Source organism: Streptomyces himalayensis subsp. himalayensis (assembly GCF_013778455.1).
GTDB lineage: Bacteria > Actinomycetota > Actinomycetes > Streptomycetales > Streptomycetaceae > Streptomyces > Streptomyces himalayensis.
Map to the genome: position 1 here is coordinate 1 of NZ_JACEHE010000042.1, position 53,209 is coordinate 53,209.

At 68.7% G+C, this 53,209-nt stretch carries 48 protein-coding genes and 8 pseudogenes; 21 read left to right on the forward strand and 35 right to left on the reverse strand.

The features are described 5' to 3' along the window. Positions 1–313 precede the first annotated feature (313 nt). From H1D24_RS37240 to H1D24_RS37270, 8 genes and pseudogenes are all read right to left on the reverse strand, one after another. Positions 314–1,345 carry an alpha/beta fold hydrolase gene (locus tag H1D24_RS37240; RefSeq protein WP_181662169.1) on the reverse strand — a complete coding sequence of 344 codons (1,032 nt, stop codon included), beginning with the start codon at positions 1,343–1,345 and terminating at the stop codon, positions 314–316. A 30-nt stretch (positions 1,346–1,375) separates the two neighbouring features. After that, positions 1,376–2,077 (reverse strand): SDR family oxidoreductase, encoded by a 702-nt coding sequence (locus H1D24_RS37245; RefSeq protein WP_181662170.1) that lies wholly within the window; start codon positions 2,075–2,077, stop codon positions 1,376–1,378. 633 nt (positions 2,078–2,710) lie between these two features. Continuing rightward, positions 2,711–2,884 (reverse strand): CocE/NonD family hydrolase, encoded by a 174-nt coding sequence (locus tag H1D24_RS41900; protein WP_220137683.1) that lies wholly within the window; start codon positions 2,882–2,884, stop codon positions 2,711–2,713. A gap of 164 nt (positions 2,885–3,048) precedes the next feature. Further along, positions 3,049–3,144, reverse strand: a pseudogene (locus tag H1D24_RS44500) (hypothetical protein); the annotation flags it as partial. 90 nt (positions 3,145–3,234) lie between these two features. Continuing rightward, a complete protein-coding gene (locus H1D24_RS37255; RefSeq protein ID WP_181662172.1) occupies positions 3,235–4,887 on the reverse strand; it encodes a type 2 periplasmic-binding domain-containing protein in 1,653 nt (550 codons plus the stop codon). A 59-nt stretch (positions 4,888–4,946) separates the two neighbouring features. Continuing rightward, positions 4,947–5,936, reverse strand: coding sequence for a carbohydrate ABC transporter permease (locus tag H1D24_RS37260; RefSeq protein WP_181662173.1), 990 nt, complete (start codon positions 5,934–5,936; stop codon positions 4,947–4,949). Continuing rightward, positions 5,933–6,934 (reverse strand): ABC transporter permease, encoded by a 1,002-nt coding sequence (locus H1D24_RS37265; protein ID WP_181662174.1) that lies wholly within the window; start codon positions 6,932–6,934, stop codon positions 5,933–5,935. The genes H1D24_RS37260 and H1D24_RS37265 overlap by 4 nt, the downstream gene beginning before the upstream one ends. Positions 6,935–7,077: 143 nt before the next feature. Continuing rightward, positions 7,078–7,284: pseudogene (locus tag H1D24_RS37270) on the reverse strand (fuconate dehydratase); the annotation flags it as partial. 407 nt (positions 7,285–7,691) lie between these two features. On the opposite strand from H1D24_RS37270, the pseudogene H1D24_RS44275 reads away from it, so the two are divergent. Both H1D24_RS44275 and H1D24_RS44280 read left to right on the forward strand, forming a co-directional pair. Next, positions 7,692–8,195: pseudogene (locus tag H1D24_RS44275) on the forward strand (hypothetical protein); the annotation flags it as partial. Positions 8,196–8,253: 58 nt separating this feature from the next. After that, positions 8,254–8,715, forward strand: a pseudogene (locus H1D24_RS44280) (DUF5110 domain-containing protein); the annotation flags it as partial. Between the two features lie 221 nt (positions 8,716–8,936). Here the strand turns inward: H1D24_RS44280 and H1D24_RS43185 are convergent. The 6 genes and pseudogenes from H1D24_RS43185 to H1D24_RS43190 all read right to left on the reverse strand — a co-directional run. Beyond that, positions 8,937–11,072 (reverse strand): glycoside hydrolase family 36 protein, encoded by a 2,136-nt coding sequence (locus H1D24_RS43185; protein ID WP_309484587.1) that lies wholly within the window; start codon positions 11,070–11,072, stop codon positions 8,937–8,939. 142 nt (positions 11,073–11,214) lie between these two features. Next, positions 11,215–11,541: pseudogene (locus H1D24_RS44285) on the reverse strand (ThuA domain-containing protein); the annotation flags it as partial. A 27-nt stretch (positions 11,542–11,568) separates the two neighbouring features. Continuing rightward, a complete protein-coding gene (locus H1D24_RS41915) occupies positions 11,569–11,793 on the reverse strand; it encodes a hypothetical protein (RefSeq protein ID WP_220137672.1) in 225 nt (74 codons plus the stop codon). Beyond that, on the reverse strand, positions 11,790–13,964 hold the full coding sequence (locus tag H1D24_RS37285; protein WP_181662176.1) for a beta-galactosidase: 2,175 nt from the start codon (positions 13,962–13,964) through the stop codon (positions 11,790–11,792). The genes H1D24_RS41915 and H1D24_RS37285 overlap by 4 nt, the downstream gene beginning before the upstream one ends. A gap of 121 nt (positions 13,965–14,085) precedes the next feature. Then, positions 14,086–14,832, reverse strand: coding sequence for a FadR/GntR family transcriptional regulator (locus H1D24_RS37290; protein ID WP_181662177.1), 747 nt, complete (start codon positions 14,830–14,832; stop codon positions 14,086–14,088). A 222-nt stretch (positions 14,833–15,054) separates the two neighbouring features. Further along, positions 15,055–15,168 (reverse strand): annotated as a pseudogene (locus tag H1D24_RS43190) (AraC family transcriptional regulator); the annotation flags it as partial. A 91-nt stretch (positions 15,169–15,259) separates the two neighbouring features. On the opposite strand from H1D24_RS43190, the gene H1D24_RS37295 reads away from it, so the two are divergent. From H1D24_RS37295 to H1D24_RS37305, 3 genes are all read left to right on the forward strand, one after another. After that, the gene (locus H1D24_RS37295; protein ID WP_220137674.1) at positions 15,260–16,201 is read left to right on the forward strand and encodes a phosphotransferase family protein; all 942 of its coding nucleotides are present in this window, start codon (positions 15,260–15,262) and stop codon (positions 16,199–16,201) included. 268 nt (positions 16,202–16,469) lie between these two features. Further along, a complete protein-coding gene (locus H1D24_RS37300) occupies positions 16,470–17,285 on the forward strand; it encodes an oxidoreductase (RefSeq protein WP_181662178.1) in 816 nt (271 codons plus the stop codon). 187 nt (positions 17,286–17,472) lie between these two features. Then, positions 17,473–18,063, forward strand: coding sequence for a TetR/AcrR family transcriptional regulator (locus H1D24_RS37305; RefSeq protein WP_181662179.1), 591 nt, complete (start codon positions 17,473–17,475; stop codon positions 18,061–18,063). Between the two features lie 59 nt (positions 18,064–18,122). Here the strand turns inward: H1D24_RS37305 and H1D24_RS37310 are convergent, their stop codons facing one another. The 5 genes and pseudogenes from H1D24_RS37310 to H1D24_RS37330 all read right to left on the reverse strand — a co-directional run bounded on the left by H1D24_RS37310 (position 18,123) and on the right by H1D24_RS37330 (position 20,891). Beyond that, complete coding sequence (locus H1D24_RS37310; protein WP_181662180.1) at positions 18,123–18,848, reverse strand: SDR family NAD(P)-dependent oxidoreductase; 726 nt, start codon at positions 18,846–18,848, stop codon at positions 18,123–18,125. A gap of 171 nt (positions 18,849–19,019) precedes the next feature. Next, a pseudogene (locus H1D24_RS37315) lies at positions 19,020–19,229 on the reverse strand (carboxymuconolactone decarboxylase family protein); the annotation flags it as partial. Continuing rightward, positions 19,210–19,428 carry a helix-turn-helix domain-containing protein gene (locus H1D24_RS37320; protein ID WP_181662211.1) on the reverse strand — a complete coding sequence of 73 codons (219 nt, stop codon included), beginning with the start codon at positions 19,426–19,428 and terminating at the stop codon, positions 19,210–19,212. The pseudogene H1D24_RS37315 and the gene H1D24_RS37320, both read right to left, overlap by 20 nt. Positions 19,429–19,476: 48 nt before the next feature. Next, entirely contained in the window at positions 19,477–20,280 is an 804-nt protein-coding gene (locus tag H1D24_RS37325; protein ID WP_181662181.1) for a maleylpyruvate isomerase family mycothiol-dependent enzyme, read from the reverse strand. Further along, positions 20,277–20,891 (reverse strand): TetR/AcrR family transcriptional regulator, encoded by a 615-nt coding sequence (locus H1D24_RS37330; RefSeq protein WP_181662182.1) that lies wholly within the window; start codon positions 20,889–20,891, stop codon positions 20,277–20,279. The genes H1D24_RS37325 and H1D24_RS37330 overlap by 4 nt, the downstream gene beginning before the upstream one ends. A 73-nt stretch (positions 20,892–20,964) precedes the next feature. Here H1D24_RS37330 and H1D24_RS37335 point away from each other — a divergent pair, with 73 nt between their 5' ends. The 3 genes from H1D24_RS37335 to H1D24_RS37345 all read left to right on the forward strand — a co-directional run bounded on the left by H1D24_RS37335 (position 20,965) and on the right by H1D24_RS37345 (position 24,370). Further along, on the forward strand, positions 20,965–21,753 hold the full coding sequence (locus H1D24_RS37335) for an SDR family NAD(P)-dependent oxidoreductase (protein WP_181662183.1): 789 nt from the start codon (positions 20,965–20,967) through the stop codon (positions 21,751–21,753). Positions 21,754–21,857: 104 nt separating this feature from the next. Continuing rightward, entirely contained in the window at positions 21,858–23,285 is a 1,428-nt protein-coding gene (locus H1D24_RS37340) for a coniferyl aldehyde dehydrogenase (RefSeq protein WP_181662184.1), read from the forward strand. A 389-nt stretch (positions 23,286–23,674) separates the two neighbouring features. Then, positions 23,675–24,370 (forward strand): DUF899 domain-containing protein, encoded by a 696-nt coding sequence (locus H1D24_RS37345; protein WP_181662185.1) that lies wholly within the window; start codon positions 23,675–23,677, stop codon positions 24,368–24,370. 175 nt (positions 24,371–24,545) lie between these two features. Here H1D24_RS37345 and H1D24_RS37350 read toward each other — a convergent pair whose 3' ends face one another. Next, positions 24,546–25,118, reverse strand: coding sequence for a TetR/AcrR family transcriptional regulator (locus H1D24_RS37350; protein ID WP_181662186.1), 573 nt, complete (start codon positions 25,116–25,118; stop codon positions 24,546–24,548). Between the two features lie 121 nt (positions 25,119–25,239). On the opposite strand from H1D24_RS37350, the gene H1D24_RS37355 reads away from it, so the two are divergent. The 3 genes from H1D24_RS37355 to H1D24_RS37365 all read left to right on the forward strand — a co-directional run bounded on the left by H1D24_RS37355 (position 25,240) and on the right by H1D24_RS37365 (position 29,704). Beyond that, the gene (locus H1D24_RS37355) at positions 25,240–26,712 is read left to right on the forward strand and encodes an amidase (protein ID WP_220137676.1); all 1,473 of its coding nucleotides are present in this window, start codon (positions 25,240–25,242) and stop codon (positions 26,710–26,712) included. 34 nt (positions 26,713–26,746) lie between these two features. Beyond that, a complete protein-coding gene (locus H1D24_RS37360; protein WP_258564635.1) occupies positions 26,747–28,315 on the forward strand; it encodes a long-chain-fatty-acid--CoA ligase in 1,569 nt (522 codons plus the stop codon). Between the two features lie 144 nt (positions 28,316–28,459). After that, positions 28,460–29,704, forward strand: a complete 1,245-nt coding sequence (locus H1D24_RS37365; RefSeq protein WP_181662189.1) for an NADH:flavin oxidoreductase/NADH oxidase family protein — start codon at positions 28,460–28,462, stop codon at positions 29,702–29,704. Positions 29,705–29,742: 38 nt separating this feature from the next. Here H1D24_RS37365 and H1D24_RS37370 read toward each other — a convergent pair whose 3' ends face one another. Together H1D24_RS37370 and H1D24_RS37375 are read right to left on the reverse strand one after the other, a co-directional pair. Continuing rightward, complete coding sequence (locus H1D24_RS37370) at positions 29,743–30,372, reverse strand: winged helix-turn-helix transcriptional regulator (RefSeq protein WP_181662190.1); 630 nt, start codon at positions 30,370–30,372, stop codon at positions 29,743–29,745. A 139-nt stretch (positions 30,373–30,511) separates the two neighbouring features. After that, positions 30,512–31,348 carry an SDR family NAD(P)-dependent oxidoreductase gene (locus tag H1D24_RS37375; protein ID WP_181662191.1) on the reverse strand — a complete coding sequence of 279 codons (837 nt, stop codon included), beginning with the start codon at positions 31,346–31,348 and terminating at the stop codon, positions 30,512–30,514. Positions 31,349–31,636: 288 nt separating this feature from the next. On the opposite strand from H1D24_RS37375, the gene H1D24_RS37380 reads away from it, so the two are divergent. Further along, a complete protein-coding gene (locus H1D24_RS37380) occupies positions 31,637–31,786 on the forward strand; it encodes a hypothetical protein (protein ID WP_181662192.1) in 150 nt (49 codons plus the stop codon). Positions 31,787–31,839: 53 nt separating this feature from the next. On the opposite strand, the gene H1D24_RS37385 is transcribed toward H1D24_RS37380, so the two are convergent. Beyond that, positions 31,840–32,307 (reverse strand): winged helix-turn-helix transcriptional regulator, encoded by a 468-nt coding sequence (locus H1D24_RS37385; RefSeq protein ID WP_181662193.1) that lies wholly within the window; start codon positions 32,305–32,307, stop codon positions 31,840–31,842. 92 nt (positions 32,308–32,399) lie between these two features. Here H1D24_RS37385 and H1D24_RS37390 point away from each other — a divergent pair, with 92 nt between their 5' ends. Further along, positions 32,400–32,900: a PaaI family thioesterase gene (locus tag H1D24_RS37390; protein ID WP_181662194.1), complete on the forward strand. Its 501-nt coding sequence runs from the start codon at positions 32,400–32,402 to the stop codon at positions 32,898–32,900. A 276-nt stretch (positions 32,901–33,176) separates the two neighbouring features. Here the strand turns inward: H1D24_RS37390 and H1D24_RS37395 are convergent, their stop codons facing one another. The 4 genes from H1D24_RS37395 to H1D24_RS37410 all read right to left on the reverse strand — a co-directional run bounded on the left by H1D24_RS37395 (position 33,177) and on the right by H1D24_RS37410 (position 39,262). Next, positions 33,177–34,244, reverse strand: a complete 1,068-nt coding sequence (locus H1D24_RS37395) for an alkene reductase (protein ID WP_181662195.1) — start codon at positions 34,242–34,244, stop codon at positions 33,177–33,179. A gap of 526 nt (positions 34,245–34,770) precedes the next feature. Further along, positions 34,771–36,660 (reverse strand): propionyl-CoA synthetase, encoded by a 1,890-nt coding sequence (locus H1D24_RS37400; protein WP_181662196.1) that lies wholly within the window; start codon positions 36,658–36,660, stop codon positions 34,771–34,773. A gap of 175 nt (positions 36,661–36,835) precedes the next feature. Then, the gene (locus H1D24_RS37405) at positions 36,836–37,747 is read right to left on the reverse strand and encodes an alpha/beta hydrolase (RefSeq protein ID WP_181662197.1); all 912 of its coding nucleotides are present in this window, start codon (positions 37,745–37,747) and stop codon (positions 36,836–36,838) included. 501 nt (positions 37,748–38,248) lie between these two features. Next, on the reverse strand, positions 38,249–39,262 hold the full coding sequence (locus H1D24_RS37410) for an NADP-dependent oxidoreductase (RefSeq protein WP_181662198.1): 1,014 nt from the start codon (positions 39,260–39,262) through the stop codon (positions 38,249–38,251). Positions 39,263–39,402: 140 nt separating this feature from the next. Here H1D24_RS37410 and H1D24_RS37415 point away from each other — a divergent pair, with 140 nt between their 5' ends. Beyond that, positions 39,403–39,876, forward strand: a complete 474-nt coding sequence (locus H1D24_RS37415; protein WP_181662212.1) for a winged helix-turn-helix transcriptional regulator — start codon at positions 39,403–39,405, stop codon at positions 39,874–39,876. Positions 39,877–39,910: 34 nt separating this feature from the next. On the opposite strand, the gene H1D24_RS43195 is transcribed toward H1D24_RS37415, so the two are convergent. The 4 genes and pseudogenes from H1D24_RS43195 to H1D24_RS37425 form a co-directional block, all read right to left on the reverse strand. Beyond that, the gene (locus tag H1D24_RS43195; RefSeq protein WP_258564638.1) at positions 39,911–40,048 is read right to left on the reverse strand and encodes a CGNR zinc finger domain-containing protein; all 138 of its coding nucleotides are present in this window, start codon (positions 40,046–40,048) and stop codon (positions 39,911–39,913) included. A gap of 67 nt (positions 40,049–40,115) precedes the next feature. Then, the gene (locus H1D24_RS43200; RefSeq protein WP_258564639.1) at positions 40,116–40,343 is read right to left on the reverse strand and encodes an ABATE domain-containing protein; all 228 of its coding nucleotides are present in this window, start codon (positions 40,341–40,343) and stop codon (positions 40,116–40,118) included. A 286-nt stretch (positions 40,344–40,629) separates the two neighbouring features. Continuing rightward, a pseudogene (locus H1D24_RS44290) lies at positions 40,630–41,043 on the reverse strand (DUF6233 domain-containing protein); the annotation flags it as partial. Between the two features lie 97 nt (positions 41,044–41,140). Further along, positions 41,141–42,643 carry a SulP family inorganic anion transporter gene (locus H1D24_RS37425; protein ID WP_181662200.1) on the reverse strand — a complete coding sequence of 501 codons (1,503 nt, stop codon included), beginning with the start codon at positions 42,641–42,643 and terminating at the stop codon, positions 41,141–41,143. A 413-nt stretch (positions 42,644–43,056) separates the two neighbouring features. Between H1D24_RS37425 and H1D24_RS37430 the strand changes: the two genes are divergently transcribed. Next, entirely contained in the window at positions 43,057–43,470 is a 414-nt protein-coding gene (locus tag H1D24_RS37430; protein ID WP_181662201.1) for a MerR family transcriptional regulator, read from the forward strand. A gap of 408 nt (positions 43,471–43,878) precedes the next feature. Here the strand turns inward: H1D24_RS37430 and H1D24_RS37435 are convergent, their stop codons facing one another. Both H1D24_RS37435 and H1D24_RS37440 read right to left on the reverse strand, forming a co-directional pair. Beyond that, complete coding sequence (locus tag H1D24_RS37435; RefSeq protein ID WP_309484589.1) at positions 43,879–44,271, reverse strand: MarR family winged helix-turn-helix transcriptional regulator; 393 nt, start codon at positions 44,269–44,271, stop codon at positions 43,879–43,881. Between the two features lie 215 nt (positions 44,272–44,486). Next, a complete protein-coding gene (locus H1D24_RS37440) occupies positions 44,487–44,987 on the reverse strand; it encodes a GNAT family N-acetyltransferase (protein WP_181662203.1) in 501 nt (166 codons plus the stop codon). Positions 44,988–45,193: 206 nt separating this feature from the next. Here H1D24_RS37440 and H1D24_RS37445 point away from each other — a divergent pair, with 206 nt between their 5' ends. The 3 genes from H1D24_RS37445 to H1D24_RS37455 all read left to right on the forward strand — a co-directional run bounded on the left by H1D24_RS37445 (position 45,194) and on the right by H1D24_RS37455 (position 47,943). After that, positions 45,194–45,682 (forward strand): MarR family winged helix-turn-helix transcriptional regulator, encoded by a 489-nt coding sequence (locus H1D24_RS37445; protein ID WP_181662204.1) that lies wholly within the window; start codon positions 45,194–45,196, stop codon positions 45,680–45,682. Then, positions 45,679–46,971 carry an MFS transporter gene (locus H1D24_RS37450; RefSeq protein ID WP_181662205.1) on the forward strand — a complete coding sequence of 431 codons (1,293 nt, stop codon included), beginning with the start codon at positions 45,679–45,681 and terminating at the stop codon, positions 46,969–46,971. The genes H1D24_RS37445 and H1D24_RS37450 overlap by 4 nt, the downstream gene beginning before the upstream one ends. Before the next feature lie 228 nt (positions 46,972–47,199). After that, on the forward strand, positions 47,200–47,943 hold the full coding sequence (locus H1D24_RS37455; RefSeq protein WP_181662206.1) for a VOC family protein: 744 nt from the start codon (positions 47,200–47,202) through the stop codon (positions 47,941–47,943). Between the two features lie 346 nt (positions 47,944–48,289). Here H1D24_RS37455 and H1D24_RS37460 read toward each other — a convergent pair whose 3' ends face one another. Then, positions 48,290–48,706, reverse strand: a complete 417-nt coding sequence (locus H1D24_RS37460; RefSeq protein ID WP_181662207.1) for a hypothetical protein — start codon at positions 48,704–48,706, stop codon at positions 48,290–48,292. A 32-nt stretch (positions 48,707–48,738) separates the two neighbouring features. Between H1D24_RS37460 and H1D24_RS37465 the strand changes: the two genes are divergently transcribed. Next, positions 48,739–50,109 carry an MFS transporter gene (locus H1D24_RS37465; protein ID WP_374064543.1) on the forward strand — a complete coding sequence of 457 codons (1,371 nt, stop codon included), beginning with the start codon at positions 48,739–48,741 and terminating at the stop codon, positions 50,107–50,109. A 421-nt stretch (positions 50,110–50,530) separates the two neighbouring features. Here the strand turns inward: H1D24_RS37465 and H1D24_RS37470 are convergent, their stop codons facing one another. Further along, positions 50,531–51,886 (reverse strand): cytochrome P450, encoded by a 1,356-nt coding sequence (locus tag H1D24_RS37470; protein ID WP_181662208.1) that lies wholly within the window; start codon positions 51,884–51,886, stop codon positions 50,531–50,533. Positions 51,887–51,906: 20 nt separating this feature from the next. On the opposite strand from H1D24_RS37470, the gene H1D24_RS37475 reads away from it, so the two are divergent. Both H1D24_RS37475 and H1D24_RS37480 read left to right on the forward strand, forming a co-directional pair. Further along, the gene (locus tag H1D24_RS37475; protein ID WP_181662209.1) at positions 51,907–52,314 is read left to right on the forward strand and encodes a YciI family protein; all 408 of its coding nucleotides are present in this window, start codon (positions 51,907–51,909) and stop codon (positions 52,312–52,314) included. Between the two features lie 8 nt (positions 52,315–52,322). Then, the coding region (locus H1D24_RS37480; protein WP_181662214.1) for an RNA polymerase sigma factor at positions 52,323–53,209 on the forward strand (887 nt) is incomplete at its 3' end.

Below are 53,209 nucleotides of genomic sequence, written 5' to 3' on the forward strand. Positions count from 1 at the left end.
GACGAACGCGCGCACCGGGTGGCCGTGTTCGAGCAGCATGTCGACCATCGTTCGGCTCACACCACCGATTTCGCCGGCGGCACCGGTGATCAGGATGGGGTTGCGCTCTGGCATCAGTGTGTCCTCTGTCTGGTTGGGGTGAGTCAGCTGTTCAGAAGGCCCAGGATGCGGTCGGCGACCGTCTTTGGGCTGTGACGATTCCCGCCGGAGCCGGTCGATGAAGGGGAAGTCGTCGAGCTTGATGGCCGCCTGCGGGTGAGCTGTGGGCTCTGCTCTGTCCGGACGGTGCCGGCCAGGCGGATTCTGCGTAGTGTCATCGGGGCGCCGGGCCGTCGATGCGTGTGAGGAAGTCGAGGAGTGCGGCGTTGACCTCGGCGGGACGCTCCTGCTGTGTCCAGTGCCCGCATCCCGGCAGTACCACCGGGCCGTGCAGTTGCGTGACAGCGCTCAGCGGGTTGGCCGATCCGCCCTGGCCGCGGAGGATTTCGCTCAGCGAGGGGCCCCCGTCCGGGCCGCGCAGTGAGGTGACCATGTCGCGGTCTCCCACCACGTACAGCGCGGGGACGTCGATCCCGCGTCCCCGGAAGGGCGCGAGCAGTTCGTTGTTGCGTTCGATGTTCCGGTACCAGTTGAAGGCTCCGGTGAACGCCTGCTCGCCGTGCAGGGCGAAGTCCTCGGCGTAGGCCTGAATGTCCTCCTCCGTCAGCCAGGCCGGGAGATCGGGCGCCTGAGGCATGGTGTCCAGCAGGCCCAGACCGTCGGGTATGACCAGCGGGCGGGGCTCCCTGCCGAGCGGGTTGTCGCCCGAGGCACCGACCAGGAGGCGGCGCAAGGAGTCCGGGATGTCCTTGGCGAATTCCGCGTCGGCGACTCCCGGCTGCTGGAAGTAGACCTGGTAGAAGCCCTCGCCGTACTGGGTGCGGGTGATCGAGGGCGGGACCATCCCGCCGGGCAGAATGGGCGGAATACTGAGCCCGGCCACCGCGCGGACCTTGTCCGGGCGCAGCATCGCCGCGGTCCAGGCAACGGGTGCACCCCAGTCGTGGCCCACGACGACCGCCTGCTCCTCCCCGAGTTCCTCGATCAGGGCGATCACGTCGCCGACGAGGTGGAGCAGGGTGTAGGAGGTGACGTCCGGCGGCTGCTCGCTGCGGGCGTAGCCGCGCTGGTCGGGGGCGACGACCCGGTATCCGGCCGCCGCCAGCGCCCCGAACTGGTGACGCCAGGAGTACCAGCTCTCCGGCCAGCCGTGCAGCAGCAGGACCAGCGGCCCCTGCCCCTGCTCGGCGATGTGCAGCCGGACCCCGTTCACCTCGACGAAGCGGTGGGTGAGCGAACTTTCCACAAGGAATTCCTTTGAATCTGTGAGTGCGTGTTACTTCTTCAGCTGGGCGTACATGGCTTCCAGGTCGGCGGACAGCTGGGACTTGACCCAGCGGGTGGTGTCGTCGGCCAGCACCTCGTGCGCCCCGGCCTCGATGCCGTCGAGCGCGGCCACGGCGATGTCGCGGGGGTCGGCCTTGGGTGCGTCGATACCCGACGTCATGTCGGTGTCCACGTAGGCCACGTGGAGCCCGGTCACCGCGATGCCGCGCGGCTGCAACTCCAGGCGCAGAGAGTTGGTCTGCGACCACAGGGCGGCTTTGGAGGCGCTGTAGGGCGTGCCGTCGGCCAGCCAGGACAGGGCGGAGTGGACGTTGAGGATGTGGCCCCCGCCGTTGCGGTCGATGATCGGCGTGAAGGCCCGGGTGACCAGCAGCGGCCCGTAGAAGTTGGTCTCCAGATCCCGGCGCACGTCCTCCATCGCGGAGTCGAGGTACGAGGCGCCGACGGAGGCGCCGGCGTTGTTGATCAGGATGGTGACGTCCTGGGCCTGCTCGGCGGCGGCTGCCACCGATGCCGGGTCAGTGACCTCGAGCGCCAGCGGAACGGCACCGGGGTGCGTCACCGAGCGCGGGTCACGGGCCGTGGCGTAGACCTTGCTGGCACCGCGCGCGTAGAGCTCCTCGACCAGCACCTTGCCGATACCCCGGCTGCCTCCGGTGACGAGGACGTTGGCGCCCTTGATTGCTGTCACGACTACCTCCAGAAAAGGAAACCGATCGGTTTCCTCCCACCGTAAACCGATCGGTTTCCTAGTGCAAGTCGGTTGATTCTTGCTTCCGTACCCACAGCGATCACGTGAGCTTGAAACCGAGGTTCACTGCGAGTGACGGATGATTACGACGCGCGGTGTCGAGGTGAAGTCGGCGGATCTCAGGCTTCCGGGGAAGCCGGGCAGCCGTCGGTGCAGGTGGTGCTCGCCCGGCGAGCGGCGGGTGACGTCGCGAGCCGCCGGTGGTGATCGACGCGGATCGTGGCGCAATGTGTCTGGCGGCTGGCGCGGACGATGCGGCCGCGGTCAGGCTGGACCACCCCGACCTGGCCGGCGAGCGCAGACGGGGCGAGGAGGTCGGGCGGAGTTCAGCGGAGGGCTTGAGGAGTGCCGCGTCGTACGGCTCGCCGCCGCCGGAGTACTCGGCCGGCGCCTTGCGGGCCTACCCGGGATCGTCGCTTTAGGGCCGGCCGACTACCGGCGGCGCAAGGACCAGTTGATGTCACCACCACGGGCCGGCAGTTGGTGTGGGTCCACGGGCCATGATCAACGTGTGGACCGGCCAGCCCGGCGCATGGCGGTGAAGTTGTAGAGCGTGCCCTGGCTGAGGATGTCCTACCAGCCGCCGAGCTGGGAGGTGGGCAGGTCGACCTCGTCGTGCCGGGGATCGAGTACGACGGCCGTCATGGGCGTCTGCTTGACGTATGGCAGCCGGCTCGGGAGTACCGGCCACGGCCCCGTACCGCCGGGCCGGTAGACGTCCGCGCGCAGCACCGTGCCGTCACGCATCTCCGTCGGAACCTCGAACTCGATCTGTATCCGGTTCCGGGGGTGGAGCAGGGATCGTTGACTCGGCCCAGCGTCGCCACAACTCCCACGCGCGGGCGCGGAGTGTTGCGGGAGCTGTTCCGGTCTGCGTGGTCAACGAATCCGCAGTTCCGGTCCGCAGTTCCGGCACGCGAACCACGCCTGGGAGACGCGGTTCGCTTTGTCGATGTGGCCGCACTCGGCGCGGTGGTGTACGCCGGATCGACGTACACCACCGGCACCCCCGCGCGGCGGTGTCAGTCGTTCTTCCAGGCCCCGGTGCGTGTGCGGCAGCCGGGCGTATGAGAGGTGGGTGCGGTGCTGCTGGGGGGTCAGTGCGAGGTGTCGTACGCCTCCTGGTACAGCTTGAGGAACTGCTTCAGGCCGAGCTTCTCCAAGTCGGCCTTGTAGGTGTCCCAGTCCGCGTCGAGGGACTTCCTACCGGTGATGAACTGCACGTTGCTCTGCTGGATGAAGGTGCCGATGTTCGTCTGCAGGGTGGCGAGTTCCTGCGCCTTGGCGGGGTCGATCCAGGTCTCCTCGTAGGGGAAGGCGAGGTCCTTGGGGGCGTACGGCTCGTAGAGCTCGGTCGCCTCGTGGAGGAGGCGCTCATAGCCGTCGGGCGATTTGCTGTCCTTGGCGAACGCCTGGGACGTGCGGTAGTCGGCGGTGTGGTTGTACTGGGCCAGCGGCCCCCACTCGTTGTTGGCCGGGGCCTCGACGGCCCGGAACGTGGCCGGCTTCCCGCTGGTGCCTGTCTCGCCCTTCTTCGCTTCGGCCCAGCCGTCGGGACCGAAATAGCTGTCGAGCCGCCCCTTGTCCGAGTGCAGGTAGTCGAGCATCTTGATGGCCTGGATCTGCTCGGTCTGTGTCGCCTTGCTGGTGAGCACGAAGGTGGCGCCGGCGAAAGAGGGGGAGTAGGAGTTCGTGTACTGGGTTCCGTCGGGGCCCTTGAGCGGCGGTATCGCGTCGTACTGCTTGTACCGGACGTTCTTGTCGTCGACCGTCATGTACTGCCCGATGTGCTGGGTGGTGATGCTGCCCAGGCGTACCGCGTCCGCGTTGTCGCCGAGCCGGTTCAGGGCCCCGTTGTTCTGGGTGAAGGCGCCGCTGTCGATCAGCCCCTCCTTGTAGAGGGACCTGATGTACCGCAGCCCTTCCCGCCAGTCGTCCCTGTTCGCCTGGACGGCGGCCTTTCCGTCGCGGAGGACGAGGGTGGGGTTGGTGTTCACCGTGGTGCCCTGGGGTGCGTAGGAGTAGGCGCCCATCAGGTAGTTGATGACCGAGTCGGTCACCGTGCCGCTGAGCGGGACCTCGTCCGCCTTGCCGTTGCCGTTCGGGTCGTCGTTCTTGAAGGCGCGCAGGACCTTGCGGAGCTCCGCGGGCGTCTTGGGCTGTTCGAGGCCGAGCTTCTTCAGCCAGGTGGTGTTGAGCCAGAGCTTGGCGCTGTACGTGCAGTGGTAGCAGTCGTTCCACTGCGGCATTCCGTAGATGTGGCCGTCCGGGGCCGTCGCCATCCGCTTGTAGGCGGGCTCCTTCTCCCATGCCTTCCGGATGTTCGGCCCGTACTGCTTGATGTGCTGGTCGAGGGGCTGGATGATGCCCTGCCCCGACAGCTTGAGCAGCTCGGTCTGCGAGAACTGGTCGACCCACGGGATCAGCAGGTACGCGTCGGGGAGGTCACCGCTGGCGAGGGATATCTGGCGCTTCTCCTTCGCGGCGTTGGCGTCGTAGGTCGTGGTCTGCCAGCGGATCGTGATGTTGAACTTCTCCTTGATCTCCTTGGTGAAGGCGTTCTTCCGGAGGCTTCCCTCGCCACCCTGGGGCGCGAAGACGTCGAGGGTGACCGGGGGGTTTCCGGTGACTTTGGGCAGGGGCTTCGAGGCGTCGCCGCCCGGGGCGGGGGAGCTGCCGGTGCAGGCGGCGAGGAGGGCGAGCAGTGTGCCGGTGACGGTTGCGGTGCCGAGCCGGGATGAGTGGCGCATGACAGGTCCCTTCGAAGGCGTGCGCGTGTGCGTGCGGGTGAGGAGCGGGGCGGATCGGCTCAGCCCTTGATCGCGCCGATCATGATTCCCTTGGTGAAGTAGCGGGCGACGAAGGGGTAGATGAGCAGAACCGGCACGCTCGCGATCACGATCAGCGAGTACTTGAGGAGGTCCGCCATCTGCCGCCGTTCCAGCATCTTCGTCGGGTCCGTCGCGCCTCCGGCGGCTTCGCTGTTGAGGATCAGGATGTTGCGCAGGACCAGCTGGATCGGGTGCAGATCCGCGTCGCGCAGGTAGAGCAGCGCGTCGAAGTAGCCGTTCCACTGGGCGATGGCGTACATCAGCGCGATCACCGCGATCATCGGCTTGGCCAGTGGCACGACGACCTTCCACAGGAAGCGCAGATCGCCGCAGCCGTCCAGCTGGGCGGCCTCGTACAGCTCGTCCGGGATCATCGTGCGCAGATAGGTGGCGGCGATGACGACCTGCCAGACGCCGATGGCCTGCGGCAGGACCATCGCCCAGCGGGTGTCGAGCATGCCCAGGTTCTGCACCACCAGGTAGGTGGGGATCACGCCGCCGGAGAACAGCATCGTGAACACCACCACGCCCATCACCGGGCCGCGCCCGAACAGGCTCCTGCGCGACAGCGGGAAGGCCAGCGCGATGGTGAGGACGACGCTGATGAACGTTCCGACGACCGTGTAGAAGAGCGAGTTGAGGAAGCCCGTGACGATCTGCGGGTTGCCGAGCGCCACTTCGTAACCCCGCAGGGTGAAGTCGACCGGCCAGAACAGGACTTGGCCGGAGGTGACGGCGGTGGGGGCGCTGAACGAGCTGGCGACGATGTTGAGGAGCGGCAGGAGGACGACCGCGAGGAAGGTGAGCAGCAGGAGGTACGTACAGACGAGGAAGATCCGGTCGACCTTGGTCTCCTGCACCCGGCGGGGTGTGCGCCGCAGGAAGGGAAAGCGGCGCGAGGTGTCCGGGTCCGGGAACGTGGTGTGGCGGGCCGGCCCGGTGCCCGTCGTGTCTCTGATCAGGCTCATGACCACACCCCGTTCCCGGTGACGCGCTTGGCGATGAAGTTCACGAAGACGAGCAGGCAGAGGTTGACGACCGAGTTGAGCAGGCCGATCGCGGTCGCCTGGCTGAAGTCCGCGTTGAGCAGGCCCGTCTTGTACACGTAGGTGGCGATGATCTCCGAGGCGGAGAGGTTGAGCGGGTTCTGCATCAGGAACGCCTTCTCGAACCCGATCGCCATGATGTTGCCGACCGCCAGAATGAGGACGATCACCGCGGTGGGCATGATGCTCGGCAGGTCCACGTGCCAGATCTTCTGCAGCCGGGTGGCGCCGTCCACGCGGGCCGCCTCGTACAGGGACTGGTCGACGCCGGCGAGCGCGGCCAGGTAGATCACCGCGGAGTAGCCGGCCGTCTGCCAGATGTCGGACCAGACGTAGATGTGCCGGAAGTAGCCCGGCTCGGCGAGCAGGTCGACGGCCTCGACCCCGAAGAACCCGAAGACATGGCCGGTCAGCCCGACCTTGGGCGACAGGATCATGATGAGCATCGAGACGACGACGACCGTGGAGATGAAGTACGGCGCGTACGTCACCATCTGGACGGTGCGCTTGAACAGGCCCTGCCGGATCTCGTTGAGGGCGAGCGCCAGGATGATCGGGATGGGGAAGGCGGCGATCACGGCGTAGAACGAGAGCAGGAAGGTGTTGTTCACCAGCTCCCAGAACTGCGGGTTGGCCAGGAACGCCTGGAAGTGCTTCCACCCGGCCCACGGGCTGGCCCAGATGCCCTGGACCACGTTGTAGTCCTTGAACGCGATCACGCCGTTGGCCATCGGGATGTACTTGAAGATCAGCAGGTGCGTCAGTGGCACCAGCATCAGCAGGTACAGCGTCCAGTGGCGGCGCAGGCTGCGGCGGGCCCGCCGGCGTGCCGTGGTCTTCGGCAGCCCGTTGCGCTGCTTGCCGGGAGGGGAGACCCGGGTGAACGTTCCTCCCGTTTGCGACGAGTTGACTGCTGTCATGCCACCGGCTCCTGACTGCTCCAGACCCGGCCCTGCGGGTACCGGTGGGCGGCCACCGCGTCCGGCAGGAGCTCGGCGCCGAGGCCAGGGGCGGTCGGCGCCAGGTAGTGGCCGTCACGGACGCGGACGGGATCGGCGAAGGCCAGGGCCTTGACCGCGGCGACCTGGACATCGTTGCCGCGGCCCACGGTGCAGGCCAGCCCATGGCCTGTGCCGCCGGCGGACGTGCGGAGGGTGACGTAGGCGGCCGAGTAGTCGGGTTCCGGGTTCATCGCGTCGGACCCGTCGAGCTCGCGCGACGTGGGGAAGCGGATGTCAAGCGCTTCGACAGTGCTGATCAGTTCGGTCATCGCGTGATATGCCTCGGTTCGCTCAGCAGGAAGGAGTCTCGCGGTCAGGGGAACCGCCCCTCGACACGTGTCAGGGATGTGTCGGCACGGCTACGGCCGACGCACAACATGGGATGGATTTATAGGCCCGCCGGGGAACCGTGTCCATACTTCGCGCACAACTTGGCTGTGCCGAAGTCGCCTTAGCAGGAACTATCCGCCCAGTGTGCGGTAGTTGACGGCAGTGCGGACGTCCCCGCGCGGCGATGCCATGGGATGTCTTGCCGGAGTTTCCTCGTGGTCCACCAGGATCGAGCGGACCGGCCGGCCCTCCGAAGCCCGTCGGAGCACCTCATGCCGAGAATCGACCAGCAGAGGGTGAATCCGCCCCACGCGCTCCCCGCGCGGGCGCTCCTAGCGTGTGCGGCATGGCGGAAACCGAGGAAGCCACGGGCACCGACGACCGCCCTGTGCGGTGGGAGCGAACGGCGGACGGAGTGCGGCTGACCTGCCGCGGACTGTCCCTGCGGGCGGTCTGGGATGGGCCCGGCATCCTGCGGGTCGCAGCCCGCCCCGCGTCTGACGGCGCCCCCGTCCTGGCCGACGGCCCGATGCTCGATCCGCGCCGCGAGCGACGACCCGGACCCTTCACGCTCGACGAGAAGCCCGACGAGCTGGTCATGTCCGACGGGGCGCTGGCCCTTGCCGTCGACCTCGCCACGGGGCGGCTCAGCTACCGCGACGCCGCCGGGAAACCGCTCTTCAGCGAGGTGGAGGCGGACGCGATCCGGATGGAGCTCCGCACACCGGGCACCTCGAACGGCTCCGCGCCCGGTTCCACTTCCGGCTATCGGGCAGGCCTCGGACTGCGGCTCACCGACGGCGAAGCCCTGTACGGCCTCGGCCAGCACGAGGAGGGCCGACTCGACCGGCGGGGCACGACGCAGTACCTGTCCCTTCGCCGCACAGGTGACGTCCGAGAACGGCACGATGTTCCGGCCGCTCGCCTTCGACTTCGGCGACGCCCCGGAAGTGACCACCGTGGACGATCAGTTCATGCTCGGCCCGGCGCTGATGGTCTGCCGGGTGACGCGGCCACAGCGGTTCGGACCCGGTGCGGTCCCGGTGCGCGACGCCCCGCGCAGCCGCGGTGTGCTGCTGCCCTCGGCGACCGACGGCACGGACTGGGTGGACGTCTGGGACGGCGCACGCCACGCGGGCGGCCGCCGTATCGAAGCCCCGACGCCGCTGGAGCGGCTGCCCGCCTACGCCCGCGCCGGATCGGTTCTCCCCCTCGCCCGTCCCGACTCCGGCCCGGAGGATCTGGACATCCTCGTCTTCCCGGCGGCGGACGGCTCCTTCGAGCTGTACGAGGACGAGGGTGACGGGTGGGGCTACGAGCAGGGTACGAGCACGGGCACCGCGCTGCGCTGGGACGAGGAGAGCGGCACGCTGACCGTAGGCTGGCTGGAGACTACCCGGGGCGGCCGGCCCGTCGCGCGCTGCGCGCCCGCCTGGTCGAGCCCGGCCGAGGCTGGACCGACGCGTCGGCGTCGTGGGTCACCGCCGAGCAGCAGGGCCAGGACCTGCGGATTTGCTTGCGACAGGCGCGACCGTGGTCGCGCCTGTCCTGACCTCGGGCGGTGTCCCGCGTCCCCACCCGCCCGGACGGTTCACTCCGGACGTGCGGAGAGGCGCAGCAATACCGCTGAAGGGGCCGAGGGGAGGAACACACGGAGCGCCGCGCTCTTCGGGTCCCACGAGGCTCGCGCCTTGGTAGTCGAGGGGTACAGGACGTCGACACGGACCGGCGCACCCTGAAGGCTCGGCAGAGGGAGTACCGTCGAGTCCTCGGAGCCGTCACCGGGGCGCCGCCATGCCGTGACGTAGGCGGTATCGGGGGTGTGCAGGGCCAGGGCGATCCAGGGGTCGTCCCAGGCGGGGAGGCCCAGCGGCCAGGCGGGGACGGCGGTGGCGAGGTCGCCGCGGATCGCTTTGTGAACGGCCACCGCCTCGTGCGTCAGGGCGAGGGCGTCGGGGGCGAGTTCGGGGAGGCGGCCCGACAGGTGAATGCGGCCGAGCAGCGCGCTGGCCATGGTGAAAGCGACCTCGTCCAGGGAGTCCTCGGGCTGCGGATAGGCCCAGACCGCTCCCTGCTCCGGGGTGACCGCGGTGGGGGCGGCTGCCGCGATGGGGGCGTACAGCTGCAGGTTCTGCTGGTCGCTGGTGGAATGCAGCTGGAGCCGGGAGAGCAGGGCGTGGTCGGTGCGCATGCCGCCGGAGGCGCAGTTCTCCAGGACGAGGCGCGGATGGCGGTCCAGGACGCCGTCCAGCCAGTCGAGTTGAGCGCGGTTGTGACCGAGCAGGCCGTCCGCGGGGGCCTCCCCGGGGTGGCTGCTGGTGCCCGAACCGGGGTCCAGGTTGTAGTCGAGCTTGAGGTAACCAATGCCCAGTTCGCCGACCAGACGGTCCACCACCCGGTCCAGATGGCCGCGGGCGGCGGGGTGGCGCAGGTCGAGGTGGTAGCGGCCGGTCTCCAGGACGCGGGCGCCGTGGCGGCGGAAGAACGCCTCGTCGGGCAGGGCCGCGGCCACCGGGCTGCGCACGCCCACCACTTCGGGCTCCAGCCACAGCCCCGGGACCATGCCGTGCCCCCGTATGCGGTCCAGGACCTCGTGGATGCCGCGCTCACCGGGGAAGCGGGAGGCGGCCGGCTCCCACGCGCCGACGCTGTCCCACCAGCCGCCGTTCTCGTCGTCGTACCAGCCGGCGTCGATGACGAAGTACTCGGCGCCGGCCTCGGCGGCGGCGTCGATGTGCGGCAGCAGCCGGGCCGTCGTCGGGTCGCCCATCAGGCAGTTCATGTAGTCGTTGAAGATCACCGGCAGGTGGTGGTGGTCGGGGTGCGGCCGACGGATCGCCCGCCGGTAGCGGGTGAGTGCGGCGAACGCCTCGTCGACGCCGCCGGTCTCGGCGAGGGCGAGAGCGACGGGGACGGTCGTGAAGCTCGCCCCCGGTTCCAGCCGGTGCGACCAGCCGTGGGCGATGTCGCTGGGACCGGACAGGGCCAGGAACGCGGCATCGGCACGCTCCCCGCACTCCCACAGCCAGCCGCCGCCGTTGTGCTCGATCTGCCACAGCCAGGTCCGTCCGGTGCGGCGGTCGCTCAGTCCGCCCATCGGCAGGTGACCCGCGCTGGACCAGGAGCCCTTCCCGGCCGTGGTGAAGCAGCCCTTGCCGTTGGGGCGGTGGACGCGGGCGTTGAGCGCCGGGACGGCCTGCCGCAACGGGCGCCGCTGCCAGCGGTATTCGGCCAGCCACTCGTTCTCCGCCCGGAGCAGGTCCGCGGTGTCGAGCTGCGCGGCGTCCGTGGTCAGCACGCCCAGCACCAGGGAGGTGACCGACTCCAGGTCGAGCCGTTCCCGTCCCCCGTTGTGCAGTTCTACGTGGCCGCGCAGGACTGGGATGCTGTCGGGCGAGCGGTAGACCACGTCCGCGGTGAGGCCCGTCTCGGGGTCGTGCAGGCGGACGGTCAGCTGGTGCCAGTCCCCGTCCCGCCGGGTGTCATGGCTTCGGTAGCGCAGCCGTGCGCCGACGACGCTGTCGATCAGACGCTGGCTGGACCAGTACCGGCCGTGGCCGCCCACGACCGCTTCGACAAGCGGCAGCGGCGCCCCCGAGCCCTTCGGCAGCGGTGCGGCGTCGGGGCCGCCGACGTGGCGGAGCCGTGGACGGCCGTCCTGGTCTGCATCGATGACGAGGCGCAGGGCATCGTGCCCCCAGTCGAGGAGAACGCGGTTGTCGGTCACGAGCGGGTTTTCCTTCTCTTCCTCGGTGCTCTTGGCCGGGTGTCAATACAGGCGGTGTGCGCAGCGAAGGCCCGGCTCGCGTGTGCTGGTACGGCCGCGGGATCATCGCGTCGACCTCGGGAACCTCCAGGTGGGCGAGGGTGGTGACGAACACCCGGCCCGCGCCCCGGCGCTTCGCCCAGGTGACCGGCATCGGGGTACCGAGGAGTCCCGGACGGCCGGGATCGAGGCCGTACTCGGTGACGGCGAGTACGTCGATCGCCGGGTCCACGTGCAGGTAGTACTGCTCGGTGGTGACGATGAACGGCCCGGTTGCGGCCAGCACCGGGTGATCGGCCTTCCCCAGCGCCGGACGCACCTCGAAGGTCGTGAACTCCCGGGCAGAGTGAACGAATTGACCTCCCGTCATCAGCTGATAGCGGGTCTCGGTGCGGAACGCATCGACGATGCCGCCGTGCCAGCCGGCACAGGCCGGTCCCTGCCAGCACGGCCCGGCTCAGGCCGTCCGCCTGCGGGCCGGTGATCTCGCCATCGTCCAGCGCTGCACCACCAGGTCCGTGGCCGCGAGCAGTTCCGTGTCGAGGTAGCTGTCGAGGGTGTCGGAGACGGTCACCGCGTAGCCGTCCGCCTTGAGCGCGGTGACGTAGCGGTCGGTGGCGGCCACAGGGACGTGCCCGTCCCAGCCCCCGCGGACGACCAGGGCACCCTTGGCGGATGTCACCGGACCTCCCCAGGGGAGGTGGAGGAGGCGGGGGAGGGGAGGGACGCGGGCTCGGCGGCGAGGACGCGGACGTCCCAGCCGCCGAGCCGCACAGGCGTGCCCGCCGGGATGGCGCCGCCGTCCAGGGCATCGGTCAGATCCACGTCCTCGGGTGCCTGGGCGACGGCGGGCTCCCAGCTCCAGTTGTGGACGACGTGGACGCGCCGCCCGTCCTCGGCGGTGCCGGTCGCGACGGTGACGGAGTCCGGCAGGTCCCGCCAGCCGGCGCACGGGGCGGGTGCGAGCCACGCGGCGAGCGCGCGGGCGAGCTCGCGCCCGGGCACGGTCCCGACGCAGGTGACGCGTCCTGCGCCGTGGCGGCGGGTGGTGACGGCGGGCCATCGTCCGAAGTGCGGGTGCTCGTACGTGGCGAGGACGTCGGCGTCGTCCACGGCGAGCCCCTCGACCCACCGGGTCGCCACGGCGCCGACGCCCAGCGTGAGGGGGCTGCCCGGGGCGGAGCGCAGCGGCAGGTCTGCGTGGAGGTTGCTGAACTCGTCGTAGCGCACGCCCGCGGCCTGCACCAGGCGCGCCGGCGTCACCTCGTGGCGTGCCCGCGCCTCGTGGTCGCCGTAGCCGGTGCGCGGCCCGAGCACGAGGTGGCCGCCCGCCTCCGCGTAGGCGGCGAGCCAGTCGAGCATGCCGTCGTCCGCCACGTACAGCCCCGGCGCGATGAGGACGGGGTGTCGCTCGGCCGCCGCCTGGGGGGCGATTCCCGGGCGTTCGCCGCTGGGGTCGTGCAGCTGGCGGGCGTGCAGGATCCGTACCTGTCGTCCCGCCTCGAACGCTCCTCGGTAGAACGGGTCGAAGATCCCCTCGTACGCGCCCGCGTCCGGGCCGCCGTCCGGGGCCGAGAGCGGCGGGTGCTTGCGCATCAGCCACTTGCTGGGCGCGGAGTACACCATGGCGATGTCGGCATCCGGGGTGATTCCGGCGACGAGATCTCCCGCGCGCTCGAACTCGCCGCCCAGTCGGGTGAGTTCGGCGTAGACGCGGCCCGGCCGTCCGCTGTGCGGCAGGACGCCGCCCCAGTACGTCTCGGTGCCGTAGTGCAGGGTGTGCCAGTGCCAGTACTCGATCATGCGGGCGCCGCGTGCGACCAGTGCCCACGCGGCCTGCCGCCACTGGCCGTCGAAGGCGGGCCGGTTGTCGGAGGGGCCACCGATGGCCTGGGCGTTGGTCTCCGTGATCAGGAACGGCTCCTGGCGCGAGGAGTAGATCCGGTCGGCGCTCCGGTGCAGCGCCCACGCCCCGTACGCCATCCACTGCTGCGGCAGCTTCTCGCGCGGCGGCTCGGGCATCGTGAGACTGTCCTGCATGTCGTAGTAGGGGTTGCCCGCGGTGACGTCCAGCGCGTCGGTGAGTTCGTCGTCCTCCAGGCCGGGGGAGCCGTAGGCGAGGCAGGTGGTGACGAACTGCTCCGGCCGCGCGTACTCGCGCACGATGCCCGCCTGCCAGGAGATGAACTCGGTGGTCCGGCGCGCCTGGAACGCCTGCCAGGCCAGGTCGTACTGGGGCTGGGCGTTGCCCTCCGGCTTCCACAGGTCGGCCCATGTGGTCAGCCGGTGCGACCAGTACACCAGCCCCCACTCGCGGTTGAGGGTCTCCACATCGCCGTAGCGCTGCCGCAGGTCGTCCACGAACCGCTGGAAGACGCCGTGATTGTGCGGCAGCCGCGGGCCGGGCTCGTTGTCGACCTGGAAGCCGATGACCGCGGGGTGGGAGGCGTAGCGGGCCACGATCGCGCGGATCACCCGCTCCGCGTGGAAGAGGAACGCGGGGTGGGTGATGTCGACCTCCTGGCGGGCTCCCCACGCGGCGGGGTGGCCGGCGGCGTCCTCGGCGGCGATCTCCGGGTACTGCCGGGCCAGCCACGGCGGCACCGCGTAGGTCGGGGTCCCCAGGACGACGGATATGCCGCGTTCGTGGGCGCCGTCGAGAACCGGCTGCAGCCAGTCCAGCTCGAAGCGCCCGTTCTCCGGCTCCCAGGTGGACCAGACCGACTCGCCGACCCTGATGACGGTGAACTTCGCCTTCGCCATCAGATCGAGGTCGGTCTTCAGTCGCTCGTAGGGCTGGTACTCGTGGTAATAGGCGGCGCCGAACAGGACGCGCGGTGGCAGAGATGTCATGCGGGAGACCTCGCGGAGAAGTGGGCGAGAAGGAGCGGAGGAGTGGGCGTCCCGGCATCCCGGGACATGAAGGAGCGGAGGAGTGGGCGTCCCGGCATCCGGGACATGATGGGGCGGGCGGTCAGGCAGGGTCCGGCCGCGCGAGCAGCCCGGGACCGTCGGTGCTCGGGGTGGCGGCCTCGGCGGTGCGCAGGTGCTGCCTCAGCCACCGCTCGGTGTTGCTGACGTGCAGGAGTGCGGCGGCCTGGCCCAGGGCCGCGTCCCGGTTGGCGAGAGCCGTGAAGATCGCCTCGTGCTCGCTGAGCGTGCGCTGTGCGGCCTGGTCGTCGACGAGGCCCCGCCAGATGCGGGCGCGCAGAGTGCGGCCGGAGACGCCTTCGAGCAGGGTGAGCAGCGACTCGTTGCCGGTGGCCCGGACGACGGCCCGGTGGAAGGCGGCGTCGTGCGCGTTGAGCCGCTCGACGTCGTCCCGCGCCTCACGCATCGCATCCAAGTGATGCCCGATCTCGGCCAGTTGATCCTCGGAGATCCGGGTCGCGGCGAGTGCGGTGGCGGCCGGTTCGAGGAGTCGGCGCACCTCCATCAGGTCCAGCAGCGCGCCGGGGTCGCTCTGCAGCAGCTCCACCGCGCCGCCGAGCCCTTCGAAGAGCAGACTCGGCGCGAGACTTGTCACGTACGTGCCGTCCCCCCGGCGCACCTCCAGGATCCGGGCGACGGACAGCGCCTTGACGGCTTCGCGCGCGAGGTTGCGGGACAGGCCCAACTGCGCCGCCAGTTCCGGCTCCGGCGGCAGCTTCGAGCCCGGCGGCAGGGCACCGGTGCCGATCAGTTCACGGATCTGCACGATGGCCTTGTCGGTCAGCGACACTCCGGCCTGCCTTCCCCTCCGCGGTGCATCTGACCCGCACCCCATTGATGGGATGTATGTATAGGCGCCAAGGGTCGTCACCGTCCAGATCTTTTACCAAGGAAGGGCAACCAGCTCTGAAAATCGCCGAGGGGTGCGTGGGTGCCGTCCCCTTGGGAGTGTCAAAGCGTCCCACCATTCTTGAACGTGCGCCGTGCGCCGCCGTGCGCCGTGCGGCGCAGGTCATCGGCCCCGGATCGCCCTTGGTCCCGCGCCCATTTCCCGGCGGCAGGCCTGGTTGAAGGCCTGGAGGTCCGGGATACCGACGGCGGCGGCGACGGCCGGGACCGGGAGGGTGTGGGGGATTGCCAGGTGTTCTCCTTCGACGCTCTGCGTACCGCCCATATTTCGCTCGCGATGTCCGCCCTGGCGCATCTACGGTTTCGGCGTGTCCGGTGCAACAGCGCTGCCGCCGGCGATGGCCGAGGAGCTCCTGCGTCCCGTCCTTCCCGCTGCGTGCGTCAGGGAGATCGTTCTGCGTACTGGCGGGGAGCTGAGCACGATCTTCGAGATCCGGTTCGCCGGGGTGGCCGAGCCGGTCGTCATCAAGATCTATGACGATCAGTGGCGGTGGAAACAGGACAAGGAGATCTACGTCTACCAGCTGCTTCAGCAGCACGGTGTCGGGCCGGTGCCTGCCGTGTTGCACCATGGGGACGCCGACAACGCGCTTGGGCGCTGCTACACGGTGATGACGATGCTCAGGGGCCAGCCGTTGTCCGCTGTCAGCCACGCCCTGGACAGGGCATCGGTGCGGGAGATCTACCGTCAGATCGGGAGCTGCATGGCCGCAGTCCACCAGATCCCGCAGGGCGCCTACGGATACCTCACCACGCGGATTCTGGATCCCGAGCCGACGAACACCGCCTATATGACACGGCAGTTCCACAAGAAGCTCAGGGAGTACGCCGATCACGGGGGCGATGCGGCGCTCGCGGCGGCCATCGAAGCGAAGGTCGCTCGGCAGGCTGAGCTGCTCGGCGCGTGCCGGCATGCCGTGCTGTGCCACAACGACTTCCACGAGGGCAACGTCCTGGTCGCCGAGGACGGCGGCGGATGGCAGGTCAGCGGCTTCATCGACGTGGAGAATGCGATCGCCGCGGATCCACTGATGGACGTGGCCAAGACCGACTACTACTCCGTCCGCGACGACCAGGACAAGCGCGAAGCGCTCTGCGACGGCTACGGCACGCTGCCCGCCGACTGGAGTGAGCGGGTCGGCCTCTACCGCCTCTACCACGCTCTGGAGCTGTGGGACTGGTTCGCGTCCATCGGCAACACGGCGCCGCTGGAAGGCATCACCGATGACATCCGGCGGATGACGGCATGATCGTGGGTATGGAATACGGGTTCTGAACCACCGGCACCTCGCCGAAGAAAACGACACCTTGCCGACGACCGCCCCACCGGAACACCAAGGACCGGCCGTCTCGGTCAACTGCTCGTCGTCCGCTCGTGGTCTTTCCCGTACCGCACCCCACGTTGCCCGGATCTTTCTCGGATTGCCGGACGTGACCACTTGCCATCGACCGACGACCACCATATGGTCGTACGAGCGTAAGGCATACGAACGTAATTCAAAACCCAGGGAGCTCGTGATGGCGACAACTCGGCCGGTGGCGCTCGTGACAGGTGCCTCATCGGGGATCGGCAAGGAGACGGCCCGCGCCTTCGTCGCGGCGGGTTTCGAGGTGATCGGAACCGGCCGCAAGACCTCCGGACTCACCCCGCCCGCCGGTGTGACGTACCTCGATCTCGACGTGGCCAGTGACGACTCGGCCACCAACGCGGTCGGAGAGGTGATCGACCGGTTCGGACGCATCGACGTCCTGGTCAACAACGCAGGCGTCGGCTCGGCGGGCGCCGTCGAGGAGAACTCCGTCACCCAGGCCCAGAACATCCTGAACATCAACGTCCTCGGTGTCATCCGTATGACGAAGGCCGTCCTACCGCACATGCGCGCCCAGGGTGGCGGACGCGTCATCAACATCTCGTCCGTCCTCGGGGTCGCCCCCCAGCCCTTCATGGCCCTCTACGTCGCGTCGAAGCACGCCATCGAGGGCTACTCCGAGTCGCTGGACCACGAGGTCCGCGAGCACGGCGTCCGGGTTCTCCTCGTCCAGCCCGCCTATACCAAGACCAGCTTCGACACCAACGCCGCGCAGCCCGACGCCCCGCTGCCTCTGTACGCGGAGCGACGGCGCGTCTTCGACGAGGTGATGGCGGATGCGATGAAGGACGGCGACGACCCCGCCGTCGTCGCCAAAGTGATCGTCAGTGCGGCCACCGACAAGAAGCCGAAGCTGCGCTACACCGCCGGCCCGCTGGCCTCACGCGTCACCACGGCGCGCCGCCTCGTCCCCGCCGGAGCGTTCGACAAGCAGATCCGCAAGAACAACCGCATGCCCACCTGACATCCCGGTCCGGCATCGAAGGGCGTCGATTCCGCCCGAATTCCCCGTGGTTGACCGATGCCGCTCTCGCGCCGGTGCCGACCGAAGCCCTGCCGATCGGTGCCAACGGGCTCAGGTTCCACAACGGCACACTGACTTGGCCAGGGCGGTATCCGGAGTGGGGGCCCCGGCTGCGATGGAGGAACGCATGGTGCGGTACGCGAAAGAACACAAGCAGGAGACAAGGCAGCGGATCATTGCGACGGCCGGTCGCCGGCTCAAACGGGACGGCATCGACGGCTCCGGAGTCGCGACGCTCATGAAGGACGCGGGCCTGACCAACGGCGCCTTCTACACTCACTTCGCATCCAAGGACATCCTCGTCGCCATCGCGATCGCCGACCAACTGCACACACTGAACGCGAACATCGTCGCGCAGGCGGAGCCCGGCCCGGCCGGCCTCGAACAGATCGTGCGCTGGTACCTCTCGGCCCACCACCGGGACAACCCCGGCGACGGCTGCCCCAACGCCGCCCTGCTCGACGAGATCGGGCGCTGCGCGGACGCAACCAGGCAGGCGTACACCGACGGCGTGCTGGTCCTCATCGACGGCTTCGCCGCCCGCCTGGCACCCCACGATCCGCCGTCGGCGCGTCTGAAGTCACTCATCCTCCTCGGCATGTTGGCCGGGACGCTGCAACTCTCCCGTGCCCTGACCGACCGGCAGCTCGCCGACGAACTCCTCGAACAGGGCATCCGCAACGCCCTCGCCCTGCTGGATGCCGAGCAGCACAACTGAGACGGATCGACCTGTCCACCAGCACCGCGTCGACCCTCAGATGCAACTGTCCTCACCGCTCAGAGCGCGGTGCCCGTCTCCTCCGCCAACGCCTGCAGGAGGCGGTCCTGGAACGCCTCGTCGCGGACGGCGCGGTGCGGCTGCAGCCGCTGGCCGTGGTACCAGTACCCGCCGGTCGTCAGGGCCTCGGGTTCGTCGCTGGAGGCTAGCCACTCCTGCGTCCGATGGCCGAGCTCCAGATCGTCCGGTGCGCTCGGCCCGCCCATCTTCGTCGGCACCCAGCCCGGGTCCACGGCGTTGCTCAGCACTCCGGGGCGCAGACGAGCCACCGCAGCGGCGAGCGTCGTGACGAACAGCTTGCTGTCGGAGTACGAGCCCGGGCTCTCGCCCCGCCAGTCCACGCCGTTGAGCGAGGGACGCCCACCGAAGTGCGAGCTGCTGCTCAGGTACACCAGCCGGCGCGGGGCGCGGAGCAGGGCCGTGAGCAGGTACGGTGCGACGATGTTGACCGGCATGACCGCCGGTCCGCTCCACACGCCGGCGTTGTGGATGACCGCGTCGAGCGGCCCCGCGTCGTTCAGCTCGGCGGCGATGCGCTGTACGGCGGCACGCTCCGTGAAGTCGCCCACCACGATGTGTGCCCCGCGGTCGATCAGCGCGTCGAGGCCCGCCGCGCGCTCCCGGTTCCGAGCGTGCACCACCACGTCGTGTCCCGCGGACAACAGCGAATCCGCCGAGGCACGTCCAAGGCCGTCGGCGGAACCGGTCACCAGGATCCGACTCACGATCGCACCGCCCCTCGCACCCGCGAGGCCCGGCCGGGCTCCACCCCTGGGAGCCCGAGAGCCTCAACTGCAACGTGCATGCCTGCTCCTCGCATGGGAGCGCCTCCTTCCGTTCCAAGCCGCTGTACGGGCTCGCCGCTGGGAACGAGCCTGGTGGCTCCTTCCCAGCGTTCAGGCTGAGATGACCTGCTTCGCGGTCGTGATCGCCGTCATGGCCTTGGGCCACCCGGCGTAGAAGGCGAGGTGGGTGATCGCCTCGATGAGTTCGGTCTCGGTGATGCCGTTCTCCTTCGCTCGTCCGAGGTGGAGGCGGAGCTGGTCCGCGTCACCACCGGCGACGATGACTGCGACGGTGATCAGGCTACGGTCGCGGGCGGCCAGCTACGCAGCGACATCCACGGGTCCTCGTCGGCCAGGCGCTCGGCGAGCCGCGCGGCGATCGATTCCCCTGCTCGGACAGGCCGTTGAGCGCGAGGTCTTCCTTGTTGCGGAAGTAGTTGAACAGGGTCCGTTTGGAGACCCCCGCTGCGGCGGCGACCTCCGCGAGTGTCGTGTCGTCATACCCCTTGGCGGCGAACAGATCGAGGGCGGTTCGGGCGAGTAGGGAGGCGGGCTTCCCGTGCCCCGATCAGATGACGTTGACGGCGTCGAGGAAGCGGGAGGCGAGCTCGGTGTCGCCGGTGACCGTCACGTCGCTGTCGCGCCAGGACGACCGCTGCGTGCCCCAGTCGGGGAAGGTCAGCGCGGGGGCGGTGACGTGCGCGGCGACCGCGCCGTTGGATGGAGCCAGGCCGCCTGCCTCGTCGATCCACCAGGTCCCGCCGCCGGGGCCGGTGAGAGTGAGTGCGACGCGGGCGTCGAGCCCGGCGACTGGCGTCTGCGCGACCTGATTGCTCAGTACGGCGATCATCCACGTCAGGACCGCGCGCATCCTGTCTGCATCGGTGGGCGGCACGGGCCGGCCGAGCGCTGGGGCCATGTCGTGGCGCAGGTGCGTGTGATGGTCGAAGACGAGTGCGCCGCCGATCATCAGACCCATGGTGTGGCGACCGAGTTCGGCCAGCGGTACCCGCACTCGGGCGGCGGGCGTGCGTCTGACGACGTCGAGGAGTGTGGTGGCTCGCCGGCCGGTGCGCTGGTACTCGGCCATCACCTTGGCACGGCTCCAGTCCCGCCGCCGGTCGACGGGGTCTTCGTTCACCTGCTCGAGGCTGGCGGCGAAGATCGTGCGCAGCCCGGCGGGTGTGTAGAAGCTCCGCGCCGTCGCACCGATGTGGGCGACGACGTCGGCGATACGCCATCCAGCTGCGGCGCTGGGTGCGGTCCATTCGTCGTCGGTGAGGCTGCTGGTGAAGTTCAGCATCTCGGCGCGTTCGGCGCGGAGGGCGGCGGCCATGTTCGGCAGGTCCGCCGTGGGCAGGCGATTGGTCATGTCATCTTCTTCTCTGGGTATGAGGCGGGACGGCGGATCGCCTGGACGGCAGCGTCGTACAGGTCGAACTGGTCGACCTGTCCGCCCAGGCGCATCCACTCTTCTGTTGCTGCCTGAAGACAGGTGATCGCCGCGGCTGCGATCGCGCGCGCCTGCAGGGCGCGGCGGTCGGAGTCGGGCAGTCGCGGCTCGATCAGCGGTGCGAACAGGTCTTGCCAGCGAGCCTGCTTCTCGGCGTGGCCGGCGCGCAGGGATTCATTGCCGAACAGCAGCGTGATCATCTCGAGCCGGCGCTCGGCCGTGAGGTCAATCTCCTCGAGCACCTGGAACGCCGCACGCAGCGACGTCCACGGGTCCTCGTCGGCCGGGCGCTCGGCGAGCCGCGCGGCGATCAATTCCCCCTGCTCGGACAGGCCGTTGAGCGCGAGGTCTTCCTTGTTGCGGAAGTAGTTGAACAGGGTCCGTTTGGAGACCCCCGCTGCGGCGGCGATCTCCTCGAGTGTCGTGTCGTCGTACCCCTTGGCGGCGAACAGTTCGAGGGCCGTCCGGGCGAGTAGCGCGCGAACCACCGAGCGGGTCTGCTCCCGAAGAGGTGCCGGTTTCTGAGTCATGCACTTATGGTACATCCCTTCGCCAGATGCAATATCTTGCACTGAGTGCAAGCAGGTGCGTAGAGTGCACGTCATGAGCAAAATTGACTATCGCCGCCAGACCGTCATCGTCACCGGAGCGAGCTCCGGGCTCGGCGCGGAATTCGCGCGCCAGTTGGCCCGTCGCGGCGCGGATCTCGTACTCGTCGCCCGCCGAGCGGACCGGCTCAAGAACCTGGCCGACGAACTCACCCGCGCCCACGGCGTCACGGTGACCGTCGTCGCCCGCGACCTCGGCCTGCCCGACGCCGGCCGCACGCTGCGCGCCGAACTCGAATCCCGCGGCATCTACGCCACCGGACTCGTCAACAACGCCGGCTTCGCCACCCACAACGCCCTCACCGACGAGGACCCTGACCGCCTGCAGAGCATGATCGCGCTGAACGTCAGCGCGCTCGTCGACCTCAGCCGCGCCTACATCGACCCGCTGACCTCCGCCGACACCGGCGTCCTGATCAACGTCGCGAGCCTGCTGGGCTTCCAGCCGACCCCGTACCTGAGCGTCTACGGCGCCACCAAGGCCTTCGTCCTCAGCTTCACCGAATCGCTGTGGGAGGAGACCCACGACACCGGCCTACGCGTCCTCGCCGTGTGCCCCGGCGCCACGAAGACCGAGTTCTACGACGTCGCCGGCAGCCAGTCGGCCGACTACGGCACGAAGCGAGCCACCCCCGCCGACGTCGTCAAGATGGCCCTCGACACCCTCGACCGCCGCTCCGCGCCCCCGTCGGTGATCACCAACGGCCGCCGGCTCGCCCTCCTCAGCAAGATCCTGCCGCGCCGCCTGACCGTCCGGTTCATGGGCCGGATGGCCCGCCGCTAACCGGCACCTGCCCCACCGTCGCCTTCACCAGCAGCAAAGGCCCGCCGTTAACCGGCACTGCTCCACCGCCACCCCCCACCAGCAGCAGCAAAGGAAGAAGATTCATGACCATCACAGAAGCCACCTCGCAGCCCACGGACGCGGAGCGCTTCGGTCGCATCCTCGCTGTTCAGCGCGCTGCCTACCTCCGCGACAGAGCGCCCTCACTGGCGGCGCGGCGCAGCGATCTGAGCAGGCTCAAGGCGGCACTGATCGCCCGGCGGAGCGCCATCGAGGAGGCGATCAACACCGACTTCGGAAATCGCTCGCGCCACGAGACCGCGATGATGGAGCTCGGGGGCGTCGTCCAGGGCATCGACTACCTGCAGCGCAATCTCCGCCGGTTCATGCGCCCGACCGGCCGCCACACCGCCTGGCACATGCGTTTCGGCACCAGCCGCATCGAATACCAGCCGCTCGGAGTGGTCGGGGTCATCTCACCGTGGAACTATCCCGTCAACCTGTCGCTGATGCCGGTCGTCACCGCGATCGCCGCCGGTAACCGCGTCATGCTCAAACCGTCGAAGTTCACCCCGGCGACGAACACTGTGCTCGCGTCGATGCTGAGCGAGGTCTTCCCACAAGAGCAGGTCACGATCGTCAGCGGCGACGGTTCCGCGTTCGCCTCCCTGCCCTTCGATCATCTCGTCTTCACCGGAAGCACCGAAGTCGGACGAGCCGTGATGAAGGCGGCGAGCGAGAACCTCGTCCCCGTCACGCTGGAACTGGGCGGCAAGTCCCCGACCATCGTCGCCAAGGGACACGTAACGGACCGGACCGTGTCCGACATCGTCTTCGGAAAACTCCTCAGCGGCGGGCAGACCTGCATAGCCCCCGACTACGCCCTGGTGCACGAAGCCGAGATCGACACCTTCATCGACAGCTACGACAGACTCGTGAAGGCCGCCTACCCCGACGGTCCGACCAGCAAGGACTACACCTCGATCATCAACGACAAGCAGTACGCGATCCTCACCGACCTGATCGAAGACGCCCGTAACCGCGGGGCACGGATCATCGAGGTCGGTCACCGGCCGGGCGAGGCCGCCCACCGCCCGCACACCCTCGCACCGACCGTCGTGCTCGGCGTCACCGACGAGATGCGGATCGCCCACGAGGAGATTTTCGGCCCCATCCTCCCGATCTTCCCGTACCGCGACATCGACGATGCCATCGACTACGTCAACGCACGGCCACGACCGCTCGCGCTCTACTACTTCGGCAAGAACGACACGGACCGGCGCAAGGTCCTCGACCGCACGACCTCCGGCAACGTCACCATCAGCGGCACCATCATGCACGTCGGGCAGGACGACCTTCCCTTCGGCGGCGTCGGCGCGAGCGGAATGGGCCAATACCACGGGATCGAGGGCTTCCGGACGCTCAGCCACCCCAAGGGCATCTTCGTACAAGGCCGCTGGAACGCCGCCCGCCTCCTGTATGCCCCCTTCGGTAAGCGTGCCGAGGCTCTTCTCAACTTCGTCCTTCGATAACCGGCGGCATCCGCCGCCAAAGCCTCACCCGCATCGAAGCACGGGTCCGCCTCCGTAGGCGCCCCGGAGGAGAGAGACGGAAGGCTCAGCCCGCGCTGAAGTTGCCCGGGAGCGCCGCCGCCATCCGATGCGGCGCGCGGAGGCCGAGCTGCGCAGTGTGCGCCGGGTGGGCGTGGTGCGGCTGAGGCGCCACTGGTACGGCGAGGCTGCGTGGCTTGCAGGCGGTGCCGGCTGGCTGACGCTACAACCCCAGTGGTGATCTCGGCGAGAGTGCGTCGGCGGGTCTACCGCGTCAGTCGCATCTCCCTGTGGCGACCGATGAGTTCCGGCGCCCGGTGGGGTCTGCCTCTGCACAAGCGCAAGCTGCGCACGAGTTCTGTGAGGGGACCATGACCACACGCGCACTACCACCCGTCGTCGACGCCGCAACGTGGGAGCGCCGACTCCAGGCGCTGCGAGCCCGGGAGAAGGCCGCGACGCGGGAGCTTGACGCCATCGCCGCCGAGCGTCGTCGCCTGCCGATGGTCGAGATGCCCGACTACACCCTCGAGGGCGAGGACGGCCCCGTTCGGCTGGCGGACGTCTTCGAAGGCAAGAGGCAACTGATCGTCTACAACCACATGTGGTTCGCGGGCAAGGAATGGCAGTGCCCGGGCTGCACGGGGTTCACCTCGCAGTACACCCGCCTGGAGTTCCTGGACAACTACGATGCGCGATTCGTCATCGTCACCCAGGGCCCGATCAAAGAGGCACTCGCCTACAAGCAGCGGGTCGGCAACCAGATGACGTGGTACTCGACTGCCAACAGCTCATTCGGGGCCGACGTCGGCGCACCGCCCGGCGGAGGATTCGCGGTCAACGTGTTCCTGCGTGACGGCGACACCGTCTATCGCACCTGGCACACCAACGGTCGGGGTACTGAGCAGCTCAGTCACACCTTCGCGCTGATCGACGTCCTGCCGTACGGACGACAGGAGGAGTGGCAGGACTCGCCCGAGGGCTGGCCTCAGTCGCCCACCTACAGCCGGTGGGCGACATCCAAAGACATCGCGGCCCTCTATGGCTCGGGCTCGGGCGGCGGCTGAACGAGCGCGAGGGTTCGAGGCCAGGGCGGAGAAGCCCTCCCAGCGACTCCGTGGGCGGCCGTGAGCCGTCACACTCGGGGCGCGCAGGGCCGTCGCCGCGCGCCTCCGGGCTCGATGTCCTCACGCATGGTACGGCGGAGCCGGCCAACCGCCCGGCCGCGGATTGACCGCCCGCTCAGCGCATGAACGCGAGGGCGTTCTCAACTCCCTCCTCAAGGACCTCATCGGCGAACTTCCGGTCGGAGAGGGCGCGGGACAGTTGCAGCGTCCCCACCATCATGGTGAAGAGCCCGATGGCCTTTCCGCGAGCGGACCGCGGATCCTCAGGCGCCAGGCGCGCGGCGATCTCTTCCACGATGGCCCTCGCGCCGTCGGTGTAGGCCTGCTTGGTCCCGTCCTCGCAGCGGCCGATCTCGTCGAGCAGGGCGGCGGAGGGGCATCCGACGCCGGGGTGGTCCCGGTGCTCAGGTGACAGGTAGTCGCGAACGAGGTCCTCGAGTCCCGGGCGGCCGGGACGCGCAGTGCCGTACCTCGCGACTTGTGTGCGCAGTTCGTCGGCCACCACATGGGCGACGAGGTCGTCCTTGGACGCGAAGTGGGCGTAGAAGGCGCCGTTGGTGAGCCCGGCATCCGACATCAGCGTGGAGATGCCCGAGCCGTCGATGCCGTCCTGCTTGAACCGCTGGCCGGCCTTCTCGATGATCCGTTGCCGCGTCACCTGCTTGTGCTCCTTGGCGTAGCGCGCCACAGGGTTCCTCCCTTCACTCCGCGGGGCCGTTGCCTCGCACCCCATCCTAATCTATGGTCTGACGTTCGTAATATTATGGTCGACAGACAATTCCGTCTGCCCGTCAGAGATGAGGCGTGCCGTGAGCGACGTTCCCTTCCAGTCCGCCGTGCAGCAGTCACGCGCGCTGGCCGCGGGTGAGGTCTCGAGCCGGGAGCTCGTCGAGCTCTATCTCGAGCGGATCGCCACCCACAACCCCGTGCTGAACGCGGTGGTGACCCTCGATCGCGAGCGTGCCCGTCGCGAGGCCGCGGATGCGGATGCCGCGCGGGCGGCGGGGCAGGACCTCGGTCCGCTGCACGGTGTGCCGATCACGGTCAAGGACAGCTTCGAGACAGCCGGGATGCGCACCGTCGGCGGGCGCGTGGACCTGAAAGACCACGTGCCCGACCAGGACGCCGAGGCGGTCAGGCGATTGCGTTCGGCCGGTGCCGTGATCATGGGGAAGAGCAACATGCCGCCGGGCAACCAGGACGTTCAGGCCGACAACGCGGTGTTCGGTCCCTCATCGAATCCGTGGGACACGACCCGCACCTCCGGCGGTTCCGCCGGAGGCGGCGCCGTCGCGACCGCCGCGGGCCTAGCGGCGTTCGACTTCGGCTCGGAGATCGGCGGGTCGACCAGGATCCCCGCCCACTTCAACGGCCTGTACGGGCACAAGTCGACCTGGCGGTCGATCCCCCTCAGCGGGCACGTCCCCTACGGCCCGGGTGTGGGATGGTGGACGGACGCCGACATGGCCTGCGGCGGCGCGCAGGTCCGCGACGCACGTGACCTCGTTCCGATCCTGCGGGCAACGGCTGGGACGGCCGACCACGACGCCGGCTTCAGCTACACGCTCGCACCGCCGCGTGCGACCAAGCTGTCGGACTTCCGGATCGCCGTCTGGGGCGAGGATCCCTCGTGCCCGGTCGACAGCGACGTCGCCGCAGCCGTGGACGACGCGGTCACTGCGCTGCGGGCGGCCGGCGCGAAAGTCACGATCCGGCCCGCGAGCCTCCCCGTCGACATTGCGACGAATCACCGGAAAGCCTTCCTGCCCCTGCTCTTCGGCGCGCTGTCCTACGACCGCACAGGCCTCACACCTGCCACCAACGCCGCGCTGCTGGCCCGGCTCGTCCAGCACCCGCGCGGCGACGCCGGTCCCGCCCTGCTCGGAACCTTCCAGTCCCACTACCACTGGCTGAAGGCCCACACGGTGCGCAACGAGATCCGGCAGCGATGGTTCGAGTTCTTCAAGGACTTCGACATCGTGCTCATGCCGGTCACCCCGACGGCCGCCCCCGCCCACCACAACAAGCTGATCGACCGGTTCGGGCGGCCCTACGAAGTCGACGGTGTGCGACGTCCTTACTGGGACCAGATCAAGTGGAACGCCGTTGCCAACGTCTCCGGCGGTCCGGCGACGACCATCCCGGTGCGCAAGGGCAGGAGCGGACTGCCCATCGGGTTGCAGGCCATGGGGCCGAGCGGAGGCGATCTCACCACCATCGAGTTCGCCGCTCTGCTGGGTCGCGAAGTGGAGGGCTTCGTGCCGCCTCCGGCGTTCGCCTAGACCGACCGCACACACCCCGAGAACCAGGAGAGCAATGATGCTCAGCCCGAGCCGCAACGTGTCACGACTGCTGACGGATTCCGCGTCCCTCTACCCGGAGCGCACCGCGATCATCTTCGGGGACGACCGGATCACGTACGACGCCCTCGACTCCGCTGCCAACCGTGTCGCGAACCTGCTCGTCTCGCGCGGGATACAGCCGGGGGACAAGGTCGCACTGTCCTGCCCCAACCTGCCCCACTTCTCCAGCATCTACTTCGGCATCCTCAAGGCGGGTGCCGCGGTCGTGCCGCTGAACGTGCTGTTGAAGGCTCGCGAGGTCGCCTACCACCTCGCCGACTCCGACGCGAAGGCGTACTTCGCCTTCGAGGGCACGCCGGAGTTGCCGATCGGGGAGGCCGCGTGGGAGGGGTTCCAGGCGAGCGCGGGATGCACCGAGTTCTTCCTGATCGAGGGCGGCGGCGCGCCATGGTCCGGGGGCGAGACGCCGGAGTCGTACGCCTCGGTCGTAGCTGAGCAGCCCGTGACGTTCCGGACGGTCGAACGCGACGACGACGACACCGCGGTGGTCCTCTACACCTCCGGCACGACCGGCAATCCCAAGGGCGCGGAGCTGCGGCACCGCAACGTGTGCGAGAACGCGCTCATCGGCATCGATCTGTTCGCGGCCGATCCAGAGCGCCCCGACAACTACCTGTGTGTGCTGCCGCTGTTCCATGCCTTCGGCCAGACCGTCATCCAGAACGGCGCCTTCGCCTTCGGCGGCACGATCGTGATGCAGCCGAGGTTCGAGGCGCATGCTGCCCTGCGTCTCATGCTCACCCACGACGTGACGTTCTTCGCCGGGGTTCCGACGATGTACTGGGGTCTTCTCGCGGCACTCGACGATACGGTCGACGTCGCCCGCCTGGCCGCGAACCTTCGCGTGGCAGTGGCCGGTGGCTCAGCCCTGCCCGCCGAGATCCACAAGCAGTTCGAGGAACGCTTCGGAGTCACGATCCTCGAGGGATACGGACTGTCCGAGACCTCCCCGATCGCGTCCTTCTCCCGGTTCGGCGAAAAACCCCGCGTCGGGTCGATCGGGGTGCCCATCCCGGGCGTGGAGATGAAGCTCATCCGCGACGACTGGTTCGAGGTCGAGGGCGGCCCCGACGAGATCGGGGAGATCGCGATCAAGGGACACAACGTCATGAAGGGCTACTACAAACGGCCCGAGGCGACGGTTGAGGCGATCAGGGAGGGCTGGTTCCGCTCCGGCGACCTCGCCCGCAAGGACGAGGACGGCTTCTACTACATCGTCGACCGGTCCAAGGACATGATCATCCGCGGCGGCTTCAACGTCTACCCGCGCGAGGTCGAGGAGGTGCTCATGGAGCACCCCGCCGTCTCGCTGGTCGCTGTCATCGGCGTACCGCACGAATCCCACGGCGAGGAGATCAAGGCCGTCGTGGTGAAGAAGGCCGGGAGCGGTACGACCGAGGAGGAGCTCGCCGCCTGGGCGAAGGAGCGGCTCGCCGCGTACAAGTACCCGCGCATCGTCCAGTTCGTCGACGAACTGCCCCTGACCTCCACCGGCAAGATCCTCAAGCGCCAACTCGCCTGACCGGCCCGGCCGAACAACGTCGGCGCTCATCGGCGGTCGGGCGACTCGGCCGAGGCCGCGGATCGAGCCGGCCGGCGGCCGTCTGCTCAAGGGCACCTGCACACCCCTGCCCACGCACTCCCCCCGACCGAAGGAAACCCGCCCATGACGTCCCTTCACGACCACCTGACCCTGCCCAACGGTCAAGTGCTGCCGAACCGGATCATGAAGTCCGCGTTGAGCGAGGCACTCGCCGACAAGCGCAACGCCCCGGACCACCGCCTCGAACAGCTCTACCGGACCTGGAGCAGGGGCGGGTACGGACTGATCATCACCGGCAACGTCATGGTCGACCGCACCCAACTCGGCGAGCCGGGCAACGTCGTCATCGAGGACGACCGCGACCTCGCCGCGCTCACGCGATGGGCCGCGACGACCAAGGACGCCGGCATCCCGACCTGGGTGCAGCTCAACCATCCGGGCCGCCAGTCCAACGTGCTCGCACTCGGGCACACGCCGGTCGCGCCCAGCCCGATCCCGCTCAACCTGCCCGGCGCCGCCAAGCCCCGCGAGCTGACGTCCGCGCAGATCGAGGACATCATCGAGCGGTTCGCGACCGCCGCCGCGGTGTGCGAGACGGCCGGCTTCGCCGGGGTGCAGGTACACGGAGCTCACGGATACCTGGTCAACCAGTTCCTCTCCCCACTGTCGAACCAGCGCGACGACGAATGGGGCGGCGACCCCGAGCGGCGGATGCGCTTCGTCCTCGAGGTCGTGCGCCGCATACGGTCACGGGTGTCCCCGGGCTTCGCCGTCGCCGTCAAGCTCAACTCGGCCGACTTCCAGCGCGGTGGCTTCACCGAGGAGGAGTCCCGCTCAGTCGTCGCGGCCTTGGCGCGGGAAGGACTCGACCTGATCGAGGTCAGCGGCGGCAACTACGAGTCGCCGGCGATGACGGGTGCCGCAGCGGCGTCGACGCGCGCCCGCGAGGCCTACTTCCTGGAGTACGCCCGCACGGTGCGCGGCCTGGTGGGCGACATCCCGATCGCGGTCACGGGTGGCTTCCGCTCCCGCGACGGAATGGCGGACGCCGTCGCCGCCGGAGTGTGCGACGTCGTCGGCATCGGGCGGCCCACCGCCACGACGCCCGATGCCGCCGATGTGATCCTCACGGGGCGCGCCGAGGCAGTCGTCGCACACCAGATGCGCTACGGGATGCGCCGCGTGCTCGGCAAGGTCGCCGACCTCAAGGCACTCGACGGCGTGCTCGACCTCAGCTGGCATGCCGACCAGCTGCACCGACTGGGCGCCGGCCTTGATCCCGACCTGCGCCGCGGGCGTCTGGCCACCACTGTCTCGATGGTGCGGCGAAACGGCAGGGCGTCCTTCCGTCGCAAGCGCGGGGCCTGAGGCCCCACCCGGCCCTCCCAGCGAGGCAGAGTGAGAGATCAGGTCGTCAATGGGGCCGGCTGACCAGCGGTATGCCGTCGAGCCGCCTCGGCGAAGGTCTCGAAGAGACGACTGACCGCCGCGATATCGCCGCCCATCGTGAGGCGGCCGGAGCTGACGGCGGCGGACGGCGTCTCGCTTCCGAGGGACAGCGCGATGAATGTTCCCGCGTCGCAGGCGATCGTAGAGGGGGACGATGCGGGTGACGGTCCGGACCGGACCTGGAGGACTCCGTCGCTGACGGTCATGGAGAACCTTCCGCCGGCATCGACGTCGCACTCAAGAGCGAGGTCGGCCAGCCGACCGGGATCCGCCGCTGCCGTCATGCACAGCGCCACCATATCCGGACGGGCGGTTGAGGGGTCGACGCCGTTGCTCATCAGGCCCAGGCCCCACAGGCCGAGGCCGATGATCGGGATTCTCAGCCCTTCGCCGAACTCGGTCAGGGTGTACTCCGGCGTCGGCTCGGCCTTGGAGACGACGCCGATCGCGTGCAGAGTGCGAAGCCGGTCGGTGAGGCGATTCGGTCCGATCGACGGCATGCGACCGAGGATCTCGGTGAACCGCTTCGGGCCCAGCAACAGCTCGCGGAGGATGAGTACGGTCCACCGCTCGCCAAGCACATCCATCGCTGTGGCAATTGGGCAGGCCTGCCCGTATCTGCGTACCGCTCCCATGTGTTCCACTCTACTGACGGTTCTGACCGGGCAACGCGAGGGCCAGGGCGTTCCATTCGACCTGGCCCTCGTACGACAGCTGCTATCGGACTCAACGTCCTTCGAGCTTGCCGAGCAGCGCGCGTACTTTGAGGTCACGTGCCAGACGCGCGTCGATTGCCGGGTTGATCACCCCTCGCAAGACGGACAGCGGTGTCCAGCGAGCCGGCCGGATCACGCGGGGTGAACGGTGCTCGATGGCATGCGCGATGGCATGGGCAGCCTGGTCCGGTTCAAGGCGCTTGCGCAGCGGTCGCGGCGTTGTCCTGGTCAGGAGCTTGCCGATCGTCGGGTCCTGGTCGACGCCGTTTCTGATCATGTCCGTCTGGATCAGCGAGAAGTAGGCGGTGGTGGCAGAGGCGCCGTGCTGGGCAAGTTCCACTCGGAGTCCGCGTCCGAGCTGCTCAACCGCGGCCTTGCTCATGGCGTAGGGAATTGCCCCCATGCCATTGAGGAAGGCGAATACCGAACTGATGAGTACGATCTGACCCTGGTTGGCGACGATCTGCTTCATCGCCGCGTTCACAGTGTTGAGGGCGCCGTTGACGTTCACGGCCAGCACTTTGTCGATCGCGGGTGCGGGCATGGTGTGAAGTGTGCAGCCATGCCCCATGATGCCGGCGTTCGCAATCACGACGTCGACCCGCCCGAACCGCTCACATATCTGGGCTACGGCATCGTCGAGCGCGTCGCGGTCGCAGACGTCCGCAGTGAAGCCGGCGACGCCGGACGGCGAGACACGTACTGCGAGTTCCGGCGTGTCCGGATGCAGATCCACGATGCCGACCCGTGCGCCGCGGGCGAGGAGAGCCCGAGCCGTCGCGCTGCCGAGCCCCCCGGTGCCTCCGGTGATGAGTACGACCTTGTCGGCGAGTTCGTATGCAGTCATGCGGATGCCTCGTCTTCAGTCATGGGGTTTGTCCGCGTCCACGTTCAGTGCGGCGAGTCCGAATTCAGGGCCGAGGGGCGAGACTTCGCGATCATCGTCGGCGCGCCGCTCCCGTTGTGAGCACACGTTGACCGCCCAGCGACGCCTTCGTAATGAAGCGGACGCTAGCAAGGACTATATGAAATGTATAGTCATTGCGTGTGATCGGTTCATGTCCCGAACCGGCCATCGGCACGTGTGAGTTGCCGCGCCGTGAACTCCTGGACGAGTGCGGCGCCCCACCATGGAGTGCATTGGCTGATCGCCGAAACGGAGGCCGCGCTGGGCGGTGCGTTCATCGGTGCGATGGCGGAGGTGGACATCGGGCTTGAGCGGTTCGTGCAGACCGACGATTGCGACGCGTCATCGTCGGGGGCGAGCACCTGTCGTTCCTGGTGACCGAAGAGCTGATGTTCCACCGCGGTCTGGCCCGCGACCGCGAGGCCGATGGCTCACGATCGGAGGCGGGCGCCTGTTCCCAGCCGGGCGGTGACCTCACGGGGAGTGAGGGTGGAGTGCTCCGCGGAGCACTCGACGACGACGCGGACCGGGGCGTCGCACTCGGTGTGACGAACGTCCAGCACGGGACCCTCCGGGCCGAGGGCGTACGTCTCGCCCCACTGGCTCAGCGCCATCAGAACGGGCCACAGGTCCCAGCCCTTGCGGGTCAGGCGGTACTCGTTGCGGGAGCGGCTGCCCGGCTCCTGGTAGGGGACGCTCTTCAGGATTCCGGCCGAGGTCAGCTTGCGGAGGCGGTCGCTGAGGACGGCTTCCGACAGGCCGATGTGGCGGTGGAAGTCGTCGAAGCGGCGGACTCCGTTGACGGCGTCACGCAGGATCAGCAGCGTCCATTTCTCCCCGATCACGTCGAGCGTGCGCTGGACGGGGCAGTTCTCCGTGCTCGCCTCAAGCCACTCCATCCCGCCATCGTAAGGGCCTGACTTCGTCATTGACAGTCAGGTGAGCCGGAAGCTAGCTTCACTTGCAAAAGTCAGACGGAAGGCACTCGGTCGTGGGACGAACACGTACATATCAATGGGAAGATCCCGCGATTCTGGCGGAAGCCGCCGGACGCATGGCCGGTATCGACTTCCTGCGCGAGCTGCAGGCGGGGCAACTGCCGAGGCCGCCCATCAACTACGCCATCGACTTCACCCTGGACGAGGTGGAGCCCGGCAGGGCGGTCTTCTCGCTGACGCCGGGTGAGGAGCACTACAACCCGATCGGCAGCGTGCACGGCGGCATCTTCGCCACCCTGCTCGACTCGGCGGCGGGTTGCGCCGTCCAGTCCACCCTCCCGCAAGGCATGGCGTACACCTCGCTCGACCTGACAGTGAAGTTCCTGCGGCGGATCACCGTGGACACGGGCACGGTGCGCGCCATCGGCACGGTTGTCAGCAAGGGTCGTCAAACGGCCCTCGCCCAGGCGCAGTTGGTCGACGCGAAAGACCGTCTGCTCGCCCACGCCACCAGTAGCTGCATGCTCTTCCCGGTGCCTCCCTCTCAAGGGTGAGTCTCAACGGCGACCGGTGCATCGGACCTTTCCCCCTGCGCACCGACGCCTCATTCCTCCCCGTCTCATCCCGCCTCGCTGTTGACCTGCGGAGGGTGATGTGTGTGCGGTGATGCCGGACTCCCTCGACCTCGGCGCAGAACGCCGGGGTGCGAGGTGGGACGGCTGCGGCGCACGGCGGTGGCGGCCCGTATCTCCTCGGGTCGCCGACCGCCGTGCGCCGCAGCCGTATTGAGGCGCCCGAGGTCGGTGATCCCTCGGACGCCGGGCCTTTCGTCAGGCGGCGTAGGTGGGGTAGTCGGTGTAGCCGGCCGCGCCACCGCCGTAGAAGGTGGCGGGGTCAGGGGTGTTCAGCGGGGCGTCGGCCCGTACGCGCTCGACCAGGTCGGGGTTGGCGAGTGCCATCGAGCCAACGGTGATGACGTCGGCCAGGCCGTTCTCGATGTCCTTGGCGCGGGTGGCTATGTCCGTGCCGGCGCGGTTGAGGAGCAGCGTGGTCGGCCACAGCTTGCGGAGGGTGTGCAGGAGTTCGTCGTCGCCACCGTGGCCGATGTGCAGGTAGGCGAGGTTGAGGGGGGCGAGGGCGCGCAGGAGGTGCGGGTAGAGCTCGTGGGGGTCGTTCTCCGTGAGGTCGTTGAGCTGGAAGGGGTTGCCGGGAGAGATCCGGATGCCGGTGCGGCCGGCGCCGATCTCGTCGGCCACGGCCGTGGCGACCTCCACCGCGAAACGGATGCGGTTGTCGAGAGAGCCGCCGTACTGGTCGGTGCGCTGGTTGGCGCTGGGGAAGAGGAACTGGTTGACCAGGTAGCCGTTGGCCCCGTGGATCTCGACGCCGTCGGCGCCGGCCGAGATGGCGGCCGCGGCGGCGCGCCGGAAGTCGTCGACCGTCGCGGCGACCTCCTCGGTGGACAACTCGCGCGGCACCGGCATCTCCTGGGGCCCGGAGGCGGTGAACATGAGGCCGGTCGGCTTCATCGCGGAGGGAGCCACCGGCTGCCGGTGGTGGGGGGTGTTGTCGGGGTGGGAGATTCGCCCGGCGTGCATCAGCTGGATGACGATGCGCCCGTCGGCCTTGTGTACGGCGTCGGTGACCTTCCGCCAGCCGGCGATGTGCTCCACCGTGTAGATGCCCGGGGTCACGGGGTAACCCTGGCCGTCGGCGGAGGGCTGGGTGCCCTCGGTGATGATGAGCGCGTGCGAGGCGCGTTGGGCGTAGTACTCGGCGTTCAGTTCGGTCGGCACGCCTTCCAGGGTGGCCCGGCTGCGGGTCAGGGGGGCCATGGCCAGCCGGTGGGGCAGGGGGATCTCCCCGGCGACGGTCGGGGTCCACAGGGCGTTCAGCATGGGGGATTCCTCAGGTGATGGGTGGTTGATGGCTACGAGGGCGTGGTGGTCGGCGTGCGGGGTCGGCCGGGTGGAGGCCGAGCCTTCCTGCCGGTAAACCCGATGGCGCATCCGTTATGAGCACCCCTTATAGAATTACGATCGTAATGTTATGCGCCAGGACCGGGCGGCGCAAGAGGGGTCATGGCGGTCGGGTCTGTGTGGCCGCCGGCCGAGTCGGCGCACGGCAGGCGGACTTCCGGCGCGTGACGGAGCGTGGGTGCGACACGCGGCACCGCGGACGCATTGCCGACAGCTCCTCCGTGGTCGGCTTCGTCCCGGAGCAACTACGCGAGACCACCAACCGGCCGTTCGCGGCGGCAGTCAAGGGCGGCGACGCTCCGACGTCGTCGGCAGGGCGATTGTCGTCGCAGCGGCCGACCCGGCGTCGACCTGCCGTACGCCCTCACCCAGGCCGAGGGGTCGGGCCCCGGAGTCCGGCGGCGCGCGCCGCTTCGTCAGCGCCGGCCGGGCCGTCGGTCAGCATTCATGACGTGTCACCATCGCGACGGAGAACAGGGCGCAGGGCCTCGATGACGCTGGGGTCGTCCACGGTGGAGGGCATGGGTTCGTCGTGGCCGTCGGCGATGCCGCGCATCGTCTTGCGCAGGATCTTTCCCGAGCGGGTCTTGGGCAGGGCGGCGACGACCGCGATGTCCTTGAGGGAGGCGACGGCGCCGATGCGTTCGCGTACGAGCTGGACGAGTTCGGCCTCGACCTCGCGCGCTTCGCGGTTGTTGCCAGCTTTGAGGACGACGAAGCCCCGCGGGACCTGTCCCTTCAGGGCGTCGGCAACGCCGATGACGGCGCATTCGGCGACGTCGGGGTGGGCGGCCAGGGCCTCTTCCATACTGCCGGTGGACAGGCGGTGGCCGGCGACGTTGATGACGTCGTCGGTGCGGCCCATGACGAAGACGTAGCCGTCCTCGTCGATGTGGCCGCTGTCGCCGGTGAGGTAGTAGCCGTCGAAGGCGGAGAGGTAGGAGGCGACGTAGCGGTCGTCGTCGTTCCAGAGGGTGGGGAGTGCGCCGGGCGGCAGGGGAAGCTTCACGACGATCGCGCCGTCGACGCCCGCAGGCACCGGCTCGCCCGAGGGGTCGAAGAAGCGGACGTCCCAGCCCGGCAGCGGGCGGGTGGGGGAGCCGGGCTTGAGAGGAGCCGCTTCGATGCCCACAGGGTTGGCGACGATGGGCCAGCCGGTCTCGGTCTGCCACCAGTGGTCGATCACCGGGACGCCCAGGAGGGCGCTCGCCCAGTGATAGGTCTCGGGGTCGAGGCGCTCGCCGGCGAGGAAGAGGTAGCGCAGGCTGGAGAGATCGTAGTCGGCGCTGAGGGCCCCCTTCGGATCCTCCTTGCGGATGGCGCGGAAGGCGGTAGGGGCGGTGAACATGGTCTTGACGCCGTACTCGGCGGCGACACGCCAGAACTGCCCCGCGTCCGGGGTGCCGACCGGCTTGCCCTCGTACAGGACCGTCGTGGCGCCGACCAGCAGAGGCGCGTAGACGATGTACGAGTGCCCGACGACCCAGCCGACGTCGGAGCCGGTGAACATCGTCTCGCCCGGCCCCACGTCGTAGATGGCGCCCATCGACCAGTGCAGGGCGACCGCGTAGCCACCGCAGTCACGCACGACTCCCTTGGGCTTTCCGGTTGTTCCGGACGTGTAGAGGATGTACAGGGGATCGGTGGCGGCGACGGGAACGCAGTCCGCCGGTGGTGCGGCGGCGACCAGCTCGGCCCAGTCGAGATCGTCCGGCCCCAGCGCGGCCGGCTCCTGCGGGCGTTGCAGGATCACGCTCTTCTCCGGCTTGTGGACGGCGAGTTCGATCGCCCGGTCGAGCAGCGGCTTGTACGCGATGACGCGCTTGCCCTCGATGCCGCAGGAGGCGGAGACGACCACCTTGGGGGCGGCGTCGTCGATGCGGAGGGCGAGTTCGTGCGGGGCGAATCCGCCGAAGACGACCGAGTGGACCGCGCCGATGCGCGCACAGGCCAGCATCGCGACGGCTGCCTCGGGAACCATCGGCATGTAGATCACCACGCGGTCGCCGTGTCCCACGCCGAGCTGCGTGAGCGCTCCAGCGAAGGCCGCCACCTCGTTCCTCAGCTGCGCGTATGTGTAGGTGCGCCGGGTGTCGGTCACGGGTGAGTCGTAGACGAGCGCGGGCTGTTCGCCGCGGCCGGCTTCGATGTGCCGGTCGAGCGCGTTGAAGCAGACGTTGAGCCGTCCATCGGGAAACCAGCGGTAGAAGGGCGCGCCCGAGGAGTCCAGGGCGCGTCGCGGAGCGACATCCCAGTCGATGCCCTCTGCCGCCTTCAGCCAGAAACCTTCCGGGTCTTCGGTGCTGAAGCGGAAGACATCCTCGTACATTCCCATCGCGCACTCCTTCGTGGCATCGAGGGACCGGTGGTGTGGCGGTGTACAGAACGGTGTCGGACACAAGTACCGCATGCCGGCCGACATGGTCGAGGATGCCGGAGACCGGCGGTCCGGTCACCGGCATCGCGGTGGTGGGGCGGACCCGCCCAGCAGACTCCGCCGTCAGGTTTGCTCAGGTGCCGAGGTGCTTGCGGAGCCACTGCCCCATCTGCTGGATCGCCTGGTCCACCTCGGGTACGCGCCCCGCGCCCAGGATGAAGGAGTGCTGCCCCTCGGGCATCGGATGGACCTCGGAGGTGACCTTGAAGTCCGCGAGGCGGCGGCCGAGCTCGGCGCCGTCGTCGGCGAGGGTCTCGTACTCGCCGTAGTGGACGACCGTGGGCGGCAGGCCGGTCAGATCGGCGTGCACGAGGCTGATCTGCGGGTCGGCGAAGTCCACGGCGGGGTCTTGCAACCAGGCTGCTCGGAAGAGCTCGAGCGTGGCCCTGCTGAGCATCTTGTCGTTGTCTTCGTTCTCGTCGACCGAAGGGTTTTGGATGGTGAGGTCGGTCCACGGCGAGACGCTGACGATCGCGCCCGGGGTCGCCTCGCCCTTCGCGAGCAGACGCAGCGGCAGCATCACCGCGAGGGTGCCGCCGATCGAGTGGCCCGTGCTGCCGATGTTCCTCGGCTCGTAGCCCTGCGAGAGCAGCCACCGGTAGGCCGTCTCGGCGTCGTCGAGCTGCGCCGGGTAGGGGTGCTCAGGCGCCAAGCGGAAGTCCACGACGAGTGAGCGGGCTCCGGCCGCCTTCGCGATGTGGCCGGCGGCCTTGCGGTCCGAGTGCATCGAGGCGGTGACCGATCCGCCGAAGTGGAAGTGGAGCAGCGCCCGGTCGGGGTCCGCGTTCTCGGGGATGGCCCACAGGGCGGGGACGCCGCCTGCGTCGACCTCGGCGTAGGTGACGCCTTCGGGTTCGGTCGACGCCTTGTGGTTCGAGTCGACGATGTCGCGGATCACGGCCAGGTCGAGGCCGGGTGTCGAGGTCTTCGCGCTCACGCTCTCGAGGAACTGCGCGAACTGCTGTGCCTCTGGGCTTGCTCCCATAGTGGTGCTCCTTCACAGGTTGCTGCCACGCCCACTTCCCGCGTGCAGCCGGGTTGATGTGCTGGTCATGACGCTACTGACTGAGTATAGGAAAGTAAACTTAGGTGAGAGGATTGCCCCCATGGATGCGAGGAGGCTCTTCAGGGCATCGGCATGGACCCCGTCTCGACCGGGAGACGTCGAACTGCTCGATCGCCAAGGGACTGTGCTGCGGGTTCACTTGTGCCTCAGCGGGGCTGCGGGCGGCCCGTCCAGCGCGGGCCGCTGGAGTGCTGCGCCGAGTCCGCCGAGCCGCAGGACGGGCCGGTCGTCACCCGGTGAACTCTCCCCGTCGAGCGAACCGTGGGTCCCCGACGTAGGGCGTATGGCGTTGCGGAACGGAACCGAGGTGCCGACCGACAGCGGCGACTGTCCGCGAAGTGGTCGCCCATGCGTCGCCTTGGTGGCGGTGTCGCCCTCTCCTGTGACCGTGCCGGGCGGAAGCTTTTGGCCGGCCTGATCTCAGTTGTTGTCGGGCATCATCGAGATCACGACCTTGCCTGCCTTGGTGCGGCCCTGCTCGACGTGCGCCATCGCCTCGAGTGTCTGGTCGAACGGGAAGGTCCTGTCGATGACCGGGCGGAGCTTCCCGCTGTCGTAGAGGGTGCTGAGTTTGCGCAGCTGGGAGCCGTTGGCCTGCATGAAGAAGAACTGGTAGCGGACGCCCAGCGCCTTGGCCTGCTTGCGGACCTTGCGGCTGAGCGTGTTCATGACTACACCCATGAACGAGGGGGCGCCGAGTTGCTTGGCGAACCCGGCGTCCGGCGGGCCGGCGACACCGATGGCCAGGCCACCGGGCTTCAGTACCGTCAGTGACTTCTCGAGGTTCGCCCCGCCCAGGGAGTCCAGCACCAGGTCGTAGCCGGACAGCACCTTCGAGAAGTCTTCCTTGGTGTAGTCGACGACGACATCGGCGCCGAGGCTCCTGACCAACTTCTCGGTGTCGGTGTTCGTGGTCGTCGCCACCGTGGCCCCGAGGTGCTTGGCGAGCTGGATGACCGTCGACCCGAGGCCACCGGCACCGGCGTGGATGAGCACCTTCTGCCCCGGCTTCACGCGGGCACGGTCGACGAGAATCTGCCAGGCGGCCAAGGCCACCAGCGGCACTGCGGCTGCCTCTTGGAGGGTGAGCGAGGCCGGCTTGGGCGCGACGTCGTCCTGGTCGATCGCGATGAACTCCGCGAAGCCTCCGATCCGCAGGTCGCGCGGACGAGCGTAGACCTCGTCGCCCACTTTGAAGCTGCGCACGGCGGAGCCGACCCGCGTAACGACGCCGGCCACGTCGTGGCCGAGCGGGAACGGGAGCTTGTACTTCAGGAGTTGCTTGAACTCCCCGTTGCGGACCATTTTGTCCAGCGGGTTGATGCTGGTGGCGCTCACTCTGACCAGGACGTCGCGGTCCCCGACGGTGGGCTCAGGTACCTGTGCTGCGCGTGCGCCGTCCTTGCCGTACTTCTCGACTACGAATGCCTTCATGCCGGCCTCCCTTTCTGCGTGATCTTCTCGGTTGTCGATGTGCTGGTAACGACGCTACGTGCTGAGTATAGAAAAGTAAACTCAGATGAGGTTAGAATCACCGCATGGATGCGAGGATCGAAGCTCTTCAGGATGCCGGCATGGACCCCCGTCTCGACCGGGACATGTCGAACTGTTCGATTGCCCGGACCCTTGAGGTCGTGGGTGAGAAGTGGACGATCCTGATCCTGCGCGAGGTCTGGTACGGCTCGTCCCGCTTCAGCGACTTCGAGCGCGTCCTCGGCTGTCCTCGCAACCTCCTCGCGGCGCGGCTCCGGATGCTCGTGGAGGAAGGGATCCTGGCCACTGAGACCTATAAAGAGCCTGGCTCGCGGAGCCGGCCGAAGTACGTGATCACGCCCAAGGGCATGGATCTGGTCCCGGCCGTGATGGGGCTCCTGCAGTGGGGTGACCGTTACCGCGCCGACCCGGAGGGCCCGGCCGTACTGGCGCGACACCGCGGATGCGGCGCGCACGTCGATGCCCAGATCCGCTGCGAACGGGGCCACGTCGTGCAGGCGGAAGACATCGAGAGCGTTCCTGGCCCTGCATTTCGTATGAGGCCCGCCGAGTGAGCTGAGGCTCTTGCGCCCGGAGTTCGTGGTGGGCTCAGTCTGCCCGGGTGTGCTCACTCCGTCTGGCTCGGGCCTGGTGGAGGCGGACCTTGGTGCGGTTGCCGCAGCGGGACATGGAGCACCAGCGGCGGTTGTGGGCGGGGGAGCGGTCCAGGAAGCGCAGGGCGCACATGTCCGGCCGCAGACGCGTACGCGCCGGATCTCGGCGGACAGAAGCAGATCGACGGCGTCCTGGGCGATCAGTGCCAGTGCGGCTGCGGGATTTGTGGCGTGCTCGTGGTGTCGGCGGGCTCCAGGCGTCCGTCCGTGACGGCGATCTGCAGGGCGGGGCGGGGGGCCTCCGCTGCCGCTCGGTTGAGCATGGTGACGTCGCCGGATGAGGGCAACGGGCCGTCGGCGACCGCGAGTACGGCCCGGTCGACCGTCTCACGCAGTCGTCGGCCCGAAACGCCAGGATACGGCGGCACCGGCGGGGTCCGGGGTGCCCGGTGTGAGCAGGTCGGCCTGCTGAAGCCAGAGGGCCAGGTCGTCCGAATTTCGGAGAGTGCCACCAGCTGCTGGACGCCATCGACCGCTCCTCCGCCGAAGGCGCCGCACAGAACCTTGGCCTGACCGGCCCGACCCCGGTGAGAACGGCGTATGCGCCCGGGCGGCCCCATGCCGACTGTCCGCGCGCCTGTCGCTGCGCTCCGCCGTCGGCCTAGATCGGCGCACGCCGTAGGAACGACTCCGCGGATCAGCTGTCCAGCCGCGGTCGAAGCCACGGGGCACCGGATCGAGTTCGGCCGCCGCTCCGCACAGAGCACACAGTCGGGTGCCCGGGTGCTGCGCCGCATCCAGGGCCTTGTCCAGGGTCAGCACCGGCGCCCCGGCCGGGGCCTCTTTGCAGTCGACGGCGTGCACGACGCCCCGGCCAGGCCCGCGGCCCTCGGTCTTCTGCAGCACCCAGCCCGACGGCCGGCGCGGCCCGAGGGCTTGCTCCACGAGAGAGGGCGGCTCCAGATACTCGGTGGGCACCTGGTCATACAAGACGCCTACGAGACGCCGTCGACGGGCCGCACGTGTTCAGGTGCGCACCCACACCCGGTACCCGGCAGGCTCCACGCTGTGCTCCGGCCCGTTCCGGTACGCCGGGAGGCCAACCTTGTACCTCCAGCCGTCCCGCACCTGACGGCGAGCTCAGATCCGCGCAACTTCTCTGAACTGCAGGAGCGGCTGGCACCCGCAAGTGATGACGCTGAGTGAACTATGCCGGGGCGGGCCGTCAGTGGGTGGCGAGTTCGCCGGTGAGTTTGCCGTGGAGGTCAGCGCTGGGTTCGTTCAGGCCGATGATCTCGACCGTCTTGCCGCGCTGGGCGTACTTGGTCTCTATGGCATCCAGAGCGGCCACTGAGGAGGCGTCCCAGACGTGCGCGGCGGACAGATCGATGATGACCTTGTCGGGGTCGGCGGCGTAGTTGAACTGGCCGACGAGGTCGTTGGAGGAGGCGAAGAACAGCTCGCCGGTCACCGAGTACACCACGGTGGCGTTGTCGGGGTCGGTGACGGCGGTGACGTTGGCGACGTGGGCGACGCGCTTGGCGAAGATGACCATGGCGGTGACGGATCCGACGACGACGCCGATGGCGAGGTTGTCGGTGGCGACCACGCAGACGACGGTGATGACCATGACGGCGATTTCGCCGGCGGGCATGCGCTTCAGCGTCTTGAGGGCGATGGAGTGCCAGTCGAAGGTCGCGAAGGACACCATGACCATGACGGCGACCAGGGCGGCCATGGGGATGTCGGAGACGACCGGGCCGAAGACGATGCACAGCATCATCAGGAAAACGCCTGCCAGGAAGGTGGAAAGGCGGGTGCGGGCTCCGGACACCTTCACGTTGATCATCGTCTGGCCGATCATGGCGCAGCCGCCCATGCCGCCGAAGAAGCCGGTGACGATGTTGGCGACGCCCTGGCCGATGGACTCGCGGGTCTTGGAGGAGTGGGTGTCGGTGATGTCGTCGACCAGCTTCGCCGTCATCAGCGACTCCATCAGCCCGACCAGTGCCATCGCGAAGGCGTAGGGGGCGATGGTGGTCAGAGTGTCCAGGGTGAACGGCACGTTCGGCACACCGGGCACCGGCAGGGAGGACGGCAGGGCGCCCTTGTCGCCCACGGTCGGTACGGCGATACCGGCGGCGACGGTGATGACGGTCAGGATCACGATCGATACCAGCGGCGCCGGGATCACGGTGGTGACCCTAGGGAAGAACACCATCAGTGCCAGACCGGCCGCGATCAGCGGGTAGACCGGCCAGGGCACGCCCGTCATCTCGGGAACCTGGGCGATGAAGATCAGGATGGCGAGGGCGTTGACGAATCCGACCATCACGCTGCGGGGCACGAACCGCATCAGCTTCGCCACCCCGAGCGCGCCGAGCGCGATCTGGATGACACCGGCCAGGATGACGGCGGCGATCAGGTAGCCCAGGCCGTGTTCGCGGTTCAGGGGTGCGATCACGAGCGCGACGGCGCCGGTGGCGGCGGAGATCATCGCCCGGCGGCCGCCGACGATCGAGATGGTCACGGCCATGGTGAACGAGGCGAACAGTCCCATCGCCGGGTCGACACCGGCGATGATCGAGAAGGAGATCGCCTCGGGGATCAGCGCGAGGGCTACGACCAGGCCGGCCAGCACCTCGGTGCGCCAGACTTTCGGGTTGTTCAGCCAGTCGGGGCGCAGGCCGCGCAGGCGCGCGGCGGGGGAGACAACGGAAGAAGACAAGGAATCGGGCACCTGTCGTGCTCGGGCACACCCCACTCGGCAGGCCGGGCATGCGGGAGGACGCGGAATGGCCGGGCCGGCACCCCGCGGGGCGGCCCACAACAGGGGCGGGCCGGAAGTTCAAGAAGGGGTAAGGAGCCGGCGCGCGGACGAGCGGGGCCGGGCGGCTCACAAACGGGGGTGAGGTGTCACGGCGGGCAGGCGGCGGCGATCAGCGTCATGGGCTCGCGCACGCATCTCTCCTGCAAGAATCGGATTGTCGCCGGGGGCGCCATCGGCCCCGACACGAATAGTTGCGGGCAAACGCGGGCTGCCCTCAGCGTCTGCAACTCTACCCTAACGTTAGAGTAGAGGTTGGTGAGGTCGTACCGGACGCGGCCCGCCCGGACGAGACGCAGCAGAGGATCACGGGCGTGGACGACAAGCACATGCAGATCGGCGAAGTCGCCGCGCGGACGGAGCTGTCCCTGCGCACTATCCGGCACTACGAGGAAACCGGCCTGGTCACCCCCTCCGCCCGTTCCCAGGGCGGCTTCCGCCTCTACACCGAGAGCGACGTGCAGAGGCTCATGGCCATCCGCCGCATGAAGCCGCTCGGCTTCACCCTCGACCAGATGCGCGATCTGCTGGATGCCACCGACCGCCTCGACACTGGCGCCGACCTGAACAGCGACGAACGGGAGGCCCTGGTGACGCGCGTGCGGACCTACGAGCGGGCCGCTGCCGGGCAGGTGGAGAAACTCCGGGTCCAGTTGACCCGCGCCGAGGACTTCGCCGCCACTCTTCGTGCTCGCCTGGAGCAGAACGCGCCCGCCGCCCGTTCCTGACGCGGTGTGCACCGCGCGGGTCCTTCCGCGTCTCCTTCCTGATCGCGACAGCCGCCATGGTCGTCGGACTGATCCTGGCCTTCTTCCTGTCCCGGCAGTGCCCGAGGTCCCGGACCGAGGCGGCGGGCTGAGCCCCGATCCGCATGGCGGCTCCGGATCCGTCGTGCGGTCCCTCAGTCGAGTTGTGCTGCGGCCCGCGTGAGGCTCACCAGTTGGATTAGCCAACCGTAGTGATGCTGTGGCAGAGTGTGACGCGCACGCCCGGCGCCCAGGCGACGTCGGGCACCCTCCCCGGTCAGGTGTTGTACCTGCCTGACCGGCCAGCGTCCGGAGGGACGTGTCACGCGGGCCGACGGCTATGCCCATCGGTACCAGGGCACGAAGGCGATTGGCGGCATGGAGTGGTTTTCAGCTCTCTGATCCTGTGCAACCTATGGGATCGCTAAGCCAATCAGAGACGCTGTCCTCGATCCGGCTCAGGACCTCAAGAGCCACGGCCTGCTCCTTGGGGGTCAGGTCGTTGACGACGCTGGCCTCGAGATCGAGCCACGCACGCTCCACTTCTTGCCGCAGGGCGCTGCTGGCGGCCGTGGGTTCGACGATGGCGGCCCGCTTGTCGCTGGGGGAGGGGCGGCGGTATACGAAGCCCGCGTTCTCCAGGCGTTGAATGGTGCGGGTCATGGTGGCGGCGTCGGAGCCGAGCAGGCGGACGAGGTCGGTCTGACGCTGGGGGCCGCGCCGAACTGCGACACGGGTCCAGCGAGTTGAGGGGCCGCGCGCATGGCCGGATGTGTCACGCATCGTTCTGGGCATACCGCCCCTGGAAGCCGAGGTGACCGAGTTCCGGCTCGGTGTGATGCCAGGGAACGGCGATGGTGCTCGCTCAAGTGCTACCGCTGTCCCGTGGCCTGAGCAGCCGAACACGCGCGGCGATGCACGGGCGTCGTCGGCGTCCGCTGCGGGACTGTGCGGCCCGACGGGCTACTTGTCCGTCCGAACTGACCGCAGCGCGTCTCTTACGGCAGGGAGCGGGTGAGCCATACCAGTTCGCCGCTGTCTTCGGTCGAGACGTGGTCGCGCTTGAACCCAAGCTTTTCGAGGACGCGAAACGACGGTGCATTCCAGGGACGCACCGTCGACCAGAGCCGTTTCCGCCCAGTCGCGATCGCCGCGTCGAGTACCGCGGACGCCGCCTCGGTGGCATAGCCGTGTCCGTGCACGCGCCGGAACAGCTCGTAGGCAATCTCTGGCTCGTCAACGGAGGCTCGACCGACAGTGAGCCCGCAATACCCGATGAAGTCACCCACATCGCGGCGGGTGACGGGCAGCAGAGCAATCCCTGTCAGCGCCGACGCAGCGCGCTGATCCTCGATCATCCGCCGGTTGTCCTCGATCGACGGCATGCCACCACCACGTTCGGCGACGAGCAGGCGATGGGCGTCGACGTCTGACTCGATCCACGGCCGCAACGTCAGTCGAGCGGTTTCCAGTTGGAGCGGCATCGGCGAATACGGCATGGCGACACGCTATCGACCACACCCCGAACTGGGGCACCTGCGATCACGTGAGACGGACAGCTGTGGTCTGTCTCAACGAACCGAGCCCACGCAAGTGGAAACGTCGCTCGCGTCAGGCCCGCGGAGATCTCCTGCTACATCGCCATACTGCCCCGCCGACACCACTGATCACGACCCGATTATCACAGCACTGTTATATTAGCGCTGTGACATCTTCAGATCCCACAGCGCTACCCGATCCCTGGCACTCTCTGCACGAGCTTCTGGCAGCCATGGACGCCGAGATCGAGCAGGTCTACGTCGAGCGTGGCATCGAGGGGGTGCGGCCTCGGTTCGCCTATCCGCTCATCCGGCTCGCCCACACCGGACCACTGACCATTCGCGAGCTTGCGAAGTCCCTGGGCCGCTCGCACTCCGCGATCAGCCAGACGATCGCCGCCATGCGCAAGGAGGATCTGGTCACCTCCGAGCCGGGGCCTGACGCCCGCACCCGGCGGATCGACCTGACCGAGCGCGGCCGGTCGCTGGTGCCGTTCCTGGAGGCGGAGTGGCGCGCTACCCATGAGGCGGTCGCCGAGCTGGACAGCGAGGTTCCGTGCGCGATGACCACCGTTGTCGAGGAGGTGCGGCGGGCGCTGGAACGCCGGTCGATGCGGCAGCGGATCCTCCACCACCTTGTCGAGCCACCGCGATGAGGGGGCATGTCCGTGCCCGGTTCCTCGACACCCGCCCGCTGCGTAGCAGTCAGCCATTTCGCGACCTGTGGATCGGCACCTCGGTCTCTCAACTCGGCGGACAGATATCCAACGTGGCGGTGCTGGCCCAGGTCTGGGACCTGACCGGCAGCCCAGTGGGCACCGGCGCCATCGGGCTCGCCACCGGCCTGCCGATGGTGCTGTTCGGGCTGATCGGCGGCACGTTGGCCGATACCGTTGACCGCCGTGCGGTGGTGCGGGCCACCACCGCAGGCGAACTGCTGGCCGCCGCAGGGCTGTGTGCCCAGGCCCTGGCGGACAACCGAAACGTGCTGCTGCTGCTCGCCCTGGTCGCCATGGGGACGAGCTGCAGCGCTCTCGGAGCTCCTGCCCGGCGCACCTTCCCGGTCCGGCTGTTGCCGGGCGACCAGGTCGCGGCCGGTCTTGCGCTGACCAACGTCTCCTTCCAGGCAGCGATGCTGGCCGGTCCTGCGATGGCCGGGCAGATCATCGCCCGCTGGGATTTCCCTGTCGCATACGCAACCCAGGCCGTGGCCATGACTGTCTCGATGCTCGCGGTGATGCGCCTGCCTGCCATGCGGCCCGAAGGCGCCGACACGGCAGGCGGTCGGCGCCGGCCAGAGCGTGGCGGTTGGCAGATCGTCCTGCGCCGCCCGACGCTGTGGGGCTTGATGGCCACCGACCTGTCCGCAACGCTGCTCGCCATGCCCGTCGCGCTCTTCCCGCTGGTCAACGAGATCCGCTTCGGGGGAAACCCAAAGACCCTCGGCCTGTTCCTCTCGGCCGTCGCGGTCGGGGGGATCACGGCCGGTCTGCTCTCCGGCACGGTGACGCGCTGGCGCCGTGGCGGCCTGGTACAGCTGTCCGCAGCCGGTGTCTGGGGCCTGGCGCTGGCCTGTTTCGGTCTGGCGGGGCCGTTGTGGCTGGCGCTCGGCTGCCTGGCCGTGGCGGGCGCTGCCGACACCGTGTCTGTCGTCACCCGCAGTGCCCTGGTCCAATTGGAGACCCCGGACGCGTACCGGGGTCGGGTCTCCTCGGTAGAACACGTCATCGGTGTCGCGGGCCCCGACCTCGGCAACTTCCGTGGTGGCCTGTTGGCGTCGGCCACCTCCGCCTCCTTCTCCCTGGTCTTCGGCGGACTGTCCGCCATCCTGGCGATCGCCGCCGTGGCCGCGACCAACGCCCCCCTTCGCGCCTACCGCACGCCGCCTGCTGTCGCGAAGCCGACCGCCCCTGGAGTCGCCGACGCGGCGGCGGCCGCTGGTTAGGTTTGCTGATTCGCCTCCAGCCTTGACGCCCGGCGAGGGGTCGTCAGCGGCGCGGCACGCTGACGACCCCTCGCCGGGCGTCATTCCTGGGCTTCTCGGCGGCGTCGGTAGTCGATGAGGGGCTTTCCGTGGAGCTTTGGCGAGCTGAGCATTGCGGCTGGTGAGCGCGTTGATCTTTGTTTGGCGACTACCTGCGTCGTTGCAGAGCGGGTGCATAGGATCGCCGGCATGGCACTGCGACCTGTTCAGGTGAACATAAAGGCTCTTGATGACTCGGCGGTCGGCCGGTTCTGGGCGGAGGCGCTCGGCTGGGGTGTTTCGAGCGAGGGACCCGGCGTGACCAACGTTGAACCCGTCGGCGGCTTCGTTTGGCCGGATCCGGTCGCCGTCTGCGTCGACGTCGTTACCGTCCCGGAGCCCAAGACAACAACAAAGAACCGTGTGCACCTCGATCTCGCCACCACCTCTGCGGCCCACCAGGCGGAGTTGGTCGCGCGCCTCCAGGCTCTCGGTGCGACGCCCGCCCACGTGGGCCAGGGCGAAGTGCCGTGGACGGTCCTCGCCGACCCGGAGGGCAACGAGTTCTGCGTGCTGGAGCCTCGGGAGATCTACCGGGACACCGGGCCGATCGCCCGGGTGGTGGTCGACTGCGCGGATCCGCGGGCCATGGCCCGGTTCTGGGACGAGGCGATGGACTGGACCCTGCACGAGGTGACTGACGATCATGCGGTGTTGCGCTCCGCCAAGGGTGTCGGCCCGTATCTCGAGTTCCTCCGCACGCCCAGCGGGAAGGCCGTGCCAGACCGCGTTCATATTGACCTGCTGCCGTACCCCGGTGACGACCAAGAGGCGGAGGTGGCCCGGCTGCGGGCCCTCGGCGCCACCGACCTCGACCTTGGCCAGGGCGACGTCCCGTGGAGGTGCCTGGCCGACCCGGAGGGCCACGAGTTCTGCGTCCTCGCCCCGTCCTGACACGGAGCCTTGACGACACCCCGACACGTGAGTCTTGTGTGCTCATGCGCGATGACCCCGGGTGGGTTGGGCTGCGGCGTGTCGGTCCTTTCGGGCGGCAAGAGCTTGTGTGTCGGGGGCGAGATCAGCTCGCTCGCCGACCACAACACTCAACTCGAACAACTGAAAGCGCTTTAGAGGGCGATTTCAGCGAGATAGTCGAGGGCGGTGCCGAGGAGTTCAAGGCTCGTCTTGCCGTGGCTCCGGCTGCGGTGTCGGCGGAGCTATTGCGTTGCACCGTCGAGGCATGCCCCGTCGATCCTGGAACTACCGATGTTCTGCCCAACGCCGCATTTTATGGCGGCGGTTACGCCGTCCTGGCCTCGGTTTCGGCGTCGGGGGAAAGCGGGCCCTCCTGTGCGGCGAGGGCCGCGTCGACGAAGGCCTGCACGAGCACGGCCACTTCGGCCACCGTGACGTCCTTCAGCCATCTGCCGGTCGTGTGCCAGCCGCAGTCCAGCTCGAACCGGTACACGCCGTGCACGTACTCCAGCTCACGGGCGTACGGCTCGCGTCGGCAGGGCCCGTGCCGCTCGGTCTGCTCCAGGTGTGCGACAACCACGCCGGGGTGGAACCGGCGGGGCAGGGTCTGCTGGGCGCGGCAACCCCGGCACTCCAGCAGGTGCAGCACGCTGGCCTCGTGCTGCGACGCTGCCGTTCGGAGAGGTTCGCGTTCCTGCTGCTGGGCGCCCAGCCGCGGAAAATGCCGTGCCCGCAGCCCCATTCCCGTGCCAGGATGCGCCGCGTCCCGATGCCTTGCGCTCTGTGGAGCTGCAATTGCCCGGCGATCGCCGCCCGTTCACCGCCGTACTCGCCTCCAATGTCGTCTCCATCACCGGGAGCGTGCTCACCGGTATGGGCATGCCATGGTTTGTCCTGCAGAGCACCGGGAGCGCCGCCAAGGCGGGGATCGTGGCGTTCTGCACGATGTTGCCGGTGGTGCTGTCTGCGATAGTCGGCGGTCCGGTCATCGACGTTATAGGCAGGCTCAGGGTCGGCATCGTGTCCGATCTTGTCTGTGGAGCGGCCGTCGCCGCGATTCCGTTGCTGGAGTTCGCCGGGGTGCTGCGGTTTTGGATGCTGTGTGGGCTGATGGCCGTCACCGGGCTGTTCCATGCTCCAGGCGCGACTGCCCGCGGTGTCCTTCTGCCCACGCTCGCCGAGCGTGCCGGGATGCCGCTGGCCCGGGCCGCCGGGTGGTACGACGGCGCCTCACGCTGTGCGGGGATGATCGGCTCGGCAGTCGGCGGTGTGCTCATCGCCCTCCTGGGTGCACAGAATGTCCTGTTGCTGGACGCCGCAACCTTCGCCGTGTCCGCCTCGCTCCTCGCATTCGGCCTGCGCGGCCTGGCCGAGGCCCAACCTCAGAAGCGGTCCGAGCCGGCATCGTCGCGCTCCTATCGCCGCGAGCTGAGCGAGGGCTACCGCTATGTGCTTGCCACGCCGCTGCTCCTCGGCATCTGTCTCATGACCCTGGCCACCAGGGGCCTTGACCAGGGCTGGAGCGCCGTACTCCTTCCGGTTCACGCACGTGAGGAATTGGGGGGCGCCGCCGACCTGGGTCTGTTGAACGCGTTGTTCTCCCTCAGCGCGCTCACGGGGGCACTGGTCTATGGAGCGGTGGCCGGCCGCTTCCGGCGATGGCCGGTGTTCACCATCGCGTTCCTCGTAGGCGGCATGCCTCGCTTCGCGGTAGCCGCCTTCACCGACACGGTCGCTCCGCTGGCCGTGACGATGGCGATCGAGGGCATCGCCTTCGGTGTTCTCAGTCCCATCATGACCACGGTGATGTACGAAACCGTGCCAGAAGAACTACGCAGCCGCGTGCTCAGCGCGACAACTGCCGCGGTCCTGACGATCACCCCGCTGGGCGGCCTCACTTCTGGCTACCTTGTGGACTCGATGGGCTTGTTCGCCACGATGCTGGCGGTTGGCGGTGCGTATCTCCTCGCCACCCTCACCCCGGTCATCTTCCCGGTGTGGAGGCAGATGGACAATCCCGACTCCTCCACGGGCGGGTCGAAGCGTCTGATGCCGCAGGACGCGGCGGGCCCACCCGGAGGCCCACCTCGACCTGCGACGGACAACGGCCGTGCCGATCCCGGCGACCACGAACGGGGAACCTGATCAACCGCGGCCGCTGAACGACTCGTTCCTTCCCCTAATGTTCGCTCCAGCGTCCGGAGATGCTGAACTCGTGGCCTCCACCGAGGCAGGAGGGCGAGCCGGTCTGCCGGATCAGGAAGGCAGGTCGAGGTCGTTGGAGCATCCGGCGATCTGGCCGAAGCGGGTAAGCCCAGGTGAGTGACGCCCGGCTTGGGGGCGGCATCACGTTGAGCCAGCTTGTCTTCGGCGCGCCGGTGAGGCTGATCTCAAGTCCTTCAACTTCGCCGAGCCAGCCCGGGTGTCGCGCCTGCACGGCAACTCGTACAGCACGCCGCGCATGTGGCCGTTGTACGGCCGGCAGGTCGCCCCGGAGCACGGCGGGCCATGGCGACGTACCCCGTTCTTCGAAGACCGGATCAGCGCCCGAGTGAGAATCAAGGACTTACACAAGAACGCTTACACGCTCTCGCAGGGACATCGGAAGCGACCGCGGCGTGGAGGAGAGCCGTGGAGCGAGGCGCGCGTGTGCTCCGGGCAGCGGATCGAGTTGCCAGCGGGCCACGATGGAGGCCAGGGCGAGGGTGGCCTCGGTCAGCGCGAAGACTTCCCCGATGCATTTTCGGGCACCGCTGCCGAAGGGCGTGAACACGCCGCGGGGTAGGCGGGGGCGGTCGTCGTGCCACCGATCGGGGTCATAGCACTCGGGGTCAGGGAAGAGGTCGGCGCGGTGCTGCACGATGTGAGGGCTGTACACGACGTTGGAGCCAGCCGGAAGGCGATGGCCTGCCAGCTCGACGTCCTTGGTCGTGACCCTGGTGAACAGCCAGCCCGGTGGGTACAAGCGCAGCGTTTCCATGAGGACCCGGCGCGTCAGGTCCAGGTACGGGAGGTCGTCGTACTCGGCGATCCGCCCGGCGAGCACGGTATCGACCTCGTTGTGGAGCCGCTCGCGGATGTCGGGATTGCGTCCAAGCAGGTACAGCGACCCGGACAGCAGGGGGGCTGTGGTCTCACTGCCGCCGAGGTAGAAGGTGAAGACTTGGTCATGGATTTCCGCGTCGGTCAGGCCTTGTCCGTTTTCGTCGCGAACGGCCAGCAGGATGGACAACAGATCTCCGTGGTCCACGCCCGAATGCCGGTAGTCAGCAGTGAGCTGGGCGACGTACTGTCTGAGCCGTCTTCGGGCCTGGTCGAACCGGCGGTTGCCCGGGGTTGGCAGTCGGTTGAGGAGGGGCCAGGGCAGGAGCATCCGACGGATCATGCCGGTCATGACGTCGTGCATGCACAGCCGCAGCTCCGCGAAGGTCGCATCGTCGAGGTCGGCGGCGAACAGGGTGCGCGTCGCGAGGCCTGCGGTGAGCTCGTTCACGGTGACCAAAACATCGAGCTTCTGGCCCTCCGTCCAGTTCTGGAGCATCGCGGTGATCTCCGAGGACATCACTCGGGCGTAAGCGGGGAGGCGATCACGGTGGAAGGCCGGCTGCAGCAGTCGGCGTTGCCGACGGTGATCCGCGTGCGGGCAGGTCGCCAGCCCGTTCCCGCCCACGATCCGCACAAGCTCGAAGATCGCCCCGCCCTTGTCGAAGGTCCGGTCGTCGAGGAGAACCTGATGGACCAGATCCGGGGCGCAGAGCGCATAGAACGGCACCGGTCCGAGCTTGATCTTGACCAGGTCGCCGTGCGCCGGCAGCGAGGCCAGGAAGTCCAGCGGCCGCCTGCGAAAAAAATTCGGACGGCGACGTCGAGAACCCGTGACCGGCTCCGTCCCCGTATTGAACGTGACCACAATGGGTCGCATCAGCACCGAGGAGAAACACGATGGCCAAGTACTTGCTGCTCAAGCACTACCGCGGCGCTCCGGCGGCGGTCAACGACGTGCCCATGGACCAGTGGACGCCGGAGGAGATCTCGGCCCACGTGCAGTACATGAACGACTTCGCGGCCCGGCTCGAGCAGACCGGCGAGTTCGTCGACGGTCAGGCGCTCGCCCCCGAGGGGACGTGGGTCCGGTACGACGGCGAGGGCCGCCCGCCGGTCACCGACGGCCCGTTCGCCGAGACCAAGGACCTCATCGCCGGCTGGATGGTGATCGACGTCGACAGCTACGAGCGCGCCGTCGAGCTGGCCGGGGAACTGTCGGCCGCCCCTGGGGCGGGCGGGAAGCCGATCCACGAGTGGCTCGAGCTGCGCCCGTTCTACGGCGTGTCGCCCACCATCACGGAGTGACCTCACCGATGGACGAGGCCCTGCTCCGCAGCCTCACGCCGAGCGTGCTCGCCATCCTCGTCCGCCGCGGAGCCGACTTCGCGGCGGCCGAGGACGCCGTGCAGGAGGCGCTGGTCGAGGCGGTCCGCGTCTGGCCGGCCGACCCGCCGCGGGATGCCAAGGGCTGGCTGGTCACCGTGGCCTGGCGCAAGTTCCTCGACCAGGCCCGGGCGGACGCCGCCCGCCGCCGGCGTGAGGACCGCCTCGACGAGGAGCCGGCGCCCGGGCCCGCGCCCGCGGTCGACGACACGCTCCAGCTCTACTTCCTGTGCGCCCACCCGTCGCTGACGCCGTCGTCCGCGGTCGCGCTCACACTGCGCGCCGTCGGCGGGCTCACGACCCGCCAGATCGCCCAGGCCTATCTGGTGCCCGAGGCGACCATGGCGCAGCGGATCAGCCGGGCCAAGCGCACCGTCTCCGGCGTGCGGTTCGACCAGCCCGGCGACGTCGCCACCGTGCTGCGCGTCCTCTACCTGGTCTTCAATGAGGGTTACTCCGGCGACATCGACCTCGCCGCCGAGGCCATCCGGCTCACCCGGCGGCTGGCGTCCGCGATCGATCACCCCGAGGTGGCTGGGCTGCTCGCCCTCATGCTGCTCCACCACGCCCGACGCGCCGCCCGGACCGCGCCCGACGGCAGCCTGGTGCCGCTCGCCGAGCAGGACCGCGGCCGGTGGGACACCGGGGCGATCGTCGAGGGCATCGAAATCCTGCAGGCGGCCCTCGCCCGCGACCGGCTGGGCGAGTTCCAGGCCCAGGCAGCCATCGCAGCACTCCACGCCGACGCGCCCACCGCCGAGGAGACCGACTGGGTGCAGATCGTCGAGTGGTACGACGAGGTCGGCGAGGTCCGTGC

What these genes read in the sequence shown, in the direction of transcription:
- H1D24_RS41900 (WP_220137683.1), bottom strand. Translation starts at nt 2,884, where the DNA reads ATGCGTGACGGCACGGTGCTGCGCGCGGACGTCTACCGGCCCGGCGGT.
- H1D24_RS37255 (WP_181662172.1), bottom strand. Translation starts at nt 4,887, where the DNA reads ATGCGCCACTCATCCCGGCTCGGCACCGCAACCGTCACCGGCACACTG.
- H1D24_RS37260 (WP_181662173.1), bottom strand. Translation starts at nt 5,936, where the DNA reads ATGAGCCTGATCAGAGACACGACGGGCACCGGGCCGGCCCGCCACACC.
- H1D24_RS37265 (WP_181662174.1), bottom strand. Translation starts at nt 6,934, where the DNA reads ATGACAGCAGTCAACTCGTCGCAAACGGGAGGAACGTTCACCCGGGTC.
- H1D24_RS37285 (WP_181662176.1), bottom strand. Translation starts at nt 13,964, where the DNA reads ATGACATCTCTGCCACCGCGCGTCCTGTTCGGCGCCGCCTATTACCAC.
- H1D24_RS37300 (WP_181662178.1), top strand. Translation starts at nt 16,470, where the DNA reads ATGGCGACAACTCGGCCGGTGGCGCTCGTGACAGGTGCCTCATCGGGG.
- H1D24_RS37305 (WP_181662179.1), top strand. Translation starts at nt 17,473, where the DNA reads ATGGTGCGGTACGCGAAAGAACACAAGCAGGAGACAAGGCAGCGGATC.
- H1D24_RS37325 (WP_181662181.1), bottom strand. Translation starts at nt 20,280, where the DNA reads ATGACCAATCGCCTGCCCACGGCGGACCTGCCGAACATGGCCGCCGCC.
- H1D24_RS37330 (WP_181662182.1), bottom strand. Translation starts at nt 20,891, where the DNA reads ATGACTCAGAAACCGGCACCTCTTCGGGAGCAGACCCGCTCGGTGGTT.
- H1D24_RS37335 (WP_181662183.1), top strand. Translation starts at nt 20,965, where the DNA reads ATGAGCAAAATTGACTATCGCCGCCAGACCGTCATCGTCACCGGAGCG.
- H1D24_RS37340 (WP_181662184.1), top strand. Translation starts at nt 21,858, where the DNA reads ATGACCATCACAGAAGCCACCTCGCAGCCCACGGACGCGGAGCGCTTC.
- H1D24_RS37345 (WP_181662185.1), top strand. Translation starts at nt 23,675, where the DNA reads ATGACCACACGCGCACTACCACCCGTCGTCGACGCCGCAACGTGGGAG.
- H1D24_RS37360 (WP_258564635.1), top strand. Translation starts at nt 26,747, where the DNA reads ATGATGCTCAGCCCGAGCCGCAACGTGTCACGACTGCTGACGGATTCC.
- H1D24_RS37365 (WP_181662189.1), top strand. Translation starts at nt 28,460, where the DNA reads ATGACGTCCCTTCACGACCACCTGACCCTGCCCAACGGTCAAGTGCTG.
- H1D24_RS37370 (WP_181662190.1), bottom strand. Translation starts at nt 30,372, where the DNA reads ATGGATGTGCTTGGCGAGCGGTGGACCGTACTCATCCTCCGCGAGCTG.
- H1D24_RS37375 (WP_181662191.1), bottom strand. Translation starts at nt 31,348, where the DNA reads ATGACTGCATACGAACTCGCCGACAAGGTCGTACTCATCACCGGAGGC.
- H1D24_RS37385 (WP_181662193.1), bottom strand. Translation starts at nt 32,307, where the DNA reads ATGGAGTGGCTTGAGGCGAGCACGGAGAACTGCCCCGTCCAGCGCACG.
- H1D24_RS37395 (WP_181662195.1), bottom strand. Translation starts at nt 34,244, where the DNA reads ATGCTGAACGCCCTGTGGACCCCGACCGTCGCCGGGGAGATCCCCCTG.
- H1D24_RS37400 (WP_181662196.1), bottom strand. Translation starts at nt 36,660, where the DNA reads ATGGGAATGTACGAGGATGTCTTCCGCTTCAGCACCGAAGACCCGGAA.
- H1D24_RS37405 (WP_181662197.1), bottom strand. Translation starts at nt 37,747, where the DNA reads ATGGGAGCAAGCCCAGAGGCACAGCAGTTCGCGCAGTTCCTCGAGAGC.
- H1D24_RS37410 (WP_181662198.1), bottom strand. Translation starts at nt 39,262, where the DNA reads ATGAAGGCATTCGTAGTCGAGAAGTACGGCAAGGACGGCGCACGCGCA.
- H1D24_RS37415 (WP_181662212.1), top strand. Translation starts at nt 39,403, where the DNA reads ATGGACCCCCGTCTCGACCGGGACATGTCGAACTGTTCGATTGCCCGG.
- H1D24_RS43195 (WP_258564638.1), bottom strand. Translation starts at nt 40,048, where the DNA reads ATGTGCGCCCTGCGCTTCCTGGACCGCTCCCCCGCCCACAACCGCCGC.
- H1D24_RS37435 (WP_309484589.1), bottom strand. Translation starts at nt 44,271, where the DNA reads ATGCGTGACACATCCGGCCATGCGCGCGGCCCCTCAACTCGCTGGACC.
- H1D24_RS37440 (WP_181662203.1), bottom strand. Translation starts at nt 44,987, where the DNA reads ATGCCGTATTCGCCGATGCCGCTCCAACTGGAAACCGCTCGACTGACG.
- H1D24_RS37450 (WP_181662205.1), top strand. Translation starts at nt 45,679, where the DNA reads ATGAGGGGGCATGTCCGTGCCCGGTTCCTCGACACCCGCCCGCTGCGT.
- H1D24_RS37455 (WP_181662206.1), top strand. Translation starts at nt 47,200, where the DNA reads ATGGCACTGCGACCTGTTCAGGTGAACATAAAGGCTCTTGATGACTCG.
- H1D24_RS37460 (WP_181662207.1), bottom strand. Translation starts at nt 48,706, where the DNA reads ATGGGGCTGCGGGCACGGCATTTTCCGCGGCTGGGCGCCCAGCAGCAG.
- H1D24_RS37470 (WP_181662208.1), bottom strand. Translation starts at nt 51,886, where the DNA reads ATGCGACCCATTGTGGTCACGTTCAATACGGGGACGGAGCCGGTCACG.
- H1D24_RS37475 (WP_181662209.1), top strand. Translation starts at nt 51,907, where the DNA reads ATGGCCAAGTACTTGCTGCTCAAGCACTACCGCGGCGCTCCGGCGGCG.